We start from the raw sequence: 57,318 nt of genomic DNA on the forward strand, positions 1-57,318 counted from the left end.
GCCCTGCCCTTCGACGAGGGCGTTGGTGGCCAGCGTGGTCGACATCGAGACGAGCTTGATCGCGCTGGGCTCGATGACTGCCTCGGACAAAACAGCGTCTGCGGCGCCGGCGATGCCCTCGGCAAGATCGTGTCGCGTGGTCAGCGACTTGGCCTTGGCCACGATGCCTGTGGATTCCGACCACAGCACGGCATCGGTGTACGTGCCGCCAGTGTCAATGCCCAGATAAAGTGGCGACGGCTGGTGCGCACATGCGTTCATTTTGATCAGTCACCCGACCCAGGTTCCGGCGAAAAATATTTCGCGAGCTTGTCCGCTTCGCCGTCGAACGCCTTGGCGTCGGCGGGTGGATCGCGCTTGATCGCAATATTGGGCCACACAAACGCATACTCGGCGTTCAGCGCGAGCCAATCGTCGAGACCAGGCTCGGTATCGGGAAAAATGGCCTTCGCCGGGCATTCCGGCTCGCAGACGCCGCAGTCGATGCATTCATCGGGATGGATGACGAGCATGTTCTCGCCTTCGTAGAAGCAGTCCACCGGGCAGACTTCCACGCAGTCCATGTATTTGCATTTGATGCAATTGTCGGTGACCACGAATGTCATTCGGTGGCCTTCAGACCAAGCCGTAGGTCATATCGAAGGGAATGCGATGGTCATCGATAGCCCGCACGCCAGCGGTGTTTTCAGCCAGGACGATCGAGGCTTTCCGCTCCTGCTCCGACAGATACGTTCCCCACAGGGTGACCACGCCGTTGTTCACGATCACGTCCGAACTCGAGGGCCACGATTCGGATCGCAAGGCATCGACAATCTCCATCCTGATGCTGCTGTCGTCATGCAAGGCCGGAGCGCGCCACCCTTTCCTGGCAATGACCAGCGCTCGCACCAGATTAGCGCGACTGACGATCCCAACCACCTGCCCGTCGCGCAGCACTGGGACACGCTTGATCCGATTGTGCTCAAGCAGGGTTGCGATCTCGGCGACTGGCGTACTCTCGACCACCGTCGCAACCTGCTGTGTCATGACGTCGATCACATGATCGGAATGAGATTTGACATAGTCTTCCGCCTGAACCGCGTTGTTGGTGAATAAATGAAGCCACCAGGAACGACCCTGCGGTGCTGTTCCGATCTCCGCCCGGCGGATCAGGTCTCCTTCACTGACGATGCCCAGCAGCGCACCTCGATCGATCACCGGCACGGCGCTGATCCCGTGCGACAGAAGAATATCGGCGACCTCGTCCACCGTACTGTCAGGCCCTACCGCGATGGCCGGCGACGTCATGACGTCCTTGGCGATCAGCATTTCGTTCTCCTTCACCGGCCTGCAGGCGGCAGTACCGGCGGCAAGGTCGTTCCAGAGCCTTGCCCGTTGCCAGCATGGAGATGGATCGCGCGACAAAACTCCCTTGCATGGAAAGCGTACGCTTCCAGATCGGCCGGATCGCCAGCGAACAGCCCCATGTCCTCGGCTTTGTGGAAGAACCAGGGAGCGGGCAAACCAGGATCGAGCGCGTTCACGGCAACGGCCGCAAGCAATGGCAGGCCTTCGTCCGCATCGTCGTCCATCAGTTGTTCGAGTGCACCCTGGATCACGCCTGTTGCTTGCGAACCAACCATGCTCTTGGCCAGTCTTGCATAGGTGATCGGCAGCCGGGTCCGTGCTTGCAGGAGCAGTTCCTCGCGCAGCCGCGTTTTGAGAGCATTGTCGTCCACGGGTACGATTGGGATGCCGTCATCTGCGTCAGGGCGATTGGCAGATACCATTCGACCGACGACATGACGCCGAATGTCCGGGCCAGAAAGGATCCTGCCGAAATCGTGTTCAAGCCTGTCCATTATTGTCATTGCCGAGCCCAAGGTGCCCTTCGCGCGATATCGCCAAACAGTCTCCTAGCGTTGAGACCTGCTGGCTGGCACCCAATCTGTCGTTTCGCTACGCACGAGCTTCACTCATCCTTATCTGCAAGACAAACGAAATTTATTGCCGCTTCAGCACAATTATTTTGCATCATGATTCCGATCGCGGTGAGGGGCGCAACCCTTTCCTTTTCGGATTCGATATGCATTTTTTACGGACGCGGCCGTCGCACCCCCAGCGTCCTGGGTTTCAGCAGGCGGCAATTCGCTCCCAAAGCGATCCAGAAGGAGATTTTGAGGATGATCACTGGTGCTCAATGCCGTGCCGCTCGCGCACTGGTCGAATGGACCCGTGAAAAGCTCGCCGGCAATTCAGGCGTGGATGCGCTGGTCATCGAAGAATTCGAGCGCCGGATCAACCTTCCTGACCGAGATATCTGCGACACGCTGCAAACCGCGCTTGAAAGCGCCGGCGCCGTTTTCATTGCCGAGAACGGCGGCGGTATTGGCGTTCGCCTGAAGCTCAACCGCTCGGAAGTCAAGCGGATCGGCGTTCTGGAGAATGAAGGCGGCATTGTCGGAACAGATGCCGTTCCATAAGCAAGACCTTCGGGGCCCAATGAATTCATGGTCGCAGCCCGTCGCTGGACAATCCAGGATCGGCATCGGCTTGATAGTGCACACAAGGGAGATGGCTCTCATGACAGTTATCTGGGACGATCTCACCAAGGAGGAGCAGACGGCACTCAAGCGAATGAACCGCGGACCCTACCCATCTCTATCGAAAGCCTTGGCCGAACGTCTTGTCTTTCTCGGGCTGGCTGAAGAAAGACCCAGCGGGACCGGGATAAACCGGGCCGGAAGAGAGCTGGTGATAAGAACGTTGCTTGGCGCCCGCCCTGACTAGTTTAGGATTGATAGCCGCCAGACTGCACCGAGGTGGCTGACTTGACTTCCCGGATTGCTTCACCAACTATGGTCCTATGAACGCCGCAGTCAGAATTCGTCGCGATTTTCTTTTCCGGGTTTGCCCCATAGCGGGAATGTAGCCCCCGGCTCGGCTGCCAATGCGTGCCCCGAGCCGAGGGGCGGTGCGATTACCCACATGGGATGGTTCCGCAGGACCTCAAGCCTCCGGAGCATTGGCGTTCCATCAAGATTTTCACGAATTGGCTCGATTCCGGCACCCTCCGTGGCGGCTGGTCCGAGCGGAAGCACGAGTATTCAAATGCAAGACAACACGAAAACGCGGCGCAAGCCGAACATCCGCATCTCACAGTCAGACCATGCGCGTCTGTCGGCGGTTGCGAGCACCGTGGCCGCGCGCAATCCGGAGGCCTCCGATGAACTGCTCGCCGAACTCGAGCGGGCACGTATCGTCGCCGATGATTGGGTCTCCGCCGGCACCGTCCAGATGGGTTCGACGGTGACATTCAAGCCCGATACTGGCAATGCCAAAACAGTCACGCTGGTTTTTCCTGGCGACGCGGACATCTCCGAAGGCAAGGTTTCAGTCCTCACGCCGATCGGCACGGCCCTGATCGGCCTCTCGGCCGGACAGTCGATCATGTGGACAGCGCGCGATGGGCGCCGGCACGAACTGTCGGTGCTTGCCGTAGGCCAACCCGCTGCGGAAGGCGATGCAGTCGATCGGCGCGCACCAGCGTCTTCGGCGATCCCGGCAGACGCCTAGACATGGGCGTTTCCATCCGTCTCCTCAATCACGCAGGCAGCCTGATCGCGGGAGTGTGACCCCTGCGCTGCGCCGGCCTGTTCTGGTCCGGCACAGGGGGTAGCTTCCACATCCGATCAAATGCTTGACGCCGGAACCCTTTCACGGGTCCGTCTTGGAGACGCACCATGCCCACCATCGATAGCTGCCAACTGACCACCAAGGACTTCACGATTCTTGAAGTGATGCAAGAGCGCCATCCCCGCGGCGATGCCTTGTCCGTTGTCCTTCAACGGAAGATTTCGAGCGCAATTGTGATGTTTCGAGAAGACATTCCGCCAACGGTCGTGACGCTCAGCACCCGAGTGACCTATCGTGTAAACGACGGCCCTGCCGAGACCCGCATCGTCGCACATGACGAGATGCGCGGTCTGGTTGGCATGCTTTTGCCGATCACCAACCCGCGCGGCCTGGCGCTGCTTGGTCTGGCCGAAGGTCAGTCCATGTCCATTCCGACCGCGCAGGGCGGCCATGAAACGCTGACTGTGCATGAAGTGGTCTACCAGCCGGAAGCGGCAAGGCGGGAGAGATTGGAGCTGCGGGGGATGCAGCGCCGGACCCGTGGCGACCGAACGGACCGGTTTTGCGCGTCGCCCATCACTCTGATGAGTCACAACCCAAAGCGGAAAACAGCGTCATGGCGGCTTTCAACGACGGGTTCGACGACCCGGGGCCGTCGGCCGCCTGAGGCCTCGACTATCCAGAACGCTGGGAAAGCGGGTAGACAAGCGTTCCGTCGAGCCTTGCCTCCACACCGTCGGTGAGCTTCGCCGGCTCGACCTTGTCATGGCCCATCAGATGAAAAACGGCCTCGCCACGACTGATCAGATAGTCCGCGACGATTCTTCTGTGGCAACGCCACCAAAGCGTTTCCGAGCACATGATGGCGCACCGCTGCTGCCTGCCAAGGGACACAAGCCGCTCCAGACCGCCATGAAACTCCGCTGACAGCGCGTAGTCGGCGTAGTTGTGAAAACTCTGGTTGAGCCAGAATGCGTTGAGCGTCGGTGGAATGGCGTGCGCCCTGCCGCGCAGGCCGCCAAGCTCGGCAATATGCTCATATCCGATCGCGAAATCCGCAAGGCTGTCCGGCAGCGTTTCGCTGTTGAATTGCGGATTCGCCCGCGATCGCCGCATGGTCCTTATGTCGACCACGAGCGTAATCTCGCCAACCCGCAACAGGGCGACGAATTCGGCGATCGACCGGGTCGAGTGGCCGATGGTGTGGAACGGATAAGGCATGTTCGATCAATCCATGGCGGTGGATTTCTTTCCGGCCGCATGATCAGTGATTTGGAACTGACAGAACACGGTCATTTCACCACCTGCTTCAATCCACGTAGCGCCTCCTGTACGTCGGTTCGCGACGCGCTTGCATCCGGATAGACTGCATAGGCCGGATAGGTGAATTCCGGCGCGCCCTCCACGACCTCCAGCTGCCCGGCCTCGATATGGGGCGCTGCCGCGCCCCTACGGAAATAGCCCATTCCGCCGGCGCGCAGAATGTAGCTCAGCCCAAGCGGACCAAGGCCGACCATTAATCCCGGCTCGCCGAAGGCAGAGGAACTGGCGCCATGTTGGGCCGCAAACAGCGGCCCCCAATCGACATAGACATAGTCCCTTGAGGCGTCCAACTCTGAGTCTCTGTCCGTGCTCCGAACCAAGACGAGCTGCTCCTCCACGAGGAGCTCCACCCTGAAGCCTGGCAGCAGCTTCGGCGCATAGAGCACCGCGATGTCGAGAACGCCAGTCCTGAGCTGCTCGAGGAGCTGGTCCGGCACGCCGACCTGGGCTTGGATGGCGATTTCCGGCCTGGCCTTCTTCATCCAGACCAGCCAATCGAGCAGCAGCGGGTTCCACAGGCTGAGCTCCCCGCCCAGGGCAACGACGCTTGTCCGTCCCGATGGGATGGCGAGCTGGTGGCGTGCTCGTTCCCAGATTTGCACGAATGATTGCGCGAACCGCTCGAACTCCCGGCCCGCCTGCGTCAACTGCGCACCATTGCGATTGCGGACAAAGAGCTGACGTCCGAGCTCTTCCTCCAACGTGCGTATCCGCGCGCTGACAGTGGTCTGGGTGACGTGGAGTCGGTCGGCAGCTCTCAGAAAGCTGCCGGAATGGACGATTTCCAAAAACGTGCGCGCGCGGTCGATGTCCATGCTGGTTCCCGATTAGTGCAATAATCTTGCATCAATACAGCATTTAATTCCGTTTGCCTTCCTGTTTTACGCAGCGCAACGTCCACGTAGGCGAGGGTCTCCGCTGTAACGGATATGGAGCGTGCGATGTCTGATCAGGAGGATGTTTGTCCGGAGACGAGAGAATACGCCTCTCCACCATGCTTTATGCATGAGCTTGTCCCGGGGTACGGCACTGAGCCGGCCGTTCAGGACGCATGGCCCGATGTCTGTCGATGGCGCAAGGCGGAACGCAAGCGTCTAATCGATGAGCGTCTCGCGATCGACGCCGAGGAACGCAATGCGAGGTCTTTACGCATCGCTTCCGTTCTCGACCTGGCCGTCGGTCGGGTGAGCGGGCGGATCGTCAGCGGCTATTGGCCGTTCCGCGGTGAGCCCGACCTCCGCAACTGGGCGATAAAGGTGATCGAGCGCGGCGGGCGGATTGCGCTTCCAGTCGTCATCAAGAAAGGCTGGCCGCTGGAGTTTCGCATCTGGGGGCCGGGAGACCCGCTCGAACGCGGAGTCTGGAATATTCTTGTCCCTCTCATGGACCTGCCGTCCAACCGGATGTGGTCATCGCGCCCGTTGTCGGTTTCGACGAGGCTAACTATCGCCTGGGTTATGGCGGCGGCTTCTTCGACCGGACCCTGGCCGCGGCGCCCAGGCGGCCTCTCGTCGTCGGCGTCGGTTACGCCCGTAGCAGGATCCGAACCATCTATCCGCAGCCGCACGACATTCCGATGGATGTGGTCGTCACGGATGAATGAAAGAGCGCAGGCAAGACCTAGCCCCGTGTGACGGCGGATCGCAGGTGCCGTCCATGGTTGAGGCCGTCTTGCCTGCCGGAAGAGGAGAGCAGGAAGCACATCATGTCCAATCCAGCCTCGACCTTGGATGATCACAAGCCCCGGTTTCTCGTCCGATGGCTGTTCTCGACCAACCACAAGGATATCGGGACGCTTTACCTGCTGTTCTCGATCATGGCAGGCGTCTTCGGTACGGCGCTTTCCGTGTTGATCCGCATGGAGTTGCAGGAACCGGGTTTGCAGATATTTGGCGATCCGGGCGTCTACAATGTCGTCGTCAGTGCCCATGGGCTGGTCATGATCTTTTTCGTGCTCATGCCGGCGCTGATTGGTGGCTTCGGCAACTGGATGGTGCCGATCATGATTGGCGCGCCCGACATGGCTTTCCCCCGCTTGAACAACATCTCGTTCTGGCTGCTGGTGGTGTCATTCATCCTCTTCATCACCTCGATGTTCGTTCCGGGAGCGCCCGGTACGCTCGGCCATGGCGGCGGCTGGACGCTCTATCCGCCTTATTCGACGGAGGGCCAGCCAGGTCCCGCCGTCGACCTCGTTATTCTGTCCATCCACCTTTCGGGGGCCTCCTCGATCCTCGGCGCGATCAACTTCATCACCACCATCTTCAACATGCGCGCACCCGGCATGACCATGCACAAGATGCCTCTGTTCGCTTGGTCGATGCTGGTCACCGCCTTCATGCTTCTCATGTCGCTGCCGGTGCTCGCCGGCGCGGTCACCATGCTGTTGACCGATCGCAACTTCGGGACGACCTTCTTTTCGCCGTCCGGCGGCGGTGATCCGATCCTCTACCAGCATCTGTTCTGGTTCTTCGGCCATCCCGAAGTCTACATCATGATCCTGCCTGGCTTCGGCATCATCAGCCACGTCATCTCGACCTTCGCCAAGAAGCCGATCTTCGGCTATCTCGGCATGGCCTATGCAATGGTGGCAATCGGCGCGATCGGCTTTGTCGTCTGGGCGCATCATATGTATACGACCGGCCTGTCGGTCGACACGCAGCGCTACTTCGCCTTCGCATCGATGGTCATCGCCGTTCCAACCGGCGTGAAGGTGTTTTCGTGGCTGGCGACCATGTGGGGAGGATCGATAGAGTTCAAGACACCCATGATGTGGGCTCTCGGCTTCGTCCTGCTGTTCACCATTGGTGGCGTCACTGGCATCATGGTTGCGAACCCCGGTATCGATCGCGTGTACCACGACACTTATTTCGTGATCGCTCACTTCCACTATGTGCTGTCTTTGGGGGCGGTCTTCGCGATCTTTGCCGGCTTCTACTACTGGTTCCCGAAGATGACCGGCTATATGTACAGCGAAACGCTCGGCAAGCTGCATTTCTGGCTGATGTTCATCGGCGTCAACCTCGTCTTTTTCCCGCAGCATTTTCTGGGCATGGCCGGCATGCCGCGACGTTACGCCGACTATCCCGATGCTTTTGCCGGCTGGAATTTCGTCTCGTCGATCGGTTCCTACATCTCAACGGCCGGGCTTGTCGTCTTCTTCATCGCGGTTGCCGAGGCCTTCAGCCGAAGACGCCAGGCAAGCGCCAATCCTTGGGGCGAAGGGGCGACGACGCTGGAATGGCAGCTGCCATCGCCGCCGCCCTTCCATCAATGGGAGAAGCTGCCGCGCATTGCCTAGTGTTCGCTCCGGTTCCGAACCGGCGCCTGTTTCGACATTCTGTCGGGAGAACGTCATGAACGAAACCACAGATCCAAACAACCAGATCCTGCTCGTGGCGATCATAGCGTTTTATTGGGCATTGCTGGGCAGTTGGGGCCAAACTCTGCCGCGCTCGGGCAACGACAAGGCCAAGCAGGACGATGCGCCGACAGAGCAGCGAACCGGCAGTATCGACGATATATCCTATACGGACACACGCTTGGATGCGATCCGAGAGATCGACCCAACTTTCGACCTTGCCGCGTTTCTGACCGGTGCCAATATGGCTTATGAAGCTATCCTGCGCGCGTATGCGGACAGCGACATCCCAACGTTGAAGCGTCTCGTCGGGCCGGAAGTGCTCGATATCTTCGGACGAGCGATTGCCGGCCGCCGGGATCGGGGGGAGATGCTGCAACTCACCTTCATTGGCACGAAGGAAGCAAAGGTCGTCGACGCTCTTGCGGAGAATAGCACCGCTGAGATTGCCGTTCGCTTCGTTTCCGACGTGGTCAGCGTTACACGCTCGGCCAACGATGCAATCGTCGCCGGCGATCCCCAGCAGATCGTTGAGGTGATCGATACGTGGACGTTCGCCTGTGACACCCCGTCAACAAAGCGCAATTGGATGTTGATCGCCACGGAAGGCGAGTAACGAGTGCATGCTCACCCGATGCCTGCCTGACAGCCTTGTCACTATAGATGGGCGGTCAACCCGGAGCGCTCAAGCCGCGCGGAATTTCCAGCTTTTGACAATGTGCATCCACGACTTGTGTATCACGATCAAATCGGCATGACCGGTTCAGTCGATCATTCTCAAGCCGCGAGCGGGTAGCACCGCCAAAGATCCACTCCCTGAACCTGCTGGCCGTAGGCGCCGGATATGGTCAGATCCGCATGCATCGCATCGGCCACATCAGCGATTGATCCACCATCAGATCTTTCCGGAAACACGTCAGCCTTCGCCCTTACGCCGTGGCTCGAAAGGAAGGCGACGATATTGTTCAGGCTGTTCCAGGTTTCATCGGTCGCGGCATCCTCGATCGTGATTATACCAGCCTCCTGAGCCATTTGAAAAAGGGGCACGGCATCGGTAACCGCGCGCTTGGCTTCACGCCTATCCTTCCATCCGACAAGAATCTTGTTGATGCGGAAATTTTCCTGGCTGGTCGAGGCGACGAAGACAGGCCGTCCTGCCTGGAGGATCAGGCTACCAGGTGGGTGGAACGATGAAAATTGCCAGAAGAGGCGCCCTCGGGCGAGGCTGCGACGATGCCGGCTTGGCCAAGGGGAAAACGTCAACAGACACCCTGCCGCGCAACGCGGCTTCACAACGCGACAACCCTCAAAGCCGGAGGTCTACCTGCACAGTTTCAAAAAAGTCGATGATGAACGATGGTTGTGGTGAGAAGTACGCCGGCCGACGTGATCGTGAATGTCCTCCCTACTCGAACATGATCCGAGCGGTGCCTCTTTTGGCAATCAACAGTCTCCGAGCCTCTTGGATCCGCTCAGCCTGTTGTTTGGAATAGGGACCCATTGGCCGAGTCTTCTCATCGCCGCGACGGACCCTGCAGTACCAGCGGCCCCTGTCCGAAAAGATTTCGACCGAGGTCGGCGCCTCATCGGACGCTTCCCTGGCCACACCGGTAGCGAACTTGACGATCTTTGAATGAACCGCGTCCAATCCGTTGGTGGTGCTCGGTTCCTGTTGCACTGTGGACATAAGTCGAACTCCTTTCAGTCACAGCGACGCACCGCTGCGCCATACGGGTTGCGCTCTCTACGGATCGCGGTGCCCAAGAGCGCTTGCTACCTTGCCATTTGGCGCTCCATTTCCATCTCCGCCCCTAGACTTTCGATGTCACGGAAGATCGAAGCGACAGCCAGCGTGCGCCCTTCGCGCTTGAAGCGCAGCAGGCAGTCCCTGGCACCGATGTCTCCATCGACAGCAATCTCGTCCCATTGCCCGGCATGGCCGACATAGTTGATGGGAACGTCGTAGTGCTGGCTCCAGAAGAACGGCACGGCCGCGAATTTCTCGCGATGGCCGAGCATGTTCAGGGCCGCGGTTTGCCCCTGCCTCTCTGCAACCACCCAATGCTCGACCCGAATGTTCTCGCCAGTGTGAGGATCCGGCCACCGCGCAATGTCGCCGGCCGCGAATATGTCCGGTGCGCTCGTCTCCAGAAAGGCATTTACGGCGACGCCGCGGTCAAGAGTGAGCCCCGCCCTTTCGGCAAGCCCGGTCCGCGGACGCACGCCGACGCCGGCGACGACGAAATCCGCCGTCAACATGTTGCCACTGCTTAGTTTCACTTTGTTGCCGTCGATGCTGCTCGCGGTGTCCTCGAGATGGAACACGACTCCATGTTCCTCATGGAGTGCGCGGATGAAGTCACCCATTTGCGGACCGAGGACCCGTTCCATGGGTCGTTTATCCGGCGCCACGACATGAACTTCGATATTGCGCGCGCGCAGCGCTGCGGCAACTTCCAAGCCAATGAAACTGGCGCCAAGCACGATGGCGCGGCGCGCAGTCGTGGCTCGCTCGATGATCACCTTGCAATCTGCAAACGAGCGCAGCGTGTGAACATGTGGCTGATCCGCGCCGGGGATGGAGAGGCGCACCGGTTCGGCCCCCGTGGCAAGTAACAGTCTATCGTAAGGACTCCTGCTTCCGTCAGCCAGAATGACCTCGCGAGAACGCAGGTCGATATCGACGGCCTTCGTATCGAGACGCAGGTCGATGTTGTTTTTTGAATAGAATTTCTGGCCGCGCAGCGGAATCCAATCCTCCGGAGCCTTCCCTGCGAGGTAGTCCTTGGAGAGATTCGGCCGGTCGACGGGCGGCGCATGGTCGTCGCTGATCATGACGATGCTGCCCTGGTACTGCTCTCGCCGCAGCATTTCGGCCGCCGCGAAACCGGCCGCGCCGCCGCCGACAATGACGACTTTCTCGGGGACCCCGCCCGCGCTTCCGCCGCGCGGCTTCGGCGCCGTCCGTTTGAGTTTCTCGCCCACGAATATCCGCCCATCGCGCTGTTCCACCGACCAGCAAGCGAGTGGATTGAAGGCAGGCGCTCGCAAGGCTTCGCCTGTGCGCAGATCGAAGCAAGCGTGGTGCCACGGACATCGAATGGAATCCGACACCACAAGACCGTCACCGAGCGGCCCGCCGTAATGTGTGCATGTCGCGCCGATGGCGAAGATCTCGGCCCCGCGGCGCACCAGCAACACCTGCTCGTCGCCGCAATGGCCGACAAGCTTTCCGCCATCGAGAAGGTCGGACAGCGCGATCCCCTGGACCAGATCCGGTCCGTTTGATTTGGTATCAGCTTCAGCCATATTCTCGTCCTTGGCGATCCGTGTCAAAACCGCTCGTGCGGCGAAGCGGCACACTGCTTCGGGGTACCTTCTGCCTGGCTAGTGCGCCTTCAGATTCTCAGCATTATCCGCGCCGACATTCCGACTGCGTCATGTACTGGGCTGAGTGGCTCAGACCGCAGTCTCCCGCTCTCGCGGACATCATGCAAACGAATTTAATCGATAGTTGAGTGCAGTTTTCATGATGGCTTTCCCTCCGCGATTCCACTGCGCACAACTACAAGATCGCCTGCCCAGTCTTTCCCCAGTCGGCAAGAAACGACTTGAGGCCCTTGTCGGTGAGTGGATGTCTGGCGAGGTTTCTGAGTATCGCTGGTGGTACGGTCGCGACATCCGCGCCTGCGATCGCCGCCTGTTTGACATGGAGTGGAGTGCGAATTGAGGACGCCAGGATTTCCGTCGTGAAGGATTTGCCGTTGTCGTAGATCGCACTTCAGGTTCGGGAGCGACTCCGGCTGGCACGGTCATCTGATGAGGCGTTGGCGACTCTCGAAACTGAGCCACATCGGGAATTCCCCGCCAATTTAGATACTTCCGGCCTCGGGCCTGGGGTGATGTCCAGGCAGTTCGGAAATGCCTAGGATTCAGGGCTCGTCATTCGCCGCTTGGTCGGACAGACCCATTTCTGGTGCGGCATCACGGCGTCTTGCCACGCAATAAGATAGATTGATAATATATCTTATATAGAGGATCACATCGAAGAGCGAACCAAGGCTTCAGCCAGCTTGCGTCGGAGAAAACAGGAGCTTCGGAATGACCGCGAACGGTCGAAGCAAGAGAACAATCGTGGTCGACGGCGTGCCATTGCCCAACATACTCGACGAGGCAATGATCCGCGGTGTAGTCCACGGGTTTTATGACGAAATTCGCCGTGATGACCTTCTCGGCCCCATTTTCCACGATCGGATCGAGCCAGATAAATGGCCGCAGCATCTGGCGAAGATGTGTGACTTCTGGTCCGCTACTCTACTTCGGACATCCCGATACGACGGCAGGCCACTGCCGCCGCACCTGGTCATAGCCGGCCTCGGCGCGGCGCATTTCCGTCGCTGGCTAATATTGTTTCGGACAACGGTGCGTCGCATTTGCCCGGCCGAGGTGGCGACGCTTTTTATGGATCGCGCGCTGCGAATTGCTCACAGTTTCCGTCTCGCGATCGCCTTCAACCGCGGCGAGACCACGATCGGCATCGAACCTATCGTCGAGAGAGACTTGTGATGCACGACCGGTTTGTGAGTGGTTCCTACAATGCACAGCGATCGACAGGGAGCCGTGATTCATGCGGCTGACCAGCTTTTCGGATTATGCATTGCGGATGCTGATGTACACTGCCGCCGCCGGTAGCCGGCTTATAACGATCGAGGAGGTTGCCCGCACCTTCAACGTGTCGAAGACGCATCTGAACAAGGTCGCCAACACCCTGACCCGTGGCGGCTATATGAAGGCAATCCGCGGCCGTTCCGGTGGTCTCATTCTCGGGCGCCGGCCTGAGATGATCCGGATTGGCGATGTCGTGCGGTTAACCGAGCCGGATTTCGCGCTGGTCGAATGTTTCGCGACCGGAAACCGATGTGTGCTAACCGCCTCCTGCAAGCTTTCAGGCATGTTTGACGAAGCGACAGCCTCCTTCCTGAACGTCCTTGACCGCTACACGCTCGCCGACATCACACTGATGCCCGAAGACTTCCTCGGCGGTCAGATACCACCCGTTCGCACCGGGGCGACACGCAAGACCGTATAATGTTGCGCGGCTTCGACGCGCGCTGTTTTTGCTCGGATGTGAGATGGGCCATGGCTGAACCAAAGAAGAATGATCAACAGGTCACAAAGGACATTGATTCTGATATCGACCCGGACAACACTCTGCTGCCGATGCTTATCGGTGGGCTTGTCCTGATAGTTATCGGAGCGATCATCGTGATGATGTTTGTGTAGTTTCGCAACGATGGCGTGTGACTTTATCGGCCCGGCTGTTGTCTGGGCGCCTGCAACCCCAATTGCGATTTGGCGGATGGAGAACTGTCGGCCGAGGAGGGGAAGTACAGAGCGCGCGACCGGCGGGCGCTTGGACAGCGCATAGCGGGCGACGATGAGCTGCAGGAGGTATATCGTCGTCTGCGCCAGCCCGGCCCCGATGATCCGGCAGAGCCGATCTCCACGGCCGAGATGCGGCGCAAGCGCCTGCTGCTCACCCCGCGGAGACGTACGTCGTCATTGAGTTCAGAACTTGCATTCCGCTTCGTTAAACTGCCATTTCGCACTGCTCTTGTTCCGAGCCCCTCATGACGTCGGCGTACCGTTTTGGGTTGAAGTGCAGATAGAGAAACGCTGTGACGGTCACGCAGCCGAGATGCATGATCCATCCGCTGCTGAAGCTCCCGCTCCAGCCATGCAGGAGCGCGGTGGCGAATGGACCAAGCGCGGCGATCAGAAAACCGCCGCCCTGCATCAGCGCAGCCAGCGCGCCCGCCTGCTCCGGCCGCGGCAGATGATCGAGCGCCGTGACGATTGCAAGCGAGAAGCTTCCGCCAAGACCGGCCCCGCATATCCCCACCCACAGAACGGGCGACAGTGCGGGAAAAACCGCAAGTCCGGCAAAGCCCGCCGCCTGCAGCAGCAGCGTCAGCCAGAGCCAGGGACGGCGGTCGATGCCCCGGCGCGCCAGGACAGGCAGCACCAGGGCCGAAGCCGCCTGGCAAATGGCCATCACGGCCACAAGGTTGCCGCTGGCGGCACTGCTCCATCCTTGCGCCTGGTAGTAGGGCGCAAGCCAGGCGACCATAGAGGAATAGCCGGAGTTGACCAGGCCGAAGGCCGCCATCAGAACCCAGGTCCGTGGGCGGCGAAGCAGAAAACCGGTCAAGGCGCGATCGGGTCTTGAAGCCTTGGCGTCGGACAGGACGCGGAATGCCGCGCACAGCGCAATGGCGGCGGGAGCCGCGAGCCAGGCAAGGGCTGCCCGCCAGTCGTATCCGTTGTTGACGAGCAGGGGCGCCAGACGTGCGCCGAGCGCCCCACCGCCCATGATCATGCAGGAATAGAGGCCGGTCACGGCGGGTGTGCTGGTCGGGAACTTTGCCTTGATGATCCCCGGAAACGCGGCCTGGATGAAGGCCACCCCCGCCCCGCAAAGTGCCGCCGTCAGGATCAACGACAGGCCGCCGGGCACGACAAGCCTGAGCAGCGAGCCCGCTGTCAGCACCGTTAGCGCCGCGAGCAGGCCCCGGCGCGTTCCGACGGCCGCCTGGATGCCCGGTGCAACGAACGCACCGAGGCCCATCAGCAGCATCGGCAACAGCGTCAGCATGGCCAGGCTGCCATAGCCCATCCCGGTGTCGGCCACGATATCGGCCAATATCGGTCCCGGCGCCGTCAGAAAGGGACGCAGGTTGATCCCGATTAGCACGACGAGGGCAAGCAGGGTCCATTGCCTGTCGGTTGCAGGCTGCGCGGTCATCGACATTTTCGCGCTGTTCATCTGGCGCCCGCTTGCACCAGCAGGGTTATCATCTGCGCATAGCCGTTCCTGCGCGCGTGCCGCAGCGGTGTCGCCCCGTCCTTGTCGGCGAGATTGACGTTGGCGCCGGCCTCGATCAGCCGCCTCACGATCTCGACATGACGCTGCCCGCCATCGCCGAGGATGATGGCCTCCAGCAACGCGGTCCAGCCGAGCTTGTTGACGTGATCGACATCAATACCGGCATCGATCAGCGCGCCGACGGTCTCGACATGTCCGCGTTCGGCAGCCGGAATGAGCGCGGTACCGCCATAGCGATTGGTGCTCTTCAGGTCGGCGCCGTGCGCAAGCGTCATCTTCAGGATATCGAGATGCCCGCGTGCGCCGGCGTAGAGATATGGACTATCCTGGATATCGTCCTTGGCGTTGACGTCCGCGCCAGCCTCGATGAGAGTCCTGGCAGCGCTGACCTTGTTGCCGTGGGTCGCGACGAGAAGAGCCGTGCGGCCGTTCTCGTCGCGCGCGTCGATCCGGGCCCCCTCGGAAACAAGCATCTTGATCATGGAGACATCGTCATTTGCCGCAGCCGAGTGAAGCCTTGTCTCATTCATGTTCTGCCCCAACGCTATCAATGGAATGCAGGCGACGATGACGCCCAGCAAAAGTCTGCGCTTGACCATCGGCATCAGCCCCCCGACACGCTGTGCGTGGAAGCCGAGCGGGTTGCTGCGGCGAGCGAAGCCGTCATGCTCCGCCGAGAGGTGGCGAAAGCATCCTGCCTGGGATGAAGTTCCAGGCCGACGAGCAATTCCGCGAGCCTGACAGCCGCCGACACCCCTTCGACGACCGGGACACCGTGAAGGCTGGCCAGTCGCCGCGCCATATCCGACATGCCGGCGCAGCCAAGCACGATGGCGTCGGCGCGATCGACCCGCAGCGCCTCCTGGATTTCTTCGCTGATGATCGACAAGGCTGCCTCGCCATTCGCTTCCAGCGCCAGGACGGGAATGCCGCTCGCCCGCACGGTGGCGAATGGCGAAAGGCCGTAGCGAACCAGATTGTCCTCGAGAATAGGAACGGAAACCGGCAAGGTGGTAATCACCGTGAAGCGCCTCGCCACGATGCTGGCGACGCGGGCGGCGGCCTCGCCTATGCCGATAACGGGCTTGCGCGTCAGCATCCGCGCGGCGTCGAGCCCGGTGTCGTCGAAGCAGGCGATGATATAGGCCTCCACGGCGTCACTGCGCTCGGCCCGTTCGATCCGGTCGAGAAGACCCGGGACCGCCTTCGCGCCATCGATCGGGCCTTCGATGGAAGCCGGGCCGCTGTCGTTCTGCATTGCGATGATTTCGGTGCCGGCCTGCGCGGTTAGCCGCGCCGCGACGGCGATGGATCCCGTCATCGACACGGTCGAATTGGGATTGATGATGCCGATGCGTACCATGCGAAAATTCCTATAGCCGCCGTCCGATGGAACGTGCATCGCTGCCGTTCCGCATCGCTGATGGGGCTGTCTCGATATTGAAGCCTATTCGATCAGATCCGTGTCGCGGCTGTGCCGCCAGAACCGGTCCGGGGTCCTGAGCAGATCGCGCAGACCCAGCCGCTCGATCATCAGTTCCGTCTCCCGCTGCGCGGCATCGAGCACGGCATCCTGATCGATATGAACCGGCTTGCGGTCGCGCAACAGCACGCGTCCGCCGACCAGCACGGTGTGGACGTCGTTGCCGTTGGCAAAATAGGTGACACGGAATTCCGGCATGTTGGCCGGGTAGAGATGCGGGCGCCGCAGGTCGACAAGAATGACGTCGGCCTTCTTGCCGGGCTCCAGCGATCCGACCTGATGGTCGAGGCCCAGGACACGCGCGCCGTCGATGGTGCACATCTCCAGGGCCTTGCCCGGCGGAAGCCAGCTCGGATCGTGGAAATGAGTGCGATGATAGTGCATGCATTGCTGCATGTGACGGAACATGTCCGCGGAGCGGTCCGGCGCGGTCGCATCGGAGCCGATGGCCACCACGACGCCAGCGTCGAGAAGTTCCGTGACCGGGCAGCGCGCGAGAATGGCGGCCACGGCGCTCGGATTGTGCACGATGCTCGTGCCGGTTTCGGCGCAGATCGCTATTTCTTCGTCAGTCAGGGCGGGCGCATGCGACAGCAGTGTGCGCGGCCCCAGAATGCCGATCTCCCCGGCGATCTTCACGCTGCCCTTGGTATGACCATCCTGGGTGAAGATCAGGCCGCGCTGTTCGGCGATCTGCCTGACCTTGCGCGATTGCGCGATGGCGTCCCCTGCCCCGGGACCATCGAGATGTTCCTGATGCATGGTCGGCGTCAGCAGGGCGAGATGCAGACGATCCTCGTGGGTGCCGTGCCAGCGGTCGGCCAGCTTTTGCGAGGTGGCAAGCTGCTGGTCGAACGACACCGGATAATCGGTACGGCTGGCGCCCTTCCAACGTGCATAAGTCAGGGGGTGCGGCGGGCGCGTGGTGCCGACGGCGACCACTGAGCGCGTGCCGATGCCAAGCACGCCTTCCATATGGGCGTTGCCATAGGCCGGATCGTCGGTGCGCATGACCGAATCGCCGCCGCCAAGCAAGGACACGCCGGTCGTCACGCCGAAACGCAGGCGTTCCAGCGCGGCAAGCTGCGCCTCCGCATGCCAGAATTCCGGCGTCGAACCCACCGTATAGGCACCTTGGCATGCCCTGTACCAGAGGTCGCTGCGGCCGCCGCCCATCGTCTTGATCAGCCCGTGCCCGGCATGGGCGTGGCTGTCGACGAAGCCTGGCATGACGGCCATGCCGCGGGCGTCGATCGTCTCGCGCGCCGGATGGTCCCGCGCCACGTCTTGCGAAGCGCCGACGGCCACGATGCGGTCTCCCTCGATGGCTACGGCGCCATCGGGAATGATCCGCCGATCGGGATCGACAGCGATGACGGTGCCGTTTCTGATCAGAATGTCTGCCATCACAGGCTCGCTTCTCTTTTTTCGCTGCAAAGGATGCGGTCGAGCGAAGGCGCGAGGCGCAGGAGTTCGCGCGTGTATTCGTGAGTGGGCGCGGAGAACAATGTTTCGGTATCCGCGAGTTCGACGATCTCGCCGCCTTTCATCACGGCGACCCGGTCGCACATCTGCCGTATCACCGCGAGGTCGTGGCTGATGAACAGCATCGACAGCCCGGCAAGATCTCGTAGGTCCTTCAACAGGTTGAGAATTTGCGCCTGCACCGACACGTCGAGCGCCGAGGTCGGCTCGTCGCAGATCAGCAGCGATGGCCGGGGGCCGAGCGCCCTCGCAATCGCGATGCGCTGGCGCTGGCCGCCTGAAAAGGCATGGGCGAACCGAGAGCCGGCCTGCGCCGGCAGGCCCACCGCCTCGAGCAATGTCTCGGCGTCCAGCCGCGCTTCCGCTGCGCTGGAGGCAAGCTTGTAGAACAGGATTGGCTCCGCGATCGCCGAATTGATCCGCAGCCTTGGATTGAGGGCCGAATACGGGTCCTGGAACACCATCTGGAGTGACTGGCGCACGGTCTTGTCGCGACGGGCGGCCAATGCCGTGCCCTGAAACTCTATGGTTCCCGAACTCTGCGTCACGAGACCGGCAATGGTGTTGGCGACCGTGGTCTTGCCGCAACCGGACTCGCCGACAAGCCCGAAGATTTCGCCGCGGCGCACCTCGAAGGAGACGTCCTTCACGGCCTTGAAGACCGATGCCTTGCGGCCCGGGATGAACGAGCGCTGGCCGTATTCCACGCAAAGATTGCGTACCGTCAGCGCGGTTTCGCCGTTGCGCCCCGCAGCGGTGCCGGTGTTCTTGGAGCGCACGGCTTCGCGCGCCTCCAGTGTTGTCTTCGTTTCCTCGCTTGGGACCGGCAAACGGTCAAGGCGAATGTCGATCGGCGGAACAGCGGCGATCAGCGTGCGCGCGTAAGGTGCCTTGGGCGCCGTCAGCACATCGTGTGTCAATCCACTCTCGACCACGCAACCGTTCTGCATGATCGTGACCCGGTCGGCAATTTCCGCAACCACGCCCATATTGTGGGTAACCAGCAGGACGCCGACGCGGCGATCATCGGCAAGTTCGCGGATCAACTTGAGGATTTGCGCTTGCACCGACACGTCGAGCGCCGTCGTCGGCTCGTCGGCGACGATCAGCCTTGGGTCGCAGGCAAGTGCGGTGGCGATGACGACACGCTGGCGTTGGCCGCCCGACAATTGATGCGGATAATTGCCCAGCCGGCGTTCCGGCTCGGGAATGCCAACGGCTCTCATCAATTCGAGCGCGCGGGCCCTGGCTTCGCGGCGCCCGATCTTCAGATGCGCCAGCATGCCTTCGCACAACTGGCTTTCCACGGTGAAAAGCGGGTTCAGGCTTGTCATCGGATCCTGAAAGATCGCGCCGACGTCACGGCCTGGAATGATCCCCTTGGTGCGACCGGTTCGGATGTCGATCGGCTTGCCCGCTATGGTGATGGTGCCGGAAGCAATCCTGCCGGGAGCCTGCAACAAGCCCATCAGCGCATTGCCGACGGTGGTTTTTCCCGCACCGGATTCTCCCACCAGCGCATGTATCTCGCCGGGCCGGATCGTCAGGTCGATGTCGTCGACGGCAGCGAGAATGCTGCCGTTGGCAAGCGGATATTCGACCCGCAGATTCCTGATGTCGAGTGCGTGTGGCGTTGTGTTTTCCATCAGTTCGCCATCAGTTTGGGGTTGAAGCGATCGCGCAGGTAATCGCCGATTATGTTGACTGCCAGAACCAGGACGACTAGCACGACGGCGGGCATAACGGCGATCCACCACAGGCCAGAGAACAGGAACTCGTTGCCGATGCGGATCAGCGTGCCGAGCGAGGGATAGGTGGCCGGCATGCCGGCGCCGAGGAACGACAGGGTCGCCTCGGTCAGGATCGCGCCCGCCAGATTGATGGTGGCGATCACCATGACGGAGCTCATCACGTTGGGCAGGATGTGCCGCATCATGATGCGGCGGGACGGAAGACCGATGACCTTGGCGGCTCGTACATAGTCGCGGGAAATTTCCACCATGCTGGAGGCCCGCACAGTGCGGGCATATTGCACCCATTCGTTGACGGCGATCGCGAAGATCAGGATGACCGGTGCCCAGCTCGAGACCGTATCGGCGCTCAATTGCGCGCGGGCTATGCCGCTGATCAGAAGCGCGACGAGGATCGTCGGAAAGCTCACCAGAACATCGGCGATCCGCATCACGATGCTGTCGATGATACCGCCGAAATAGCCGGCTATCGATCCCAGCGTGACGCCTATGGCAGCGGCCAACAATACCGCCCCGGCGCCGATCAGCATCGATATGCGCAGGCCGAAGAGGATGACCGAGACCAGATCGCGTCCCTGATTGTCGGTGCCCAGCAGGAAGCGCGGATCGCCACCGTCCATGAACACGGGCGGGATTTCCATGTCGATCAGCGAATATGAGGAGACATCGCGCGGATCGATGGGTGCGATCAACGGAGCGAAGATCACCAGCACCAGCATGGTCACCAGGATCAAGCCAGCGATCATGACCGAGATGGGAGGAAGCCTGCGAGACAGAGATACCTGCGTTGCCATCATTTTGTCCTCAGCCGCGGATCGATCAATGCGTAGAGCATGTCGACGACCATGTTGATCACGACGAACAGGAAGCCGACGAACAGCAGATAGGCCGCGAGGACGGGGATGTCCGGATAGCCGACGGCGTTGGTGAAAAGCAGCCCCATGCCCGGCCACTGAAAGACGGTTTCGGTGACAATGGCGAAGGCGATGAGTTGTCCGATCTGCAGCCCGGTGACGGTCACGACCGGCATCAAGGCATTGCGCAGCGCCAGACGGCCGTAGATGTAGCGGCGGGGCAGACCGCGCGCGAAGGCGAAGCGGACATAGTCCGAAGAGAGCACGTCGATCATCTCGGAGCGCACGAGGCGCATGATCAGCGTCAACTGGAACAGCGCCAGTGTGATCGAAGGCAGGATCAGCGATTTGAGGCCGGAGGCCGTCAGGAAGCCTGTCTTCCAGAAGCCGAGATCGACAAGCTCGCCACGCCCCGAGGACGGCAGCCAGCGCAGACTGACGGCGAAGATCAGGATGAGCAGCAGGCCGGTGACGAATGTCGGCATGGATATCCCGACGAGGGTCAGCGACTGGATCAGCCGCGACAGAAAGCCGTTCGGCTTCAGGGCGCAGAGAACCCCCGTCGGGATGCCGATGAACAGCGACAGGAGGGTCGCGACCACGACCAGTTCCAGCGTTGCGGGAAGCCTGGTCAACAGCAGGCTGACGACAGGCTCCTGGTAGCGAAAGCTGGTGCCGAGGTCGCCATGAAGCGCGCGCCCGACGAATTCGAGGAACTGTACGAAAAGTGGCCTGTCGAGTCCGAGAGCGACGCGCAAGGCATCCTTCTCAGCCTGGCTCGCGCCTTCGCGCACCATCGTGGCGACCGGATCGCCGACGAAACGGAACATGATGAAGGCGATGGCGGTTACGGCAACCATCACGAGGATGGCCTGCAACAGCCGCACCGATAGAATCCGGATCATCAGGAAAAACCTTTCAAGAAGCGCGGATCGAGACAGGCGGGGCTTGCGCCACCGCTGGAGCAGCTCGCGATCCACCACGGATAGCAGGCGCTCCAACCGAGTCAGGCGTGTCCGCGAAAGCTCCCTCGCAAGCGCGGGCACGCCTTACCGGCGCATTTTCCTAGTTCATATGCGCGAACCAGGGACGCACATACTCGTCGGGGAATTGCGGCATGTCGACCTTGTCGCTCATCGCCCAGGCGACCGGCTGCTGGTGCAGCGGCAGATAGAGGGCCTCATCATGCGTGATCTTGAAGGCCGCCTTCAGCATATCCACCCGCTTGGCCTCGTCCAGTTCGGTCGATGCCGAACGGGCCAATTCGTCGATCTTGGCGTTGGAAAGCCCGTTGGGGTTGCTGCCGCCATAATTGCCGTCATTGGTCGCCAGCAAGGCTTGCAGCACGCTGTAGCCATCCATCGGCGGTAGCGAGGCCCATCCGAGCATATAGATATCGAGATCGCCCTTATCCATTCGAGGGAAATAGGTCGTCTTGCTTTCGACGTGCACGTCGGCCTCGACGCCGATCTTGGCCCACATCGACGCGATTGCCAGGCAGATCTGTTCGTCGGCGATGTAGCGGTCGTTGGAACAGGCCAGTCCAACCTTGAAGCCGTCGGGATAGCCGGCTTCCGCCAGCATGGATTTCGCCTTCGCGACATCATAGTCCAGCGGTACGTCGATCGACTGATCGTAGCCGGTGACCTGTGGCGCGACCAGCGTGCCGGAGGTGCGCGACTTTCCGCGCATCAAACGCTTCTGGATCGTGTTCAGGTCGACCGCGTGCCAAAGCGCCTGGCGCACTTTCACGTTCAGCAGCGGATTGGGCTTGCCGGGCGCTGCATGAAGCTCCGGCCGGAAGCTGAAGCCGAGAAAGATCTCGCGCAGCGACGGGTTCTCGACAACCTTCAGGCCGGCGGTGTTGGCGACCCGGTCGATGTCCTGCAACGGAACCGGCGCGATCATGTCGAGTTCGCCCGAAAGCAGCGCCGCGACGCGCGTGGCGTTCGAAGCGATCGGGCGGAATTCCACCCCCGTCAGATTGTGCTGCGGCTTGTCCCACCATTCCTTGTTGACGGCGAAGACCGAGCGCGAGTCCGGCTCGTAGCTGACCAGCTTGAACGCGCCGGTGCCATTGGCATGATTGCTGGCGTAGGTGACGACCCCCGTCGAGGCATTGCCGGGCTTGAGGGCATTGTGCTCCTCCATCCATGGCTTGCTCATCATGTAGATGGCGACGAGATCGTTCAGGAGCAGCGGATAGGGTCCGCGCAGGATCAGGTCGACCGTGTAGTCGTCAACCTTCTCGACGCCGGTTACGGCGGAGAGGTTTTCTCGGTTGCGCGCGCCGGGATCGATCTGACGTTGGATGGTGGCGACGACATCATCGGCATTGAAGGGTTGACCTTCGTGGAACTTGACGCCCTGCCGCAGCTTGAAGCGCCAGCGCGTCGGCGAGACGATCTCCCAGGAGGTCGCAAGCGCAGGCTCGATAGCCATTTCCTTGTTGCGGCGCACCAGCCCGTCGAACACCATGTTCTGGACGCTCTGGGTAAAACTGTCGACCTGGGCATTCGGATCGTACGAAATGACGTCGCCGGCCGATGACCAGCGCAGTGTCTGTGCAAGCGAAGGCGCTGTCACCGACATCACCATCGCAAGTCCGGCGAGCAGGACCCTAACGCATTTTCTCATTCTCTTCTCCCATTTGTATACGAAGTTTCCGATATATTGGATACCATTTATCCCCATTGATATCGTACACACATTGTGCACAATATCAAGGCAGGCATGTTCGATTTCGTTTCTCATGTGCAAAACCGCTCAAGTGACCGTTCCGAAAGGGATTCCGAATGACCCAGGCCTTGCTGATAGAAAACGGTGTCATCGTCACCATGGATGCGGGGCGCCGGGTTTTCTCGAGGGGTCATGTCCTGGTGGAGGATGGCCGGATCGTCACCGCCGGCGACGGCGCGGCCCCCGCCACAGATCATAAGGTGGCGCGCATCGATGCTTCGGGAATGGTTGTCATGCCGGGTCTCGTCGACACGCACGCGCATGCGGGTCACATGCTGACCAAAGGCCTGGGAGACGATTCCGAAGCCTGGATGACTATCGCGGGGCGTATCTATGCAGAGGCGTCGGATACGGAATTCTGGGCAGCCGAGGCCACATTGTCGGCCCTTGAGCGCATAAAATGCGGAACGACCACCGCTGCCCTGCTGTTTGGCGGCGGGCCGGACATCATGCGCACCGAGGCGCCGGGGGCAGCACGGGCACATCTTGCCGCCATCGCCGAAATGGGAGTGCGCGAGATACTCGCCGTCGGGCCGAACCGGCCGACCTCGTCCCATGTCTATCGGGACCACGCATACGTTCCGTCTGTCGAAATCACCATTTCGCCGGAAACCCAGTTGGCAGTGTGCGCGGAAATCATCGATGATTGGGCTGGTCGCGATGGCCGGGTGCGGATTGCGGTCTCTCTCCCGGTGTTCACTCGGCGCGAACTTGACGAACAAACGGTATACAATCTGTCCCGCAATGCTCGCGACCTTGCTCGCGCAAAAAACGTGCTGTTCATCCAGGATGGCCATCGCGACGGTTCCATCGCCGCCAATGCGGAACGGCTCGATCTGTTCGACGAGCATTCGCTGCTGGCGCACTGCATCGAACTGACCGAGGCAGACATCGCCGCGCTGAAACGCAGCCACGCCAAGGTGGCGCATAATCCAAGTGCTCTGATGTCGGTCTCGGGCCGTTGTCCGGCGACGGAACTGATGGAAAGGGGTGTCACCGTGTCGCTCGGCACCGACGCGGCGGCGCCCGATCGCTCTTTCGACATGTTCCGCAACATGTTCCAGGCGCACCGCTATCATGCCCGGCACTTCAGGAACGATGCGGTCCTGCCGCCGATGCAATTGCTGGAGATGGCGACCATCGAGGGCGCGCGTGCCCTGTCGATGGAGAACGAAATCGGCTCGCTGGACCCGGGCAAGCGCGCCGACATCATCCTGGTCAACATGCGCCAGCCGCATCTGTGGCCGCCGGCACACCCCGCGCAGCGGCTGGCACGCTTCGCCAACGGCGCGGATGTTGACACGACGATCGTCGACGGGCGTGTCCTCATGCGCGGACGCCGCCTCGTCGATCACGATGAAGACGCCATTCTGGATCGCGCCGAAGGAGCCTTCCATCTGATGATGAAACGCGCCGGGCTGGCATAGGCCGAGTTCCGGGGCGCAAACAGGGAGACCCAGATGACCGAAGACCTTCTCATTCGCAATGTCAGGCCCTTGGGCGGCGCTGTCACGGACCTCTACATTCGCGACGGTCGGTTCGCGCACGCAACCAGCGGGAAAGCGGCGCATGAAATCGACGGGCTTGGACAGGTTGCCCTGCCCGGCCTGGTCGAGGCGCACACGCATCTCGATAAGACGCTTGTCGGCATGGACTGGTTTCAGAACCGTGTGGGACCCACGCGCAACGACAGGATCCTGGCCGACAGGAAGGCCAAGCGGGAACTCGGCATCGATGCGCGCAGGCAATCGGCGCGTCAGATCGTGCAGACGCTGGCTTTCGGCGTGACGCATATCCGCAGCCATGTCGATGTGGATACGGAAATCGGCATTACCAACATCGAGGGTGTCGTTGCAACGCGCGAAGCCTTCAAGGGATTGGTCGACGTGCAGGTCGTCGCCTTCCCGCAAAGCGGCATGCTGGGACGCGAAGGCACGCAGGCGCTGATGGAGGACGCATTGAAGGCGGGGGCCGATATTGTCGGCGGCATCGACCCGGCAACGATCGAGCGGGATCCGGTTCGCCACCTGGACGCAATCTTCGCGCTCGCGGATCGATACGGCAAGCCGGTCGACATTCATCTGCACGAACCGGGAGAATTGGGCGCCTTCTGCCTTGAGCTGATCGTCGAACGGACCAAGGCGCTCTCCCTTCAGGGCCGCGTCATGGTGAGCCATGCCTATTGTCTCGGCATGCTGGACACGCATAGGCAGCACACGTTGATCGACGCGCTGGCGGCTGAAGACATCGCCGTCATGACGGTCGGCAGCCCATCCGCGCCGGCGGTTCCGCTGCGCATGATGCGCCAGTCCGGCCTCGTCGTGGCATCCGGTTCCGACGGCATCCAGGGCACCTGGGAGCCATGGGGCAATGGCGACATGCTGGAGCGGGCCAAATATCTTGCGCAGCGCAACGGCATGACCAACGATGCCGATCTGGAAGAGACGGCGCGCGTTTGCACCTTTGGCGGCGCGCAAGGTATCGGCCTGACGGATTATGGGCTTTCGCCCGGTTGCCACGGCGATGTCGTGCTGGTTTGCGCGCGGACCCTGGCGGAAGCCGTGGCCCTGACCCCACGGAAGCGCACGGTCATCCGCGGCGGCCGCGTGCTCGTGCGTGACGGTGCGCTGGCCGGAGATCTGCCCGATGTCGCATAGTCGTCGGACGAACCAGCGTGACGACGGACCTGTCCTGCTCACCGCGCGATGGGTTGTCGGCCACCGGGACGGGCGCCATGTCCTTCTGGAGAATGGCGAGGTCGTCCATGAGAACGGCAGGATCGTCTTCGTCGGCCATCGCTACGGCGGGCCTGTAAAGCGGCGGATCGATCATGGCAGGGCGCTGATCGGCCCGGGTTTCATCGATCTGGATGCGCTTTCGGACCTGGATACGGGCGTGCTCGGCCTCGATCATCAACCCGGCTGGAAGAAGGGCCGCGTCTGGCCGCGCGACTATGTGGAAGCCGGGCCGGTCGAAATGCTGGCGCGCGAGGAGCTGGCGTTTCAAAAACACTATGCCTTCGCGCAACTCATCCGCAACGGCATCACTACTGCATTGCCGATCGCATCGCTGTTTTATCGTGCATGGAACGAGACATCGGACGAATTCGCATCCGCCGCCGAAAGCGCCGCAGAGTTGGGCCTTCGCGTCTATCTCGGGCCTGCCTTTCGCGCCGGCCATTCCGTCATCGAGGTGGATGGCGGCATCGTCGTCGAGGTGGACGAAGAGCGCGGCGCGGAGGGTCTGGACGATGCCGTTGCCTTTTGCCTGGAGCACGAAGGACGCTTCGGCGGATTGGTGCGAACCATGCTTGCACCGGACCGTGTCGAGTTCTGGACCGCCGACCTGTTGCGCAGGACCGCCAATGCCGCGCGAGACCTCGGCGTGCCGGTCCGTCTGCATTGCTGCCAGTCTTCATTCGAGATCGAGACAGTGCGTCGCCGGTTCGGCACGACATCCGCCCGCTGGCTCCAGGACATCCGCTTTCTCAGCGAAAGAGCGTTGTTGCCGCATGGCACCCACGCCGACGGCGATGATCTCGAAATCATCGCCGGTTCGGGTGCCACATTGGTGCATTGCCCGCTGGTGATGGCGCGGCATGGCGCGGCGCTCGACAATTTCGCCCGCCTTCGCGGCCAGGGTCTGCGCATCGGCATGGGCACGGACACCTGGCCACCCGACATGGTGCAGAACATGCAGGTCGGCCTGATGCTCGGCCGCGTCATGGCGGGCAATCTGGAGACGCCGAAATCAGCCGATCTCTATGACGCGGCAACGATTGGCGGCGCCGACGCGCTCGGCCGGTCGGACCTGGGACGTTTGCAGGCGGGAGCAGCCGCCGACATCGTCGTGTTCGACCTGTCCGGCAACCATCTGGGACAGGTCCTCGATCCGATCGCCTGCCTGACGACGTCCGCAAGCGGACGCGATGTGCACACGGTCATCATTGACGGGCGCACCGTGATGAGCGCCCGAACCATTCCGGGTTTCGATCTCGATGCAGCCCACCAGCGCGCACAGGCCCAGTTCGAACGGCTTGTCCAGCGTTATCCGCAACGCACCTGGCGACATCCGACGGTCGCCGAGATTTTCCCTCCCAGCTATCGGATGTTCATGGCATGAGGGCTCCAGAAACGACACACAACGATTGGAATAAACCTTGATGGCACGCGAGCCGACGGCATTGGCCCTCGACGCCGGGCCGTTTGCATCTCTAAACTCCGGCTTTGCGGATGCTTTTCTTCTTGTGTGCTTGGATATGAATTTTCAGGATCGGTCATGACAATCAACATTCGCAATAAAAATCCGAAATCCGCCGTATCCAAGTCCGACGCGGTCTATCGCACGTTGAAGCGCGTCATACTCGACCAGGCGCTGACCGCGGGAACAAAGCTGCCTGAGGATTCGATCGGCGAGCGGCTGGGCGTCAGCCGCACCATTGTCAGGCAGGCGCTGGCAAGGCTGAACGGCGAAGGCCTGGTCGAATTGCGCCCGCACAAGGGCGCCTGCGTCGCGCAGCCGAGCCTGGAGGAAGGCCACAATATATTCGAGGTGCGGCGGGCGCTTGAAGCGCTGGTGGTCGACACGCTGATCGGCAAGCTGACGCCGCAAAAGATCAAACAGCTCGAAGCTCATGTCGACGCGGAAGAGATGGCCAAAGCCAACAATGCCGCGTCGTCGATTCAGTTGGCCGGCGAATTTCATGTGCTGCTTGCCTCGCTCACCGGAAACGAACTGTTGCTGCGCTATGTCACGGAACTCGTTTCGCGTTCATCGCTCATCCTGTCGCTCTACGGGCGGCCGCATTCGTCCGACTGTGCCGTATCCGAGCATCACGAGATCATTGCCGCCCTGGCCGCGGCCGACCGGAACAAGGCTGCTGCCTTGATGGATCATCATATTGATGCAATCACCACACGTGCACTGCTGAAAGCGAAACCCGAAAATGACTTTCCGGACCTTCTTGCTGCCTATGCGCGGGAGGAAGGGCTATGATTTATTGGATGAATGCCGAAGAGACGAGGAGTGACCCGAAAATGATCAGGACGAAGGTGATGTCAGGTTAAATCCGCCTCCTCATGCGGTCGTGGCGACCAGCACTTCGGTCGGCTGGAACTTCAACACATCGATCAGTCCGATGTCGGAGATGCGCAATTCCGGGATGACGACAAGCGCCAGCAGAGAGTGCTGCATATAGGCATTATTGAGGGCGCATCCGCAGGCAAGCATCGCCGCGATCAGGCCATTGGCTTCTTCTGCCACGATTTCGGCGCGCTGGTCAGACATCAGTCCGGCGATCGGCAGCTTGACAAGCGCAAGTTCGCGTCCTTCGCTGAACAGCACGACGCCGCCGCCGACCTGTCCCAGCCGATTCGCCGCCAGCGCCATGTCGTCCTTGTCGGTACCCACCACGATCATGTGATGACTGTCATGGGCGACGGTGCTGGCGATGGCGCATGGTTTATCATAACCGAAGCCGGAAACGAACGCGTTGATGACCTTTCCCGTGCCGTGATGCCGTTCCACCAGCGCGATCTGGCAGACGTCACCGGTCCGATCCATCTGAACGATACCATTCAAGGCGCCGAGCGAAGCCTCCAGGGCACGGGTCGGTGCCTGGTTCTCGAGCACGCCGATGACCCGCGCCATGATCTGGTTCGCACCCTCGGGCGCCACGATGTCGAAGTCCGCCGCTGAGAGCTTCTTGCCCAAGCGAACCGTGTTCTTGGTCGAGGCGGGATAGTCGTAGGGCGTGATGTCGGCGACGAGCTTGCCGTCGTTCGACACCACACAGCCGCGTGCGATGACGGTTTCGACCGGGAGTTCGGTGAGATCGGAGGTCAAAACCAGGTCGGCGCGCCGCCCGGGCGTTATCGAGCCAAGCTCACGCTCCATGCCGAAATGCTGAGCAGTATTCAGGGTGGCCATCTGAATCGCGGTGATCGGCTTTAATCCCTGGGCGATGGCATGGCGCACAACGCGGTTCATATGGCCGTCATTGACTAGTGTGCCGGAATGGCTGTCGTCGGTACACAGCACGAAATTGCGCGAGTCCAGGCTGAGCTCGGTCAGCGCCTTGATCTGCGCGGCGACGTCGTACCAGGCGGAGCCAAGCCGTAACATGGCGCGCATGCCCTGGCGCACCCGCGCAACGCAGTCCGCCAGGCTGGTGCCTTCGTGATCGTCGGACGGACCGGCGGCGACATAGGCATGGAAGGGCAGACCGAGATCCTTCGAGGCATAGTGGCCGCCCACCGTCTTGCCTGCCGCCTGAGTGGCAGCGATCTCGGCCAGCATGTCGCCATTTCCGGCGACCACCCCAGGAAAGTTCATCATCTCGCCGAGGCCGACGATGTTCGGCCACGACATCGCCTCACGCACGTCGGCGGGACCGAGGCTGGCACCCGCGTTCTCGAGGCCCGGAGCGCTCGGCACGCAGCTCGGCATTTGCACGAACACATTGATCGGCAGTCCGGCAGCCTCGTCGTGCATCAGCTTGACGCCCGGCATGCCCAGGACGTTGGCGATCTCGTGCGGGTCGATGAACATCGAGGTGGTGCCATGCGGGATGACCGCACGCGCGAACTCGGTAACGGTAACCATGCCGCTCTCGACATGCATATGCGCATCGCACAGCCCTGGCAGCGCGTAGCGGCCCTCTCCGTCGATAATCTGCGTCTCGGGGCCCACGGCATGGTCGGAATTCGGGCCGACGAAGGCGAAGCGGCCGACCGCGATGGCAATGTCCGTCGCGGGGATGATCTCGCCCGAATGGACATTCACCCAGCGCACGTTCCGGACCACCATGTCGGCCGGCGTGCGTCCCATGGCGACATCAACCAACTGCGGCGCGCATTCGAACCAGCTCTGGATCATCTGTTGTTTTCTCCCCCGGCGCGCGCGCCCGCAAAGGGCCGCACGACCTCGACGCAATATCTTGGCGAACTGTAAGCGGCGCGCTGGCGGTAATAGTCCAGGCAGAAATCAAGGAAAGCGGCGAACTTACGCGACACATACCGGCGTCGCATGTAGAGCAGATTGATTGGAACCAGTGGCGAGCGCCATTGCGGGAGCACCGGCACCAGATCGCCGTTCTTGCACTCGATCTCGGTGAAGAAGGCTGGCAGATAGACGATACCCTCGCCGGCTACGGCGAAGTATTTCAGCATCCAGTAGTCGTTCGCCATGCACTGCGCGGTCGGCATGAAGTCGACCGTTTCCGCGCCGCGCTCGAGGTGCCAGGATTGCACGCCGCTCGGGCGGCGGAAGGCGACGGCCCCATGGCCCGCCAAGTCTGCGGGCGTCGACGGTTCCCCGAATTGCTCAATGTAGCGCGGGCTGGCGTAGAGACAGAAGGAAGCCTCCCCGAGCTTGCGAGCGATGTAGTCTGAGTTCGCCGGCTCGCCCCAATGGAATATGCCGTCGAAAGGCTGGTGCTTTTCGGGCGCCAGGAAATAGCCGAGCGAAAGGAAGATCACGTCGACATTCACCTGCGGATACTGTTGACGGAAGGCGAACAGCAGTTCCGAGGTGAAGGAAGTGCCGAACTCGCCGGTCGAGCCGATCGTCAGCGTGCCGGCGATATCGTGGCCCGCCTCGGCGATCGCCGCCTTGGCTCCTTCGCAACTTTCCTTGATGCGTTGCGCATGGTCGAGGAACTCGGCCCCGGCATCGCTCAAATGCAATTCCCGACCGTCGCGCACAAACAGTGCGACACCGAGCGAATCCTCTAACGCGCGCACTTTGTGACTGAGGCTGGACTTGGGCAGTCCATACAGTTTCGCGGCGTGCGAGAGCGACTGCGCCTCCGCCACTTTGATAAAATAATCGATCGCTTCAAAATCCATCGATCGTCCAAGAATTTGAACGGTGCGTCCAGAACTAGCCAGAAACTGCCATTTGCATGGACGACCCTAATACGACAGGATCAGAGCGCGCAAGGTGGGATTTTTGGCGCAGACAAGCTTGGTCCCAAGCCCGAGCGAGGCCACACGAGCGGAGATGAATTTGTCCGACATACGCGAATTCATCCGTGCTGGTCGCGCCGAGCATAAATCGACTCTCATCGTCACCGGCGGCACACTAGTCAACGTCGCTTCGGGTGAGATCTATCCGGCCGACGTCGCCGTCTACAAGGATCGCATCGTCGCTGTCGGAGACGTCTCGGAGTACCGCGGCCCCGAGACCGAGATGATCGATGCTACTGGTTATTTCCTCTGCCCTGGCCTGATAGACGGCCACCTCCACGTTGAATGTTCCAAGATGTCGGTAACTAGCTTCGCCAAGGCGGTGGTGCCGCTCGGCACCACTTCGATTGTGTCGGGCCTGGACCAGATCCTCGTGGTGTCCGGCCTGGAAGGCGCCCGCGAATTCCTCGACGAGGCCAAGGCAACCCCTCTCAAGATCTTCTGGGGCGCACCATGCAAGACGCCCTACACACTGCCTCGCTCCAACGTCGGCTATTATTTCGGACCGGACGATCACCGCGCCACCCATTCCTGGCCGGAATGCGTCGGCATATGGGAGACGGTGCGCGAGTTCGTCGACACGATGGATGAGCACGTTCTGCAGGCGGTCGAGATCGCCGAAAAGAGCCGTCTGCCGATCCTCGGCTGCTCGCCGATGTGTCGCGGCAATCGATTGAACAGCTACCTGCAGGCCGGAGTGCGCTCCGACCACGAGAGCTACACTGCGGACGAGATGCTGGAGAAGCTGCGCAAAGGCATGCATGTCGTCATTCGCGAATCTTCGATCTCCCATTTTCTCGAAGAGAACCTGCGGATGGTCACCGAGATGGGAATAGCCGCGACGAGCCGGGTCAGCTTCTGCACCGATGACGTGGTCGCCTCGGATATCCTGGCCCGCGGCCACCTCGACAACATGATCCGCATGGCGGTCGCGATGGGAGTTCCGCCGCTCACCGCCATCCAGATGGCGACCATCAACGGCGCCGAGGCGCTGCGCATCGGCCAGAAGGTCGGCTCGATCTCGCCCGGGCTCGCCGCCGATATCCTGCTGGTCAAGGATATCGCGGACTTCCATGTCTCAGGTGTCATCGCGAAAGGCAAGCTGGCCGCTCGCGACGGCAAGCTCGTGGACGATCTTGCGCCGCCTGCCCGCAGCGCCGTTGTCACCAACACATTCAAGGTAGCGCCGGTTTCACAGAAAGACCTATTGGTGCGCGCGCCCGGAGCGGGCGACAAGGCGGCCGTGCTGGCGATCGCCGTTACGCCCGAGAGAATATTCGTACGCACGCGACGTGATGTCGTGCTCCCGGTCCGCGACGGCTATATAGACGCGGATCCATCACAGGACGTGCAGTATCTCACCGTCGTCGAACGCTACGGCCGCACTTCCCATCGGCCGGTCGCGTTCGCTTCAGGCTTCGGACTGCGCTCCGGCGCACTCGCCACTTCGACGGCGCCTGATGATAACAACATCGTTTGTGTGGGCACCAATCCCCACGACATGTCGTTGGCAATCAACCACATTATCGAGAACAATGGCGGCCAGGCGGTGGCGGACGGCGGTCGGATCGTGTCATTCCTGCCGCTGCCAATCGGCGGAATCGTATCGGACATTGATCCTCCAGAGATGGCGAAGAAAGAGCAGGAGCTCGACGCCGCCGCGCGCGCGCTCGGCTGTAGGCTGCCATGGCCTTTCATGTACATGTTCGTGCTGCAGATCACCGCGATTCCCGATTTCGCGATAACCGATCTCGGCCTGATCGATTGCATAAACCTGACGGTGGTCGATCCGTTAAGCCGGCTTCATGACTGGGAACGCTAGAAAAGGGAGGGAACCATGCTGAAAAACCTTGTTGTCGCTGTTTCGCTCGTGGCCGCGACGTGGCTGTGGGGCGGCCGCGTACAAGCCGAAGAGCCGACCAAGCTCAGGATCGCCGGCATTCTTTCGGCGGGCAAGGAAGCACCGTGGGAATCATCCTTCGTGAGTTCCATGGACCGGATCATCGCCGCCAAGCCCCACGGCCTCGACATCGAGGTCAATTATACCGAGAACGTTTACGACAATGCCGAGCAGGTGTTCCGCACCTATGCTGAGACCGGCGACTACGACATCTTGTTCGGCGACACCGCCTATGCAGATGCGATCGAGAAGCTGAAGGACGAATTCCCCGATACGATGTTCGTCATGAGCGGTTCGGGCAATCGCGGACTCGGCGGCAATGCCTATTGGATATTCGTCCACGCGCACGAGCCTGCCTACGTGATGGGGCAACTGGCCGGCAAACTCACGAAGTCGAATGTCATCGGCGCCATCTCCACCTTCCCGGCCGAAGATACCAACGATCAGATCAATGCCTTCTTCACCGGCGCCAAGGAAGCGAACCCAAAGGTGAAACAGAAGATCACCTTCATCCAGTCCTGGTTCGATCCGGCTAAATCGAACGAGGCGACCTCGGCGCAGATCGCCGCCGGCGCGGACATGATCTACCAGATGTCGGGCGCCTTCGAGGTTTGTGAGGAGCGCGGCATAGGCTGCTTCGGCAATTATGTGGACATGTCGAAAGTGGCGCCGAAGTCGATCGTCGCCTCCACCATCGTCAAATGGGATCCGCACATTAATTGGATCATCGATGAATGGTGGAAGGCAAAGACCATGAACGCCAAATTCGACGCGCCGAAGGAACCAAGGTGGTTCAGCTGGCAGCAGGGTTCGGGCGACCTCATCCTCAATCCTGCTTGGGAAGCCAAAATGCCCGATGACGTAAAGGCGCTTGCGGCTGAAACGGCCAAGGCCATCCAGAGCGGCGAGAAGAAAATCGAGCTCAATGTGAACGAGCCGAAATCGGACTGACGCCGGAGGTGGTGCCAAGCCGGGCCGATCCGAGATGAGCAAGATACCGCGCCTGTCGGTTCGGCACCTGACGAAGCGTTTCGCTGCGCTTGCCGCCAATGACGACGTCTCGCTCGACGTCATGCCCGGAGAATTGCATTGCTTGTTGGGGGAGAATGGCGCAGGCAAGTCGACACTGTCGTCCTGCCTTTATGGGCTCTACCAGCCAGACGCCGGCGAAATTCGGGTGGACGGCAAGACCGTCCAGCTAGGCTCGCCGGGCGAAGCCATCCGCGCCGGCATCGGCATGGTGCACCAGCATTTCGTCTTAGTGCCCAGCTTCACTGTGCTGGAGAATGTGGCGGTAGGCACGGGCTCCGGCTGGCGGCTCGGCCGGGCTGAGGCTCTGTCCAGGATCGAGACGATCTGCTCCACCTACGGCATCTCGCTCAACCCACACCGGCACGTCGGCGACCTTTCCGTCGGCGAACAGCAATGGGTCGAGATTGTCAAGGCGCTCTACACTGGCGCCAGACTGCTTATCCTCGACGAACCGACGGCGGTGCTGACGCCCGAGGAATCGCGCCGCCTGTTTGCGATCGTCCGGCGGCTCACCAGTGAAGATCTGTCGGTCGTGCTGATCAGCCATAAGATGTCGGAAGTGATGCAATCCGACCGGGTCAGCGTGCTTCGCAAGGGCAGACTGGTCGGAACGGTCGTAACCTCGAACGTCAGCCGCGACCAACTCACCACCATGATGGTCGGCCGCTCCGTTGCGGCGCCGGCGCGCGCCGCAGATGCGAAAGCGACCGGCGAGACGGTGCTTTCGGTGCGTGGGCTCACGCACCTGCGCGATGGAAGGCCCGTGCCGGACAACGCATCGCTCGACATCGCAGCCGGCGAGATCGTCGGCATCGCCGGCGTTTCCGGGAATGGCCAAGATGAGCTGTTCGAGTGCCTCGCAGGCCTCGCCGCGCCCGACGGCGGCACGGTCTTGCTCGATGGCGAAACTCTGCAGGCGTACTCACCGGCGACGATTGCTGCGAAAGGCATTGGCTACGTGCCCAGCGACCGCTTCCGCGACGGGCTCGTTGCCGATCTCGATATCGGCGAGAATCTTGTACTCGGCCAACAATGGCAAACGCGCTGGCGCAATGGGCCATTTATCGACACCGCGGCGCTCGACGCAAATGCACGCATGGTCATCGCTGCCTATTCGATTGCCGCAACCGGGCCGTCGTCACCCTCTCGCAAATTGTCTGGCGGCAACGCGCAGAAGGTCATCCTCGCCCGCGAGTTCGCCAAAGCGAAGCGGCTTCTGCTGTGCAACCAGCCGACGCGCGGCCTCGATGTCGGCGCCATCGAATTCGTCTACCGACAACTCCTGCACAAGCGCGACGAAGGCTGCGCCATCCTGCTTGCGAGCGAGGAACTGGAGGATCTTTTCGCTCTCAGCAGTCGTATATGTGTGATGTTTCGCGGCCGCGTCCTTGCGGTGCTCGATACGGAAAAAACCACCTATGACGAAATCGGCAGCCTGATGGCCGGCCATGGGAGCGAGGCTGCGGCGTGACCGGTTTCAACCTCGTGGAGTGGCGCCTCGAGCGCCGGCTGGAACCGCGGCCGACCGCGCGCATCGTTGCACTTGCTTTGGCGGCGATCGCGGCGATTTTGGTTTGCAGTCTGCTTTTCGCCGCCGCGGGCGCCAGCCCGGGTGCCGCCTTCACGGCTCTCCTGAAAGGCAGCTTTGGCTCGTTGCGCGCCGCCGGCGAAACGCTGGTCAAGGCAACGCCCCTGATCTTCACCGGTCTTGCTGCCTGTGTCGCCTTCCGCGCGCGTATCTGGAACATTGGCGCCGAAGGCCAGGTTTTTGCCGGCGCCATGTTCGCTTATTGGGCGCAGCACAATCTCACCGGCTTTTCGCCTTTCATCCAAATTCCTGTGGTTATAGTCGGTGGCATTGTCGGCGGCGCACTCTATGCCGGCCTTGCGGGCGTGCTGAAGACCCGCTTCTCGGTCGATGAGGTGATCTCGACCGTCATGCTCAACTACATCATCGTCTATGTCCTTTCGCTGCTGCTGCTGCGCGGCCCATGGAGCGAGGCGGGCGCCTTCTTCGAACAGACGCCGAAGGTCGATCCGGGCTCGGTGCTTCCGTTGCTGTTTTCCGGTTCACGCCTGCATTCCGGCTTCCTGCTGGCGATTGTGGCGGCTGGCTTGGTTCACATGCTGTTGACGCGCACACCGCTGGGCTATGAGATCAAGGCTGCCGGGTCCAACATGCGCGCGCTCGATGTACAGGGCACCAATACTCGAAGGCTGGTCATAGTTGTGCTTCTGGTTTCCGGCGCGCTTGCGGGGCTCGCGGGGATCACGGAAGTCTACGGCGTCCATTACCGCCTGAAGGCAGGCGTAATAGCAGGTTACGGCTACAGCGGCATCATCGTGGCCATCCTCGGCCAATTGCATCCGCTTGGCGTCGTCGTTTCCTCGGTGCTGTTCGGAGCGTTGCTCAACGGCGCTACGCTCATGCAGATCAAGACCGGCGTGCCCTCGGCGCTGATATACGCCATCCAGGCGATCCTGCTTTTGTTCTTCCTAGCTGGCTGGGCAGCGTGCAATTTCCGCCTGCGGAGGGTCGGCCGTGCTTGACGCACTCTTTCAAACCTCAATCCTGGTCAGTGTGGCGGCGGCCACCATCCGCATCAGCACCCCGCTCCTGCTCGCCGCACTTGGAGAACTCATCGCCGAGCGCAGCGGCGTCTACAATATGGGTCTTGAGGGCATGATGCTGATGGGAGCCTTCACCGGCTATCTCGCCGCCTATGAAAGCGGGTCGTTATGGCTGGGCGTCCTCGCCGCCGGATTTACCGGCGCGCTGATGGCTCTCGTCTTTGCCGTGCTGGTGATCACGCTGAAAGTAGAGCAGATCGTCACCGGTCTTGCCGTCAACCTGCTCGGCGCCGGCCTTTCCACATACTGGTTGCGTTCCGCTTTCGCTGGCGACGGCAAGACGCCGACCATCCCTTTCTTCGCCGATGTGCCGGTGCCAGGGCTGAGCGATGTTCCCGTGCTGGGCCCCATCCTGTTTGACCAGCGGGTGCTGACCTACATAGCCTTTCTGATGGTGCCGGCGGTATGGCTCTTCCTGTTCCGAACGCGTTATGGACTGATCGTGCGCTGCGCCGGCGACAATCCCAAGGCCCTCGATGTTAAGGGGGTAAAGGTCGCGCCGGTGCAATATGCCGCCGTGCTCTTCGGCGGCCTGATGGCGGGCGTTGCCGGCGCGTTTCTCTCCGTCGGCCAGGCGGCGCGTTTCGTGCCGGACATGACCAACGGGCGCGGCTGGCTGGCCATCATCATCGTCATCGCCGGCCTATGGCGCCCCTACCCGGTTTTCGTGGCGGCTCTGGTGTTCTCCTTCCTCGACGCGCTGCAATTGCAAATCCAGGGCGTCGGTATCGCCATTCCCTACCAATATATGTTGATGATGCCTTATGTTGCGGCGATCGTTGCGTTGATGATCCGTCGCTCGCGTACCAGCGCACCGGCTATGCTGGGCGTGCCGTACAGGCGGGAATAGGGTGGTCGGTTTTCATTCTGCTGCTGTAAGGCTGCCTGTACGTAGCTGCCATGCGGCATGGCCCAACCCGTGACAACGGCAGCAAGCTTCCAGCAAGATCGACCGCTTTGGTGAAGCCGGTATTGTAGCCCAACCCGCCCAGGCAGGGAGACCTGACCGTCAGTCACGGGACGTCACAGGGCAAGCAATTTGCCGCCCTGGAAATCTGGATCGTTGGAACTCGGCTATCCCGCTGATGGTTAGCCAGAAGGCTGCATAAGCCTCGCTCAGGAACGCCAGCCACCACTGCCGAAGTGACCTGAACTACGGAGCGTCGCCAGCAGGATGTTGGCTGCTCCGCGTTGATCAATCTTCGCTTGCTCACCAAGCGGAGACGCATTCCAGGCAGCCAATTCTGCCACCAAAAGAGCGGTATCCCCGTCTACCGATGCGCATCTAAGTTGTCCGTTCTTCCCCATCACCCTTCGGTTTTTTCCGCAGCGTCCGCCACACGATCACAGAACGGTCGATTGAGGCCTTCGATGTTGCCGAGTGATTGCTCAAACAAGGCCAATTCGACATGCTCTGCCACCATAGCTGTGAGAGTGCGCGCTAGCTGGCCCAATCAGCAAGACACCAGGACCCATTACCCACAGCAGCCACAGCTGGTCCCCTTTTTGCCTACTTAATGCCCCCCGTCAGACCGCGAGCCGGGCGACGGCCTCTATGGCTTGGTCGACCTCGTCCGTCGTGGTGTAGTGTGACAGACCCAGTCGGGCGACGCCGCCTTTTTTCGCGCGGTCCAAGCCTGCCGGAGGCTTCATGGCATAGAGTCGCCGGCCCAGCCGAAGATGTTTTTCCTCAGCCAGCGCGGCCGCGTTTTCCACCGGCGAGCGATTGGCCAGCGGCGAGGTGCCTGTTGAGCGGCAGATTCAGGGCCCTGATATCTGCGCACGCGGCACATCTTGCCCACCCCGGTTGATCGCCTAAATGTTTGGTCCCGGCATTTGCTGGAGCGGATTGAGTCTGAAGCGTTCCGGCTGTGACGCCCACGCCTTGCAGATGAACTCGTAGCGATCCTTCCGCAGTCAGCCTCCGGTTCAGCGGTCAGCTTCACTCCAATTTCTTCAAGCGATTGCGGGCCTCATCTATTCTCGGCACTACAATTGTCAGCCTACTGAATCCAGCATTCTCTTTATCACGGAAAATTTGAAGGTTCGCGCCTGCGACGCCACGCCATATGGATCAACCCCGGCATGGGACGGTCATCAGGCCCGGGTCGAACAGGTGAGTATAGAACTTCTCTCCACCGCTCATGCTTGGATGTTGCGAGTGCGTCGAAAATTCCATGGATTTCCGTTGTGCGCGTCCTTCCAAGTCACCAGCATCTGCAATTAGAGAACGTTTGGCTTCGTTCCAAGATGGTTCTCGGGCGGCAGCGCAAAGTCCGCTCGGCGCGCACACCATATGTGTCTCAGCTCGGCCCTTTTTTACTTTGCGTTGGATTCAAGGTGAAATTAGGGGACGCAAGCGAGAGGTCGGCTTTCGGCATCAAGCGGACTAAGCAGTCATTCAACTCCTGGCCTCAAGCAGCTCATGCACGCTCCACTTGACGGTGCGTGCCGCCCCAGCCGATGTCGGGTTTATCTATGTCGACGGCGAGACATGCCTTTGACCACGCTTATTGGGGGCGCCGACTGGCGAGCCGCTTCGCCATCATTAGCGATGGAACGGAAAAGAAACCATTCTGCATAAGACTGCTGCTTTTCGACGCACCTTTTCGAAACGTCGGAACGAGCGCTTTTCGCGCAGGCCTCGATGCCCCCATAGGTGAACCGGTTCCATGACGAGTCTGACAATACGCCACCGCATCCTCGTCAGTTTCGCTGCCGTTCTGGTGGTTATGTCCGTGATCGCCGTTATCGCGTACGCTTGGTTTCTTCAGGCGGAGCGGGAGGCAACTGAGGTCGAGAAGGGCATCCTTCCAGACCTCTATCACAGCACCGAGATCATGATGGGGCAGATGAAGGCACATAGCCTGCTTCAGGAATATGCCCTCCAGGACAACCCGTCGGATAAAAGCACGCTTGAAAGCACGATCGCGACCAATCGCGACCAAGTGCGGCGGTTGATGGACGAGTATGAAGCAACGATCGTCTCCGACATCGACAAGCAGAATTACGCAGTCGTCAAAGAACTCGCCAACCAATTTCGGCTGGCGGAAACTGCTGTGCTGGACACGAGCCGAGCTGCCTTGTCGAAAGGTGAAACTCCCAATGAAAGCCCGGTCATCAAGAACACGGTAGAGCCGATCTTTGTGAAATTGCAGTCCGCTCTGCAAGCCATGCTCGAGGATCACAGAGGCGAGGCAAACAGCGCGACGCAGCGAATCAGCTCAATCGTTAGCACGGCGGAAGTCGGTTTGAGCGTGGGCTTGTTGATAGCCCTCGGACTAGCCCTTCTTTTGGGTTACCAGCTGTTTCGCGCTGTCACAGCTCCGCTCACACGTTTGGTCGACGCGGTTCAAATGATACGGCAAGGCGACTTCAGCGAACGCCTCGATCTGAGGCGCCGGGACGAATTCAGCGTGCTTGCCGACGGCTTCAACGCAATGGCAGACGATCTCACAACTCTCATTGGTCAGGTACAAAGGTCCAGCATACAGGTTGGCACGTCGATAACTGAGATTGCTGCAACCTCCAAGCAGCAGCAGGCAACAGCGACTGAAATCGCCGCGACCACGACTGAGATCCGCGCGACAGCCAAGGAAATTTCCGCCACTTCAAACGAGCTGGTTCGCACGATGAACGAGGTCTCGACAGTTGCCGAGCAAACGGCTGCCGTCGCGGGCGGAGGGCAAGAGGGGCTGACCCGTATGGAAGGAACCATGCAGCAGGTCATGGACGCGGCGGGTGCGATCAATTCCAAACTCGCAATCCTCAGCGAGAAAGCTGGCAGCATCAATCAGGTGGTGACGACCATCACCAAAGTGGCCGATCAGACGAACCTGTTGTCGCTCAACGCTTCCATCGAGGCTGAGAAGGCCGGCCAATATGGCCGGGGCTTTGCAGTGGTGGCGACAGAGATCCGAAGGCTTGCGGACCAGACGGCCGTCTCCACTTACGATATCGAGCAGATGGTCAAAGACATCCAGTCGGCAGTTGCTGCCGGTGTGATGGGCATGGACAAGTTTTCCGAGCAGGTCCGCCGGGGCATGCACGAAATCCAGCAGGTCGGCGGGCAACTCTTCGACATCATCCAGCAGGTCCAGGGGTTGGTGCCACGTTTCGAAGTCGCCAATGAAGGCATGCAAGCACAAGCGATCGGCGCGGGACAGATAAGCGACACGCTAACCCAGCTAAGCGAGGCAGCTCAGCAAACAGTCGAGTCCCTTCAGCAATCGACGCTCGCGATCGACGAGCTCAATCAAGTCTCAGGTAGCATGCGAAGCAGCATTTCAAGGTTCAAGCTGAGAGCATAGCGGGCCGGCAGTAGGAGGTGATAATGCTATTCCTCGCCTTCAGTATGGGTTCGGATCGCTACTTGATCGATGTCCACCAAATTGAAGAGGTGCTGCCCTATATCGATGTGAAAGTTCTGCCGGGTGCGCCAACCGGTGTGGTCGGTCTGGTCAGTTATAACGGAATACCCATCCCTCTCATCGATGTTACTCTTCTTGCGCTTGGCCGGCCATCGGAGCGCCTATTGAGCACCCGGATCGTTGTTACGCGCTACCCGGCGCGAGATGGCGAGCAACGCCTGCTTGGGTTGGTCGCGGAACGGGTGACGGATACGGTCGAGCGAGACCCTGCCGACTTCGCGCCGTTCGGCCTCGAGCCAGAAACGCCGTCTTATCTTGGTCCGGTGGCTTCGGATGGCACGGAGATCATTCAGTGGGTCAAAGCGGAAGCGCTGCTTTCGGAAGAGATTCGTACCGCATTGCTCCGCCAGGCCGCGATGAGTGTTTAATGACCGGCGCAATAGAAAAGCTCCTGATGGAAACCATTGGACTGGACAGTGCCAGCGTTGGCCCGACAGTGGTCCGTCAGGCGGTCAGAGACCGGATGGCAGCGTGCCGGATTGCCAATCCTCAGGCCTATAGGGAACACTTGACCGGTTCCCCGCAGGAGCTGCAGGAGCTGATCAATGCGGTGGTGATCCCGGAGACTTGGTTCTTTCGCGACCGAGAAGCGTTCACGATGTTGGCGCGGCATGCGCGCGTGCACAAGCGTGCTCAGCCGACAAAAGTCTTGAGCCTGCCATGTTCAACCGGTGAAGAGGCCTATTCGGTCGCAATGGCCATGTTCGATGCCGGCTTTGAAGCGCACGAGTTCAACATCGATGCGGTGGACGTCAGTACCCGCAATATCGCGTTGGCTGAACGTGCCGTCTACGGGCGCAATTCCTTTCGCGGCAGCTATCTCGAATTCAGGGACCGCTATTTCGAAGCGGTCGAGGGTGGGTTGCGGCCCAGTGCTGCGGTGCTGAAACAGGTTCGCTTCAGGGTCGGCAACCTATTCGGTACTCGCGCAATTTTTGGGCAAGAGGTCTATGACATCCTACTCTGTCGGAATTTGCTGATCTATTTCAATCGCGAACTGCAGGATCGCGCATTGACCCGCCTGAAAGATCTCTTGGCCACGGACGGACTTCTTCTGGTCGGTCCCGCGGAAGCAGCACTTCCAAGGCTGCATGGCTTTATTTCCGCTGAATGGCCCTTGGCCTTTGCCTTCCTGGAATCGGAGCCCATCAAGGCCGCGGCGCCGACAACTGCTATCCCGGTGCGGACATCAACCCCGAAGCTCAACAAGAGCAAGCCCGTTCTTCCGCCACGACTGACCGTCGGCAAGGAAAACAGTGCGCCGGCCCTGGCCAAGCCCGTTGATCAGGTCTCGGAAAGCCTAGTCGCGGTTGAACGGATCGCCAATGCGGGTCGGGTAAAGGAGGCACAGGAGGTCGCCCTCGCCCATCTCGAGAAATTCGGTCCTTCCGCGCAAATCTTCTATCTGCTGGGCCTCGTTCAGGATGCGGATGGCGCTGCATCCAAGGCCGCGCAAAGCTATCGCAAGGCACTCTATCTCGCGCCAAATCATCGAGAGGCTCTGGTCCACCTGGCTTTGCTGCTTCGCAAGCAAGGCGACCACAGCGGCGCCGAGGCGCTGGCCGGAAGGCTGGTCCGGGTCCAGAAAAGGAGCGGCACCTGATGCCGGCTTCGACAAGGATCGCTCTGCCAGTGGAGCAGATTGAAATCGACGACTGCTGGCGGCGGATAGGCGTTCGGGGTGACAAGTCCTGTCCCCAACTGGAGCAGCATCTCCACTGCCGGAATTGCCCGACCTATAGGAAGATTGCACGGCGCCTCCTTGATCGTGCGGCGCCCTCGGCATATCGCGGCGAATGGCCTGATGACGCTGGTCGTGCAGCGGTCGTTTCAACGGACGATGAAGCGCTGCAGACGGCCGTTCTCTTCCGGTTGGGGAACGAATGGCTGGCGCTTCCAGCTGGCATTTTTCATGAAGTGGCTGAATCCCGTCCCGTTCATTCCCTTCCACACCGCAGGAATAGTGCAGTGCTCGGCATCGCCAATGTCCGGGGCGAATTGCTGATTTGCCTGTCGCTCGCTGAATTGCTCGGGATCGACGAACCCAAGGAGGAGGAACAAGGCAGACGAGCCAAGATATTTCGCCGCCTCGTCGTGGTGGGCGAGCGGGACAAGCGGGTTGCTTTCACGGTTGATGAGGTCCACGGCTTACATCGCTACCGCGCACGCGACACTCTCGCTGTGCCCGCTACGATCGGCAAGACTCTGTCGGCGGCTACTGTTGCCGTTTTGCCCTGGCGTGAACGGGCTGTTGGCTGTCTCGACCCGGGACAACTGCTCACGATGATGGATCGGAGCATGGCATGACAGATGAGGACTTCAGTCAGGTTTCGATGTTGAGCCTTTTCCAGGCCGAACTGGAGACGCAATCACAGGCTTTGACCTCCGGCCTTCTAGCGCTCGAACGCGATCCTGTCGCCACCGACGCCCTGGAAGAATGCATGCGGGCCGCGCATTCGCTGAAAGGAGCAGCCCGCATTATCGATCTGACGCCCGCCGTCAAAGTTGCAAATGCAATGGAAGATTGCTTGGTCGCCGCGCAACGTGGGCATCTGAGGGTACGCAAGGAGCATATAGATGCGCTTCTGCAAGGCTCTGACCTTCTGAAATTGATCGCATCGGGATCATCGAACGAGAGCGTCAACCCGGAAGTCGAAAGCTTTCTGGCGAAGTTCGAGGAACTGTCCCTCCCCGAGCCCGCACCCCAAGATTCGGCAGCTGATTTCGCAACCCCAGAGCATAGCCGAAAGGAGCCGGCGGCAACCTCGTCAGCGAACCCCCTTGTCGAGCCGAAAGCTCAAGCCCGAGGGAGCATCAGCTCAGATAGAATGGTTCGGGTGACGGCAGACAGCCTGAACCGATTGCTCGGTTTGGCCGGCGAGTCGCTGATGGAAGCTCGGCGGCTCAGGCCATTCGCTGACGGGCTGCTGCGGCTGAAGCGCCTTCAATCAGACATCGCAAGTGCGTTCGACAATCTCGATGCAGTGCTGCTGCCGGTCGCAAAAGATGCGGCTGTGGTGGAGGCGCTGGTTGAAACGCAGCGAAAGCTTCGGTTGAGCCAAGCCTTCTTGGCGGAGCGTCTCGATGAGTTGGATTCAGTCGATCGGAAAGCCACCGATCTTGCCAACCGATTGTACGAGGAGACGTTGGCGAGCCGGATGCGACCTTTTGAAGACGGGGTGAGACACTACGCAAGAACGGTCCGCGACCTCGGTCGTACACTTGGCAAGCAGGTGCGACTGGAGATCGTAGGCGGCTCGACCGGCATCGACCGCGATATCCTCGAGCAGCTGGATGCCCCCTTGGGGCATCTTCTGCGCAACGCGGTAGACCATGGGCTTGAACCGCCTGATGAGCGCCTCGCAACCGGCAAACCCGAAGAGGGACTCATCAGGCTCGAAGCGAGGCACAATGCCGGACTGCTGCAAATAGCCGTGGTGGACGACGGCAGAGGGATCGAGCTCTCGAAGCTGCGCGAGACTGTCGTCGCCCGGCAGTTTGCAACCAGGGAAAGCGCCGACGCGCTCAGCGAAACGGAATTGCTGGCATTCCTTTTTCTGCCCGGCTTTTCGATGAAAGTTGGCCTGTCCGACGTCTCCGGCCGTGGCGTGGGACTCGACGCAGTGCAGGCGATGACGAAGGAGGTCCGCGGAATCACGAGCGTCTCCTCGGAATTTGGTCGAGGAACCCGGTTTCAACTGCAACTGCCGCTGACGTTGTCAGTCCTGCGCACCTTACTCGTCGAAGTCGATGGGGAGCCCTATGCGTTTCCACTCGCTGCCATCTCCAAGACAATGAAATTGCAGCGGGTGGAGATCAACCTCCTGCAGGGCCGCCCGCATTTTCGCTTGAACGATCGACAGATCGGGTTGGTGACAGCGCGCGAGGTGCTGGATCGAGGAGAGTCTGCGTCCGAAGCAGAGGAACTCTCGGTCGTCGTGGTGGAAACGGGTCGGGGGGACGCCTACGGCGTAATCGTCGACCGTTTTCTCGGGGAACGCGAACTGGTGATCAGACCTCTCGATTCCCGGTTTGCCAAGATCAAGGACATCAGCGCAGCGGCCCTGATGGAGGACGGTTCGCCTGTTCTGATCTTCGACGTCGATGATCTGGTTCGATCGGTGGAAAAGCTTGCGTCGTCCAGCGGATTTCGAGCCCTTCGGCGAGCCGCGGGCGGTCCCGGACCGAGCAGACGCAAGCGCGTGCTGGTGATTGACGATTCACTCACGGTTCGCGAACTCCAGCGCAAGATGCTGGGCAATCACGGTTATGACGTCGAAGTGGCAGTCGACGGTATGGACGGGTGGAATGCCGTCCGATCTGGTCCTTTTGATCTCGTCGTCACTGACATAGACATGCCGCGCATGGATGGTATCGAACTGGTGAGCCTGATCAGAAAGGACGTCCATCTCAGGAACACACCCATCATGATCGTTTCATACAAGGATCGGGAAGAAGACCGCTCGCGCGGGCTTGACGCCGGTGCCGACTATTATCTGACCAAGAGTACCTTTCAGGACGAGGCGCTGATCCATGCCGTCGTGGACATGATCGGCGAGGCGACTGAATGAGATCGAAATTGGCGACCAACGAATGAGAATTGGCGTAGTCAACGACATGCCGATGGCGGTTGAACTTCTGCGCCGGCTGGTCATGTCGACCGGCGAACACCAAGTCGCATGGATTGCGACCAATGGGCGTGAGGCGGTCGAGGTCTGCAGACGTGATCTGCCGGATCTGATACTCATGGATCTAGCGATGCCAGAGATGGACGGGGTGGAAGCGACCCGCAGAATCATGGCGGAAACCCCATGTTCAATCTTGCTGGTGACAGCCAGTATCGAAGCCAACGTCGCCGGCGTCTACGAAGCGATGGGGCATGGCGCGCTCGACGCCGTCGATATTCCCTCAGTAGGCATCGAAGGTGATGCGTCCTCGCAATCCGCACGGCTGTTGACCAACAAGATAGCAACGATCGGCAAGCTGATCGGCGATGCGCCGGGCAAGGCAAGAAGGAGGATGTCCCGTGCGGCTGAGCCGACAGCTCGACGGCTAATTGCAATCGGTGCCTCTGCTGGCGGGCCGGCCGCCGTTGCCGCAGTCCTGAGCGCGTTTCCCGTTGATTTCGCCGCCGCCATCGTGCTCGTACAGCATCTCGATGCCCAATTCGTTCCAGGCCTTGCTGATTGGCTCGGCCAGCATACGCCTCTCCCGATCCGTCCAGCGCGGGAAAACGATAGTCCTCAAGCGGGCACCGTTCTCATTGCCAGTTCCGCGGATCATCTGGTTTTCAAGTCAGCTCAGCAACTTGGCTATACGCCTAGCCCCGAGGACAGCGTTTATCGGCCGTCCGTAGATGTGTTCTTCGAAAGTGCCGCGCAATGGTGGCCTGGCTCGGTGATTGGAGTCCTGCTCACAGGCATGGGCAGGGATGGTGCGCACGGGTTGAGACAGCTCCGCGACAAGGGGCATCTCACAATCGCGCAGGATAGAGCAACCAGCGCCGTCTACGGCATGCCGAAGGCCGCCGCCGATGTCGGCGCGGCTGTTGATATTCTTCCTTTGAGTGCGATCGGCTCACGCATAATCGAAGCCCTTTCAGCGCTCCAGGTGAAAGGGTTCGTCCGATGACGCTAGAACCACAGCTGGTCCCACCACTTGCAGATAACTATTCATCCATGGTTCTGCTCATCGATGACCAGATCATGGTTTGCGAGGCGGTCAGGCGCGCTCTAGCCAGCGAGCCTGATATCTCGTTACACTTCTGCACCGACCCATTGAGAGCGATCACGGTCGCCGACGAGGTAAAGCCAACCGTCATCCTGCAGGATCTCGTCATGCCCGGGGTCGATGGGCTGCATCTGGTGCGAGAATACCGGAAGCATGCTTCGACACGCGCGGTACCAGTCATTGTGCTGTCGAGCAAGGAAGACCCAGCCACCAAGGGCGAAGCGTTCGCTGCGGGAGCGAACGATTATCTCGTAAAGCTTCCGGATCGTATCGAGCTGATTGCACGCGTTCGATATCACACGCGGGCCTATCTGGATCACGTCCAGCGAGAAGCTGCATACCGAGCGCTAAGGGAAAGCCAGCGACAGCTGATCAGTGCTAATCTCGAGCTTGAACGTCTGACGCGGATCGATGGCCTGACGGGCCTCGGCAACAGGCGCTATTTTGACGAATATCTGGCGTCTGAATGGAAGCGTGCTTTTCGCGCACAATCCCCATTGTCGCTGTTGATGATCGATGCCGACAACTTCAAACGATACAATGATACCTATGGCCATATGGCCGGCGACGAGGTGCTCAAGCAAATCGCCCGCGTAATCCAGAGCGGTTCCGGCCGTTCCACCGATCTCGCTGCGCGGTACGGAGGCGAAGAGTTCGTCATCGTGCTGGTCGACACTTTACTGGAACAATCCAGTGCGATCGCAGAGCAGCTCGTCCAGAGCGTGCGGGAGCTGAACATACCCCACGGCTCGGATCGCGTGACCATCAGCGTTGGCGTCGCAACAGCGGTGCCCACCGAGAACGAAACGCCGAAGGATTTCGTCAATGCCGCCGATCTGGCTCTTTTTCGTGCCAAATCGGAAGGACGAAATCGTATTGCGCTTCAGATGTCCCGCGCTTGACGAGTGGCTAGGCAAACTGTTGGGCCATGCAAGCCGTATTGCCGGTCGTGAGCTCATGGCGGCAGGATGCTACACTTTCGCCAATTGCATGATAGCGGACGTGCTGCGGCCGCCGACCTGTCGGCCTATCCGAATACCGCAGCAGGCTCCAAACATTCGAAAATACGTTGAATGCACCCCGCTCGCCGGCCTTCAAGAAGGTCTATGCCGACCAGCTCGCTCATTCCGCGGTTGGACATCAAAAACTCATCGCCAATAACTGCTTGGCGTCGGTTCTGGGTGGGAACATGCGAGTTCTCCTGTTCGCTCGAATCTCTTGGCTCGTCGGGGCCAGCTCAATGACTGACCTGCGGCGCAAAGCTACTGTTTAGTGTAACAGCTCGCGAGATTGCATTTGGCTGAAGCGGGCGCCGCGGTTCTGCTCTGACAGGAGCGTGGACCGCAAGCAGTTCGTTCCACTCCACCGAGTTTTCTGCTTGAATACCTCTAAAGCCATCCATGGAGGCCCCTTCCATTCTGAATGATCCCTTCGCCCCCTTACGACAGCGTTTCCTGGCTCGGTGCGCCACTCAACTCGCGGAGTTGAGGGCGGCGCGTCAGAGAGGCCCGTCAGTGGGCTCCAACGACACCCTGATTCCCACCGCGCACTCGCTCGCCGGGGCCGCGGGGACATTCGGGTTTGCGGAGATCAGCGCGCGGGCATCGGCGTTGGAGACATTGCTGATCGAGCAGGCGGACGATGGGGCCTCGCACGCCGCACTCGATGCGCTTATCACGGAGATCGAGCGGACGCTGAAGTGACTCAGCAGACGGGGCTCACTTCTTCGCGCCGCCCAGGCCGGTCCTGGTCATCTCACCCCAGCTCTGGTCGGCCCGAAGAAATTGCCACCAGCCCTTCACGCGCCAGAAATTGTTGAGCTGGCGGTAGCCGAAATTCTCGATCACGGCGACCGCCGTCAATACCGCGAGGTCCCTGGCGCGGGGAAAACGCTGCAACTCGGCCTCTTCGAGAACGAGGGAGCATACGCTCACGCAGACGCCATAGGTGAAGATGAGCGAGGTGAAGGCCAGAAGATATTCGGCCGAAAGGACACCGAGCAGCCAGAAGGCGGGGATGAGGATATAGCCCAGCACCTCCGCCACCGGTCCCAGAACGTCGACAATGAAGATGTGGCCGAAGCCGAGAAAGCCGACGCGGCCATAGCGCGGGTTGAAGAGCATGGAGCGGTAGCGGAAGAAGCATTCGAGCGAGCCGCGCTGCCAGCGCGTGCGCTGCCGGGCAAGGACGCTCAGCGATTCCGGCGCCTCGGTCCAGCACACCGGCTCCGGAATGAACTGGATGCGGTATTTGCGCTTTTTATCCCGCATATAGCGGTGCAGCTTGATGACGAGGTCGAGGTCCTCGCCCATCGAACCCTTGGTGAAGCCGCCGACCGCCACCACTTCGGCCCGGCGAAACATGCCAAAAGCGCCGGAGACCAGCATCAGTGTGTTGATGCGGCTCCAGGCAAGCCGCGCCATCAGGAAGGCGCGCAGGTATTCGACCACCTGGAGCAGTGGCAACAGACGGCGTGGCAGACGGACCTCGCGCACCCTGCCTGCCTCGATCCTGGAGCCGTTGGCGATGCGGATCGTGCCGCCGACGGCAATGGTGCGCTCGGGGTCGTCGATGAATGGCTGGGCGGCACGCATCAGCGCGTCGGGCTCAAGGATAGAGTCGCCGTCGATGACACAAAAGAGCGGCGCGCGACAGACATTGATGCCGGCGTTCTGGGCGTCGGCCTTGCCGCCGTTCTCCTTGTCGACGACGAACAGCCGCTCGGTCGTCGGTGACGAATAGAGGCCGCGGATTGGATTGTGCGCGAGCGCCTCCTCATAGGGCCGATGGAACTTTACCAGCTTGAACGCCTCGATGAGGCGCAGCAAGGTCTCGTCTTTCGAGCCGTCGTTGATGACGATGACCTCGAAATTGGGATATTCGAGCGCCAGCATGGAATGGACGCTCTCGACCACGTTCAAGGCCTCGTTGTAGGCGGGCACCAATAGCGCGATCGGCGGCGCGACATCGCCATAGCGGTGCCAAAGCAGCGCCGAGCGCGCGACCGGTGGGCGCTTGGACAATGCATAGCCGGCGACGATGAGCTGCAGGAGGTATATCGTCGTCTGCGCCAGCCCGGCCCCGATGATGAACCAAGACAAGATGGTGGCGGCAAGAACGATCTCGTCGCTCCAGTCGGCGATCATACGGCCGGTCCCTCGGCAAGAATGAGCGAGGCGGTGCGCTGGCTGCGCGAGACCTCACTGTCGGCAATCTGGCGCAGCAACCGCTCTCCCGGCTGGCCGAAGGAGCGCAGCGCGTTGGCGGCGGCATAGCGCACGTTCCACACCTCGTCGCCCATCAGCTTGGATAGCGGCCGGCCAAGTTCGGCGAGGCCCAGGCGGCCGGCGGCATCGGCGGCCGCGCTGCGTACCTCCCAGTCGCCTTTTGTCATCGCGGTCGAGAGGATCGCCGGCGCGTCGGCATTTCCGGTGAGGCCGAGCGCCCGCAGTGCCGCCGCGGCAACCTCGGACGAGGCGTCGTCGGCCAAGCGGGCGAAGAGATCGGCGAAGCGGAAGCCGCCGGCGCGGGCCAATGCGTCGATCGCGGCCGCCCTTATGAAGGGCACGGCGTCGGCGCGCGCGGCATGGTCCGCCAGTTCCTCCAGGCGCGCGTGCGGAAAGCGCCTGAACAGCTCGATCAGGCGTCGCGAGCGCTGCCCGGCCACGCCGATCTTGCGCAGCGCAATGCCGAGCGGCGGCAGGCTGTTCAGATCGCAGAGCGCTATGGCGACGGCGATCCTGACCTCGCGCGAGCGGTCGTGGTTGAGCGCGGAAAGCAGGCTTGCCACCGCACCTTCCGAGCGCAGCGCCGCCAGCATCTCGGCCGCATGGATGCGTTCGGCGCCGTTGCCCTTTTCCAGTTGCCTGCCGACAAGGGCCGGCAGGCCACATTCCTTGAAAGCAGCAAGGACATCGTCGTGCTCCTCGCCGCGCAAAAGCGAAATGAACTCGAAGCCGGTATTGATCGCCACGCCTGCCGATACCGAAAGAATGGTCGTTTTCAACACCTCGCGGTCTCGGTTCTCGGTGAAGGCGATCAGCGCAGTCAGAAGCTGACGCCGCTGGTCGGCCGCAGCCTTGCTCCGGCGCTCCTGCAGGACGCGTCTCGCGATCAGGAACAGCATGATCACCAGCGAAAGAGCGCTGAGCAGTATGGAGAGATCCCAGATGTACCACATGGTCAGAACCGCGCGGTCAGGCCGAGACCGAATGTATTCCGGTCGAATCTCGGTCGTTCTTCATGCGCGATGCTGGCGCGCAACGTCAGCGGATCGCTGATGTCCCAGGAAACACCACCAAACACCGTGCGCGTCGGCACCAGCGTGCCGTCGGAGATTTCGGGAGCGTCGGCATAACCGCCGAACACGTTGAAGTGCGGTGTCGCAGCAAGGTCGACGCGAAGCACATAACCGTCTGCGCCCGTGCCGATATCATCCTGCGCATGAACCCAGCGGGCGGAAAGCCCCAGGCGGCCGTCTAGGATAGAGGTCTGCACCCATGGCGAGATGCTGGTGACATTTGTGTCGGCGAAATTGTCGTAGCGGGCGTCGATGTTGAGCGAAAGCGGGCCGAACGCCTTTGCCGGCGCCATGACCTGCCACGAAGCCCCGGCGCCGATCGAATAGCGCGCGAGGAAATCAGCGTCCGGCGTTGCCGCCGCCAGAGCATAGGCAGAGAACGCCGGCGAGAAGGCCTGGTCGATACGACCTTCGATCTGGACGTCGGTGCGGCCGAAGCGTGTGGCCAGCCGGGTGCGACCGGAAATCGTGGTGCGCGGCGACAGCCGATAGGAAAGGCCAGCCGAACTGTCGGTCCAGTCGCCGAGCCCGCTGGTGAGATCGCTCACCTCGCTGCCGAGGTCGAGCCGCCATTTGCGCGGCGGCGGCACGGCCAGCCTTTGCTCGATATCGAAAGAGCCAGGCTCGACGGCGAGCGCTTGGCTGTAGGCATCCCGCGCGTCCTCCTCTTTACCCTCGGCGCGGCGCACATCGCCGAGCCCGACCAGCGCCTCGGCATTGCGCGGATCGGCCGCAAGCACGCGCTGGAACGACTGCCCGGCCCGCGTGTAATCGGCCTCGAGCAAAGCCACTCTCGCATCCAGCTCGAGCGCCTCGACATTGCCTGGCACTGAGGCCAGCACGCCATCGACCAAGCGGCGGGCGCTCGGCGCGTCGCCCCGCCAGATCGCCAGGCGCACCTTGCCGAGCCGCGCGTCGAGAAGGCCCGGCTTGATCGCAAGCGCGCGGTCGAAGAAAAGCCCCGCCTCGTCGAAGCTTTGGCTGGAGCCGACGACCAGGCCAAGGGCGACGAGGATGTCGGTGTTCTTCGGCGCCAGTCCCAGTGCCCGGCGATAGACTTTCTCCGCCTCGGGCAGCTTTCCCGCCGCTCGCAGGCGTCTGCCCTGCTCCATCAGACCGGCGACGGGATCGCGCCGCCGGCTAGTCGGTTTCTTTGTCGGCGCCGGAACCGCGGGAGACCGTCTCACCTCACTGCCGGCGGCTTGCTTCGCCTTCTGGATATTCGCGATAAGCGTGGCGGCGTCAGCGTTGCTGGGCTCGGCCCGCAGGGCCGTTTCGGCTAGCGGAAGCGCGGCATCCAGATTGCCCGAGCGGAACTCGACCTCAGCCATGCCAAAGCTGGCGTCCCGATAGGTTGGGGCCAAGGACAGGGCATTGGAAAAAGCGTCGCGCGCTGCCGACAGATTGTCGCGGCCGAGTTCGGCAAAACCGAGTTGCACCAAGGCGTCGGCGTTATCGGGTTTAAGCGCAAGGGCGCGCCGTAAAAACTCCACCGCCTCGTCAAAATGCTGCGCTTGCCTGGCCTTGACGCCGAACTCGTAAAGTTCATCCACCGTCTGCGCCAGCACCGCGCCCTGGGGCGCAGCGATCGCCAGGATCAGACATGCGCCAAGGGCTGCGCACCGGCAGCGCCGCATCAGCGTTTCCCGCTCTTTCGCGCGAGCAGACGCGCCAACCGCGCCAGAAGCTCCTCGGGGATGAATGGCTTCACAAGGTAGTCGTCGGCTCCTTTTTCGAGGGCCGAGACGATGTCCCTTTCGCCCTTGCGGGCGGTCAGCATGACGACCGGGGTTTCGGACAAAGCCGGATCGCCCTTGATGCGGGCAAGGACCTCCAGGCCGTCGGCCTTGGGCATCATCGCGTCGAGCACGATGATATCCGGCGCCTCATGCTCTGCCTTCGAGAGCGCTTCCGCCCCGTCTACTGCTTTGATGACCTCATATCCCTTTGCCCTGAGCCTGAATTCCATCAGCTCGATCAACAAGGGATCGTCATCGCAAATCAGAACTCTTGCCTTCGCTCCGTTCACCAGCCTTGCTCCGGTTCCGTCGCCCCCCGGAGTGATCCCATGAACCGACATCCGCCAATGCGGTCCATGCAGACAGAAATATTCGTCTCGACTCTCTCATCGACGTCCGCCGATGCCACACGATTATAGACAACCTGATTCGCTGCGCCTGCACCTCGGCACAATCAGTAGATGAATAAGGCGACATGGTATAGGAGCCCTGAACGGCATCGCACAGTGTGCAGACAAACTGCGCTCGGTGGCCAAGCCATACGTCGGCTCAGGTGCGCGATAGAAGCAATCTTTTGACTTCACCGGCAAGCGCAAGCGGGTCGAAAGGTTTGGCGATCACCCCCACCGCCCCCATAGCCAGATAGCGTTCGACCTCATGCGTCTGGGTGCGCGCGGTGATGAACACCACGGGTATCGACGCCGTCGGCCGGGACTCGGCCAGGCGCCTCAGCGTCTCCGGTCCGTCCAAGTCCGGCATCATCACATCGAGCAGGATGAGGTCGGGCCGCCATTCGGCGGCATCGGCCAGCGCCTGCATGCCCGAAGAACAGGATCGCACCTCGAATTCCGGCTCGAGCTCCAGCGACATCTGGGCGATTTCGCGGATATCGTCCTCGTCGTCTACATAGAGGATCCTTGCGGGCATTAGCATCACTCCTTGGCGTGCGCGGCAGGCCGAGTGCCATTGCGGGACGAAACCAACATGTTCCGTACCAACTTTGCCACATCGATTTCCGACGCTCTGGTCTTGGTCATGATCGCCTGCACCCGATCGCCGAGCTTCTGGTCGAGTTCCGCCGCCGAGAACACGATGACCGCAGTCTCGAGCGGCAGATCGGTCAGGAGGTCGAGGCCCGATCCGTCGGGAAGCGCGATATCCAGGATGACTAGGTCGAAGCGATGGCGGGCGATCGCCTCCTGGGCCTGCTTTAGTGTCTTCGCCGAGGTGATCGAGACGCCCGAACCCAGCCCTTCTGACATCACCGCAAGCACGCCCTCATCGTCTTCGACATGCAGGATTTGTGGCTTCGGCTCGACCCTACGGCCGACGATCTTGGCAAGAGCGGCGTGAAGCCGTTTCGAATCCACCGGCTTCTCCAGCCAGTCGACGATGCCGACGGCGCTGCCGTTCAGCGAGCGCCTGGCCTCGTCGGCGACGGCGGAGATGACGATGACCGCAATGTCGGAATTCACCGGTGATGCCCGTATGTCGTGGAAGAGCTTGATTCCGGATTCCCCCGCCAGCTTGATGTCGAGCGTCAGCGCCACGTAGTCGCGCGAGCTCAGCAGCGCCTTGGCGGTGTCGATATCGGGCGCGACGTCGCTGGCAAAGCCTTCTGCATCGAGAAGTGCTGCGATCACCACAGCAATGTCAGGCTCGTCCTCGCAGATGAGGACACGCAGGCGGCCATCGCGCTTGCGCGCCCGGCGCTCGACCGAAACCGGCTTCTCGGTCTGCCTGTGCGCTTCGGGGAGGTCAATGTGAAACGAGGTTCCCTTGCCTTCCTCGGTTTCGAAGGAGATGCCGCCGCCCAGCTTTTCAGTGATGGCCTTGACGATGCTCAAGCCCAGGCCAGTACCGCCTATCTTGCGAGTGCTGGAGGCGTCCGCCTGCTCGAACTTCCCGAATATGCGACTGCGGAACGCCTCGGGGATGCCAGCGCCCTGGTCCACGACCGAGATGCGCAGCATATCGGGGGCACGACGATGGAGTTTCACCGTGACGATGCCATCAGTGTGCGAGAACTTGATCGCATTCGACAGCAGGTTGGCCATCACCTGATGCAGGCGATCCGGATCTATGTTGGCTTCGGCGCGCGGGGCATCGTCGACCAAGACGATCCTGATTCGGCTGTCGGCCATGTAGTTGGTGCTGGCGGCAATCGCCTGTTCCAGGACCGGGCGGACAGCCATCTGCCTGATCTTGAAGGTGATCACGCCAGATTCGATCTTCTCCATATCAAGGATGTCGTTGATGAGAAGAACCAGCCTTTCACTGTTGGTGTGGGCGATGTTGACGAGATTGGCGGCCTTGGGCGGCAGTTCGCCGGCGACGCCGGCCGCGATCAAACCAAGTGAGCCGCGGATGGAGGTCAGTGGGGTGCGCAATTCGTGGCTGACCGTCGAGATGAAATCGTTCTTCAGCTGGGCATTTCGCTTTTGCTCGGTGATGTCGCGATTGTAGGTGATGACGCCGCTGATCTTGCCGGTCTCGTCGCGGAACGGTGCCTTCAGCGTGTAGAGCCAGCCTTGTCTGCCGTCCGGGAAAACCGCCGGCTGGTCGATGCGCAGCGTCTGCCCGGCTTCCAGAGCGCCCATCTCATCCTGCCGGAAGCGCTCGGCCACGTCCTTAGAGTAGAAATCGAAATCCGTCTTGCCGATAAGCTGTTCGACCGAAGCGGCGCGCATCATTTCGGCAGTGGCGGGATTGGCGGCGATGAACCGGCCGTCGACATCCTTAATGTTCAGGCAATCCGGGAGTTCGCGGACCATGGCCCGGTAGATCATGTTGGACATCGCAAGATCGCGCCGCCGCTGCTGCCGGTCCAGCAGAACGCTTATGAGGACGGTGCTGAGGAAGCGGAACACGAGTGATGGGAGTGTGCTCTGCTGCACCAGGTCGGCAACGACTTGCGAGGGGATGATCAGGAGCGTGATCAGCCCGGCGAAAGCTACCGACACGCCGAGTCCGAATATGTCGAACATGGTGCGAGACCGGGCAGTAACGATGTGGTGCCACGCAATACCGACTATAGCGGTGATGAGGATCCCCACGACACCGACGCTCGCGCCCTGTCCACCGAGATAGATGCGATAGGCAATGGAGCCGGCAGTAGCGATGAACATCGCCGGCCATCCACCGAAGAACGCGGCAGCCGCAATGAAGGCGGCGCGGAGATCGACGACGAAGCCGGAGACGGACAAGCCCGTCGCCATGGAAATGATCGCGCCCATGCACATGACCACGCCAAGAACCAGCGACTGCATCCGCGTCGACAGACGCCCGGTGAAGTCCGCCACAAGATCCCAGGCGACCACGAGGATGGAGACCAGGGCAAGATTGGCGAGGAGTGACTGCCAGAACTCGGTCATGACTTTCCCGCTCCTTTTCCCGATAGATACCGCCAAAACCTATCCGAGGTCTAAAGAAGCTACAGGCTCCGGCCCTCTGCCAGTTGAGGCTCGCTGCTCGAAGTCGCGTCGGTGGTTAATCCGCGCGTCGACAGCCCTCTGGCCGAGCCTGCCATAGCCCGGGCGGAACCATCCTCTCCGCTCGCGGTTTGGGCGAGCAACCCAAAGGGAGAGCTTCATGACACAATCGCGCGACTGGTTGATACAGTGGCTGAGAGACGCTCACGCCATGGAGGAGCAGGCCGAGACGATGCTCTCCGGGCAACTGTCACGCCTCGAAAGCTATCCGGAACTCCGCAACCACATCCGTCAGCATCTCGACGAGACGCGGCAGCAGGCCTCGCGCCTCAAAAGCTGTCTTGACCGGATCGGAGAGGGATCCTCCGCGATGAAAGACGCAGGCGGCAAGCTCACCGCCATGGCCCAGTCGATCAGCGGCGTGTTTGCCGGCGACGAGGTGATGAAGGGCTCGCTCGCCAGCTATACTTTCGAGCAATCTGCGCGAAGAGGAAGCGATGGCGGATTGGCTCAAGAGCCACCTCGCCGAGACGACGCAGATGTTCCTGTCTCGCGCCGCGGCCGACAGCGATGCCGCGAAACGGTGACGCCCAAATGGCGCGGGCGGACTTTTTTTCTGGCGATCGGGTCCGCTGGGCGGCTCTTGCGCCGGCCGCTGGGT

51 protein-coding genes and 3 pseudogenes (1 of these 54 only partly in view) are annotated in these 57,318 nt (G+C 61.1%); 28 read left to right on the forward strand and 26 right to left on the reverse strand.

The genetic code is table 11. The features are described from left to right. The 4 genes from LB545_RS29165 to LB545_RS29180 all read right to left on the reverse strand — a co-directional run. On the reverse strand, nt 1-261 hold a 261-nt coding region (locus tag LB545_RS29165), incomplete at its 3' end, for a hydantoinase/oxoprolinase N-terminal domain-containing protein (protein WP_281405970.1). Nucleotides 262-266: 5 nt separating this feature from the next. After that, nucleotides 267-605, reverse strand: coding sequence for a ferredoxin FdxA (gene fdxA / locus LB545_RS29170; protein ID WP_140525745.1), 339 nt, complete (start codon nt 603-605; stop codon nt 267-269). A gap of 10 nt (nt 606-615) precedes the next feature. Further along, on the reverse strand, nt 616-1,308 hold the full coding sequence (locus LB545_RS29175; RefSeq protein WP_140558742.1) for a CBS domain-containing protein: 693 nt from the start codon (nt 1,306-1,308) through the stop codon (nt 616-618). An 11-nt stretch (nt 1,309-1,319) separates the two neighbouring features. Beyond that, entirely contained in the window at nt 1,320-1,841 is a 522-nt protein-coding gene (locus tag LB545_RS29180) for a hypothetical protein (RefSeq protein ID WP_140525743.1), read from the reverse strand. Between the two features lie 174 nt (nt 1,842-2,015). On the opposite strand from LB545_RS29180, the gene LB545_RS29185 reads away from it, so the two are divergent. The 4 genes from LB545_RS29185 to LB545_RS29200 all read left to right on the forward strand — a co-directional run bounded on the left by LB545_RS29185 (nt 2,016) and on the right by LB545_RS29200 (nt 4,358). Then, nucleotides 2,016-2,462 carry a hypothetical protein gene (locus LB545_RS29185; protein WP_224519094.1) on the forward strand — a complete coding sequence of 149 codons (447 nt, stop codon included), beginning with the start codon at nt 2,016-2,018 and terminating at the stop codon, nt 2,460-2,462. 100 nt (nt 2,463-2,562) lie between these two features. Further along, a complete protein-coding gene (locus tag LB545_RS29190; RefSeq protein ID WP_224706197.1) occupies nt 2,563-2,769 on the forward strand; it encodes a hypothetical protein in 207 nt (68 codons plus the stop codon). A gap of 321 nt (nt 2,770-3,090) precedes the next feature. Continuing rightward, on the forward strand, nt 3,091-3,555 hold the full coding sequence (gene rnk / locus LB545_RS29195; protein ID WP_140500694.1) for a nucleoside diphosphate kinase regulator: 465 nt from the start codon (nt 3,091-3,093) through the stop codon (nt 3,553-3,555). 167 nt (nt 3,556-3,722) lie between these two features. After that, nucleotides 3,723-4,358 (forward strand): nucleoside-diphosphate kinase, encoded by a 636-nt coding sequence (locus LB545_RS29200; RefSeq protein WP_224706198.1) that lies wholly within the window; start codon nt 3,723-3,725, stop codon nt 4,356-4,358. Here the strand turns inward: LB545_RS29200 and LB545_RS29205 are convergent. Together LB545_RS29205 and LB545_RS29210 are read right to left on the reverse strand one after the other, a co-directional pair. Then, complete coding sequence (locus tag LB545_RS29205) at nt 4,291-4,836, reverse strand: DUF488 family protein (RefSeq protein ID WP_140663427.1); 546 nt, start codon at nt 4,834-4,836, stop codon at nt 4,291-4,293. The two genes, LB545_RS29200 and LB545_RS29205, sit on opposite strands and share 68 nt — an antisense overlap. Before the next feature lie 71 nt (nt 4,837-4,907). Beyond that, nucleotides 4,908-5,753 (reverse strand): LysR family transcriptional regulator, encoded by an 846-nt coding sequence (locus tag LB545_RS29210; RefSeq protein ID WP_140518333.1) that lies wholly within the window; start codon nt 5,751-5,753, stop codon nt 4,908-4,910. Nucleotides 5,754-6,265: 512 nt separating this feature from the next. On the opposite strand from LB545_RS29210, the gene LB545_RS31255 reads away from it, so the two are divergent. The 3 genes and pseudogenes from LB545_RS31255 to LB545_RS29225 all read left to right on the forward strand — a co-directional run bounded on the left by LB545_RS31255 (nt 6,266) and on the right by LB545_RS29225 (nt 8,915). Then, a complete protein-coding gene (locus LB545_RS31255; RefSeq protein ID WP_411961464.1) occupies nt 6,266-6,541 on the forward strand; it encodes a 5-formyltetrahydrofolate cyclo-ligase in 276 nt (91 codons plus the stop codon). Between the two features lie 132 nt (nt 6,542-6,673). Further along, nucleotides 6,674-8,239: pseudogene (gene ctaD, locus LB545_RS29220) on the forward strand (cytochrome c oxidase subunit I); the annotation flags it as partial. Nucleotides 8,240-8,294: 55 nt separating this feature from the next. Next, nucleotides 8,295-8,915 (forward strand): Tim44/TimA family putative adaptor protein, encoded by a 621-nt coding sequence (locus tag LB545_RS29225; protein WP_140657152.1) that lies wholly within the window; start codon nt 8,295-8,297, stop codon nt 8,913-8,915. A gap of 161 nt (nt 8,916-9,076) precedes the next feature. On the opposite strand, the gene LB545_RS29230 is transcribed toward LB545_RS29225, so the two are convergent. The 3 genes and pseudogenes from LB545_RS29230 to LB545_RS29240 form a co-directional block, all read right to left on the reverse strand. Then, nucleotides 9,077-9,562 carry a universal stress protein gene (locus LB545_RS29230; protein WP_140518188.1) on the reverse strand — a complete coding sequence of 162 codons (486 nt, stop codon included), beginning with the start codon at nt 9,560-9,562 and terminating at the stop codon, nt 9,077-9,079. A gap of 510 nt (nt 9,563-10,072) precedes the next feature. Further along, a complete protein-coding gene (locus LB545_RS29235) occupies nt 10,073-11,608 on the reverse strand; it encodes an FAD-dependent oxidoreductase (RefSeq protein WP_224706199.1) in 1,536 nt (511 codons plus the stop codon). Nucleotides 11,609-11,864: 256 nt separating this feature from the next. Continuing rightward, nucleotides 11,865-12,074: pseudogene (locus LB545_RS29240) on the reverse strand (transaldolase family protein); the annotation flags it as partial. Nucleotides 12,075-12,400: 326 nt separating this feature from the next. Between LB545_RS29240 and LB545_RS29245 the strand changes: the two are divergent. The 3 genes from LB545_RS29245 (at nt 12,401) to LB545_RS29255 (ending at nt 13,582) form a co-directional block, all read left to right on the forward strand. After that, nucleotides 12,401-12,865: a group III truncated hemoglobin gene (locus LB545_RS29245; RefSeq protein ID WP_140500702.1), complete on the forward strand. Its 465-nt coding sequence runs from the start codon at nt 12,401-12,403 to the stop codon at nt 12,863-12,865. Between the two features lie 61 nt (nt 12,866-12,926). Beyond that, entirely contained in the window at nt 12,927-13,388 is a 462-nt protein-coding gene (locus LB545_RS29250; RefSeq protein WP_140518192.1) for an RrF2 family transcriptional regulator, read from the forward strand. Between the two features lie 50 nt (nt 13,389-13,438). Beyond that, nucleotides 13,439-13,582 (forward strand): hypothetical protein, encoded by a 144-nt coding sequence (locus LB545_RS29255; RefSeq protein WP_181165452.1) that lies wholly within the window; start codon nt 13,439-13,441, stop codon nt 13,580-13,582. A 307-nt stretch (nt 13,583-13,889) separates the two neighbouring features. Here the strand turns inward: LB545_RS29255 and LB545_RS29260 are convergent, their stop codons facing one another. The 8 genes from LB545_RS29260 to LB545_RS29295 form a co-directional block, all read right to left on the reverse strand. Beyond that, nucleotides 13,890-15,125, reverse strand: a complete 1,236-nt coding sequence (locus tag LB545_RS29260) for a cyanate transporter (RefSeq protein ID WP_224706200.1) — start codon at nt 15,123-15,125, stop codon at nt 13,890-13,892. After that, nucleotides 15,122-15,784 (reverse strand): ankyrin repeat domain-containing protein, encoded by a 663-nt coding sequence (locus tag LB545_RS29265; protein ID WP_318012577.1) that lies wholly within the window; start codon nt 15,782-15,784, stop codon nt 15,122-15,124. The genes LB545_RS29260 and LB545_RS29265 overlap by 4 nt, the downstream gene beginning before the upstream one ends. A gap of 5 nt (nt 15,785-15,789) precedes the next feature. Beyond that, the gene (locus LB545_RS29270) at nt 15,790-16,587 is read right to left on the reverse strand and encodes an aspartate/glutamate racemase family protein (protein ID WP_224706201.1); all 798 of its coding nucleotides are present in this window, start codon (nt 16,585-16,587) and stop codon (nt 15,790-15,792) included. A gap of 45 nt (nt 16,588-16,632) precedes the next feature. Beyond that, on the reverse strand, nt 16,633-18,075 hold the full coding sequence (locus LB545_RS29275; protein WP_224706202.1) for an amidohydrolase family protein: 1,443 nt from the start codon (nt 18,073-18,075) through the stop codon (nt 16,633-16,635). Then, on the reverse strand, nt 18,075-19,799 hold the full coding sequence (locus LB545_RS29280; protein WP_140581943.1) for a dipeptide ABC transporter ATP-binding protein: 1,725 nt from the start codon (nt 19,797-19,799) through the stop codon (nt 18,075-18,077). Before LB545_RS29280 ends, LB545_RS29275 begins: the two co-directional genes overlap by 1 nt. After that, the gene (locus LB545_RS29285) at nt 19,799-20,698 is read right to left on the reverse strand and encodes an ABC transporter permease (RefSeq protein ID WP_140518197.1); all 900 of its coding nucleotides are present in this window, start codon (nt 20,696-20,698) and stop codon (nt 19,799-19,801) included. The genes LB545_RS29280 and LB545_RS29285 overlap by 1 nt, the downstream gene beginning before the upstream one ends. After that, on the reverse strand, nt 20,698-21,663 hold the full coding sequence (locus tag LB545_RS29290) for an ABC transporter permease (protein ID WP_140500709.1): 966 nt from the start codon (nt 21,661-21,663) through the stop codon (nt 20,698-20,700). Before LB545_RS29290 ends, LB545_RS29285 begins: the two co-directional genes overlap by 1 nt. A 160-nt stretch (nt 21,664-21,823) precedes the next feature. After that, a complete protein-coding gene (locus tag LB545_RS29295) occupies nt 21,824-23,395 on the reverse strand; it encodes an ABC transporter substrate-binding protein (protein ID WP_140581946.1) in 1,572 nt (523 codons plus the stop codon). Nucleotides 23,396-23,553: 158 nt separating this feature from the next. On the opposite strand from LB545_RS29295, the gene LB545_RS29300 reads away from it, so the two are divergent. From LB545_RS29300 to LB545_RS29315, 4 genes are all read left to right on the forward strand, one after another. Continuing rightward, nucleotides 23,554-24,924 carry an amidohydrolase family protein gene (locus LB545_RS29300; protein ID WP_224706203.1) on the forward strand — a complete coding sequence of 457 codons (1,371 nt, stop codon included), beginning with the start codon at nt 23,554-23,556 and terminating at the stop codon, nt 24,922-24,924. 33 nt (nt 24,925-24,957) lie between these two features. Then, on the forward strand, nt 24,958-26,154 hold the full coding sequence (locus LB545_RS29305) for an amidohydrolase (RefSeq protein ID WP_140500712.1): 1,197 nt from the start codon (nt 24,958-24,960) through the stop codon (nt 26,152-26,154). Then, complete coding sequence (locus LB545_RS29310; protein ID WP_140581951.1) at nt 26,144-27,619, forward strand: amidohydrolase family protein; 1,476 nt, start codon at nt 26,144-26,146, stop codon at nt 27,617-27,619. Before LB545_RS29305 ends, LB545_RS29310 begins: the two co-directional genes overlap by 11 nt. 156 nt (nt 27,620-27,775) lie before the next feature. After that, nucleotides 27,776-28,492 carry a GntR family transcriptional regulator gene (locus LB545_RS29315; RefSeq protein WP_140500714.1) on the forward strand — a complete coding sequence of 239 codons (717 nt, stop codon included), beginning with the start codon at nt 27,776-27,778 and terminating at the stop codon, nt 28,490-28,492. 81 nt (nt 28,493-28,573) lie between these two features. On the opposite strand, the gene ade is transcribed toward LB545_RS29315, so the two are convergent. After that, nucleotides 28,574-30,373: an adenine deaminase gene (gene ade / locus LB545_RS29320; protein ID WP_224706204.1), complete on the reverse strand. Its 1,800-nt coding sequence runs from the start codon at nt 30,371-30,373 to the stop codon at nt 28,574-28,576. Next, nucleotides 30,370-31,344 carry a LysR family transcriptional regulator gene (locus LB545_RS29325; protein WP_140500716.1) on the reverse strand — a complete coding sequence of 325 codons (975 nt, stop codon included), beginning with the start codon at nt 31,342-31,344 and terminating at the stop codon, nt 30,370-30,372. The genes ade and LB545_RS29325 overlap by 4 nt, the downstream gene beginning before the upstream one ends. A 160-nt stretch (nt 31,345-31,504) precedes the next feature. Between LB545_RS29325 and LB545_RS29330 the strand changes: the two genes are divergently transcribed. Genes LB545_RS29330 through LB545_RS29350 form a run of 5 tightly spaced genes read left to right on the forward strand, consistent with a single transcriptional unit; the run spans nt 31,505 to nt 37,877 of the window. After that, nucleotides 31,505-33,286 carry an adenine deaminase gene (locus tag LB545_RS29330; protein ID WP_140500717.1) on the forward strand — a complete coding sequence of 594 codons (1,782 nt, stop codon included), beginning with the start codon at nt 31,505-31,507 and terminating at the stop codon, nt 33,284-33,286. A 15-nt stretch (nt 33,287-33,301) separates the two neighbouring features. Beyond that, nucleotides 33,302-34,315, forward strand: a complete 1,014-nt coding sequence (locus tag LB545_RS29335; protein ID WP_140560696.1) for a BMP family protein — start codon at nt 33,302-33,304, stop codon at nt 34,313-34,315. A gap of 34 nt (nt 34,316-34,349) precedes the next feature. Then, nucleotides 34,350-35,867: an ABC transporter ATP-binding protein gene (locus LB545_RS29340; protein ID WP_224706205.1), complete on the forward strand. Its 1,518-nt coding sequence runs from the start codon at nt 34,350-34,352 to the stop codon at nt 35,865-35,867. Next, nucleotides 35,864-36,946 carry an ABC transporter permease gene (locus LB545_RS29345; RefSeq protein ID WP_224706206.1) on the forward strand — a complete coding sequence of 361 codons (1,083 nt, stop codon included), beginning with the start codon at nt 35,864-35,866 and terminating at the stop codon, nt 36,944-36,946. The genes LB545_RS29340 and LB545_RS29345 overlap by 4 nt, the downstream gene beginning before the upstream one ends. Next, nucleotides 36,939-37,877 (forward strand): ABC transporter permease, encoded by a 939-nt coding sequence (locus tag LB545_RS29350; RefSeq protein ID WP_140525725.1) that lies wholly within the window; start codon nt 36,939-36,941, stop codon nt 37,875-37,877. The genes LB545_RS29345 and LB545_RS29350 overlap by 8 nt, the downstream gene beginning before the upstream one ends. A gap of 266 nt (nt 37,878-38,143) precedes the next feature. Here the strand turns inward: LB545_RS29350 and LB545_RS31260 are convergent. Then, nucleotides 38,144-38,451: pseudogene (locus tag LB545_RS31260) on the reverse strand (hypothetical protein). 1,248 nt (nt 38,452-39,699) lie between these two features. On the opposite strand from LB545_RS31260, the gene LB545_RS29355 reads away from it, so the two are divergent. The 8 genes from LB545_RS29355 (at nt 39,700) to LB545_RS29390 (ending at nt 48,890) form a co-directional block, all read left to right on the forward strand. Further along, nucleotides 39,700-41,337: a methyl-accepting chemotaxis protein gene (locus tag LB545_RS29355; RefSeq protein WP_140500721.1), complete on the forward strand. Its 1,638-nt coding sequence runs from the start codon at nt 39,700-39,702 to the stop codon at nt 41,335-41,337. Nucleotides 41,338-41,360: 23 nt separating this feature from the next. Continuing rightward, nucleotides 41,361-41,825, forward strand: coding sequence for a chemotaxis protein CheW (locus LB545_RS29360; protein ID WP_140500722.1), 465 nt, complete (start codon nt 41,361-41,363; stop codon nt 41,823-41,825). Further along, complete coding sequence (locus LB545_RS29365; RefSeq protein ID WP_140500723.1) at nt 41,825-43,060, forward strand: CheR family methyltransferase; 1,236 nt, start codon at nt 41,825-41,827, stop codon at nt 43,058-43,060. The genes LB545_RS29360 and LB545_RS29365 overlap by 1 nt, the downstream gene beginning before the upstream one ends. Then, nucleotides 43,060-43,764 carry a chemotaxis protein CheW gene (locus LB545_RS29370; protein ID WP_140567913.1) on the forward strand — a complete coding sequence of 235 codons (705 nt, stop codon included), beginning with the start codon at nt 43,060-43,062 and terminating at the stop codon, nt 43,762-43,764. The genes LB545_RS29365 and LB545_RS29370 overlap by 1 nt, the downstream gene beginning before the upstream one ends. After that, a complete protein-coding gene (locus tag LB545_RS29375; protein ID WP_140672559.1) occupies nt 43,761-46,028 on the forward strand; it encodes a hybrid sensor histidine kinase/response regulator in 2,268 nt (755 codons plus the stop codon). The genes LB545_RS29370 and LB545_RS29375 overlap by 4 nt, the downstream gene beginning before the upstream one ends. A gap of 22 nt (nt 46,029-46,050) precedes the next feature. Then, nucleotides 46,051-47,088, forward strand: coding sequence for a chemotaxis response regulator protein-glutamate methylesterase (locus tag LB545_RS29380; RefSeq protein ID WP_140500726.1), 1,038 nt, complete (start codon nt 46,051-46,053; stop codon nt 47,086-47,088). A 47-nt stretch (nt 47,089-47,135) separates the two neighbouring features. Next, nucleotides 47,136-48,089 carry a PleD family two-component system response regulator gene (locus tag LB545_RS29385; RefSeq protein WP_281405958.1) on the forward strand — a complete coding sequence of 318 codons (954 nt, stop codon included), beginning with the start codon at nt 47,136-47,138 and terminating at the stop codon, nt 48,087-48,089. Between the two features lie 498 nt (nt 48,090-48,587). Continuing rightward, nucleotides 48,588-48,890, forward strand: coding sequence for an Hpt domain-containing protein (locus LB545_RS29390; protein WP_181165450.1), 303 nt, complete (start codon nt 48,588-48,590; stop codon nt 48,888-48,890). Between the two features lie 15 nt (nt 48,891-48,905). Here LB545_RS29390 and LB545_RS29395 read toward each other — a convergent pair whose 3' ends face one another. The 6 genes from LB545_RS29395 to LB545_RS29420 all read right to left on the reverse strand — a co-directional run bounded on the left by LB545_RS29395 (nt 48,906) and on the right by LB545_RS29420 (nt 56,600). Next, nucleotides 48,906-50,333 carry a glycosyltransferase family 2 protein gene (locus LB545_RS29395; RefSeq protein WP_181171776.1) on the reverse strand — a complete coding sequence of 476 codons (1,428 nt, stop codon included), beginning with the start codon at nt 50,331-50,333 and terminating at the stop codon, nt 48,906-48,908. Beyond that, nucleotides 50,330-51,367, reverse strand: a complete 1,038-nt coding sequence (locus LB545_RS29400; RefSeq protein ID WP_140657137.1) for a HEAT repeat domain-containing protein — start codon at nt 51,365-51,367, stop codon at nt 50,330-50,332. Before LB545_RS29400 ends, LB545_RS29395 begins: the two co-directional genes overlap by 4 nt. A gap of 2 nt (nt 51,368-51,369) precedes the next feature. Further along, a complete protein-coding gene (locus LB545_RS29405) occupies nt 51,370-53,124 on the reverse strand; it encodes a YaiO family outer membrane beta-barrel protein (protein ID WP_224706207.1) in 1,755 nt (584 codons plus the stop codon). After that, nucleotides 53,124-53,516 carry a response regulator transcription factor gene (locus LB545_RS29410; protein WP_140500730.1) on the reverse strand — a complete coding sequence of 131 codons (393 nt, stop codon included), beginning with the start codon at nt 53,514-53,516 and terminating at the stop codon, nt 53,124-53,126. Before LB545_RS29410 ends, LB545_RS29405 begins: the two co-directional genes overlap by 1 nt. A gap of 259 nt (nt 53,517-53,775) precedes the next feature. Then, the gene (locus LB545_RS29415; protein WP_140500731.1) at nt 53,776-54,153 is read right to left on the reverse strand and encodes a response regulator; all 378 of its coding nucleotides are present in this window, start codon (nt 54,151-54,153) and stop codon (nt 53,776-53,778) included. Between the two features lie 5 nt (nt 54,154-54,158). Further along, complete coding sequence (locus LB545_RS29420) at nt 54,159-56,600, reverse strand: ATP-binding protein (protein ID WP_140518215.1); 2,442 nt, start codon at nt 56,598-56,600, stop codon at nt 54,159-54,161. Nucleotides 56,601-56,817: 217 nt separating this feature from the next. Between LB545_RS29420 and LB545_RS29425 the strand changes: the two genes are divergently transcribed. Then, nucleotides 56,818-57,318 carry the 5' portion of a ferritin-like domain-containing protein gene (locus LB545_RS29425; RefSeq protein ID WP_411971096.1) on the forward strand. It continues 15 nt past the right edge of the window, so 501 of the gene's 516 nt are visible here — the first part of the coding sequence; the start codon lies at nt 56,818-56,820; its stop codon lies beyond the right edge, outside the window.

The sequence above is a fragment of the Mesorhizobium sp. BR1-1-6 genome (assembly GCF_020165355.1).
GTDB lineage: Bacteria > Pseudomonadota > Alphaproteobacteria > Rhizobiales > Rhizobiaceae > Mesorhizobium.

What these genes read in the sequence shown, in the direction of transcription:
- LB545_RS29180 (WP_140525743.1), bottom strand. Translation starts at nt 1,841, where the DNA reads ATGGACAGGCTTGAACACGATTTCGGCAGGATCCTTTCTGGCCCGGAC.
- LB545_RS29280 (WP_140581943.1), bottom strand. Translation starts at nt 19,799, where the DNA reads ATGGAAAACACAACGCCACACGCACTCGACATCAGGAATCTGCGGGTC.
- LB545_RS29375 (WP_140672559.1), top strand. Translation starts at nt 43,761, where the DNA reads ATGACAGATGAGGACTTCAGTCAGGTTTCGATGTTGAGCCTTTTCCAG.
- LB545_RS29300 (WP_224706203.1), top strand. Translation starts at nt 23,554, where the DNA reads ATGACCCAGGCCTTGCTGATAGAAAACGGTGTCATCGTCACCATGGAT.
- LB545_RS29415 (WP_140500731.1), bottom strand. Translation starts at nt 54,153, where the DNA reads ATGCCCGCAAGGATCCTCTATGTAGACGACGAGGACGATATCCGCGAA.
- LB545_RS29400 (WP_140657137.1), bottom strand. Translation starts at nt 51,367, where the DNA reads ATGTGGTACATCTGGGATCTCTCCATACTGCTCAGCGCTCTTTCGCTG.
- LB545_RS29210 (WP_140518333.1), bottom strand. Translation starts at nt 5,753, where the DNA reads ATGGACATCGACCGCGCGCGCACGTTTTTGGAAATCGTCCATTCCGGC.
- ade (WP_224706204.1), bottom strand. Translation starts at nt 30,373, where the DNA reads ATGATCCAGAGCTGGTTCGAATGCGCGCCGCAGTTGGTTGATGTCGCC.
- LB545_RS29315 (WP_140500714.1), top strand. Translation starts at nt 27,776, where the DNA reads ATGACAATCAACATTCGCAATAAAAATCCGAAATCCGCCGTATCCAAG.
- LB545_RS29295 (WP_140581946.1), bottom strand. Translation starts at nt 23,395, where the DNA reads ATGAGAAAATGCGTTAGGGTCCTGCTCGCCGGACTTGCGATGGTGATG.
- LB545_RS29380 (WP_140500726.1), top strand. Translation starts at nt 46,051, where the DNA reads ATGAGAATTGGCGTAGTCAACGACATGCCGATGGCGGTTGAACTTCTG.
- LB545_RS29335 (WP_140560696.1), top strand. Translation starts at nt 33,302, where the DNA reads ATGCTGAAAAACCTTGTTGTCGCTGTTTCGCTCGTGGCCGCGACGTGG.
- LB545_RS29395 (WP_181171776.1), bottom strand. Translation starts at nt 50,333, where the DNA reads ATGATCGCCGACTGGAGCGACGAGATCGTTCTTGCCGCCACCATCTTG.
- LB545_RS29225 (WP_140657152.1), top strand. Translation starts at nt 8,295, where the DNA reads ATGAACGAAACCACAGATCCAAACAACCAGATCCTGCTCGTGGCGATC.
- LB545_RS29385 (WP_281405958.1), top strand. Translation starts at nt 47,136, where the DNA reads ATGGTTCTGCTCATCGATGACCAGATCATGGTTTGCGAGGCGGTCAGG.
- LB545_RS29250 (WP_140518192.1), top strand. Translation starts at nt 12,927, where the DNA reads ATGCGGCTGACCAGCTTTTCGGATTATGCATTGCGGATGCTGATGTAC.
- LB545_RS29260 (WP_224706200.1), bottom strand. Translation starts at nt 15,125, where the DNA reads ATGAACAGCGCGAAAATGTCGATGACCGCGCAGCCTGCAACCGACAGG.
- LB545_RS29420 (WP_140518215.1), bottom strand. Translation starts at nt 56,600, where the DNA reads ATGACCGAGTTCTGGCAGTCACTCCTCGCCAATCTTGCCCTGGTCTCC.
- LB545_RS29340 (WP_224706205.1), top strand. Translation starts at nt 34,350, where the DNA reads ATGAGCAAGATACCGCGCCTGTCGGTTCGGCACCTGACGAAGCGTTTC.
- LB545_RS29290 (WP_140500709.1), bottom strand. Translation starts at nt 21,663, where the DNA reads ATGATCCGGATTCTATCGGTGCGGCTGTTGCAGGCCATCCTCGTGATG.
- LB545_RS29205 (WP_140663427.1), bottom strand. Translation starts at nt 4,836, where the DNA reads ATGCCTTATCCGTTCCACACCATCGGCCACTCGACCCGGTCGATCGCC.
- LB545_RS29235 (WP_224706199.1), bottom strand. Translation starts at nt 11,608, where the DNA reads ATGGCTGAAGCTGATACCAAATCAAACGGACCGGATCTGGTCCAGGGG.
- LB545_RS29275 (WP_224706202.1), bottom strand. Translation starts at nt 18,075, where the DNA reads ATGGCAGACATTCTGATCAGAAACGGCACCGTCATCGCTGTCGATCCC.
- LB545_RS29285 (WP_140518197.1), bottom strand. Translation starts at nt 20,698, where the DNA reads ATGGCAACGCAGGTATCTCTGTCTCGCAGGCTTCCTCCCATCTCGGTC.
- LB545_RS29255 (WP_181165452.1), top strand. Translation starts at nt 13,439, where the DNA reads ATGGCTGAACCAAAGAAGAATGATCAACAGGTCACAAAGGACATTGAT.
- LB545_RS29245 (WP_140500702.1), top strand. Translation starts at nt 12,401, where the DNA reads ATGACCGCGAACGGTCGAAGCAAGAGAACAATCGTGGTCGACGGCGTG.
- LB545_RS29190 (WP_224706197.1), top strand. Translation starts at nt 2,563, where the DNA reads ATGACAGTTATCTGGGACGATCTCACCAAGGAGGAGCAGACGGCACTC.
- fdxA (WP_140525745.1), bottom strand. Translation starts at nt 605, where the DNA reads ATGACATTCGTGGTCACCGACAATTGCATCAAATGCAAATACATGGAC.
- LB545_RS29360 (WP_140500722.1), top strand. Translation starts at nt 41,361, where the DNA reads ATGCTATTCCTCGCCTTCAGTATGGGTTCGGATCGCTACTTGATCGAT.
- LB545_RS29265 (WP_318012577.1), bottom strand. Translation starts at nt 15,784, where the DNA reads ATGGTCAAGCGCAGACTTTTGCTGGGCGTCATCGTCGCCTGCATTCCA.
- LB545_RS29175 (WP_140558742.1), bottom strand. Translation starts at nt 1,308, where the DNA reads ATGCTGATCGCCAAGGACGTCATGACGTCGCCGGCCATCGCGGTAGGG.
- LB545_RS29185 (WP_224519094.1), top strand. Translation starts at nt 2,016, where the DNA reads ATGATTCCGATCGCGGTGAGGGGCGCAACCCTTTCCTTTTCGGATTCG.
- LB545_RS29405 (WP_224706207.1), bottom strand. Translation starts at nt 53,124, where the DNA reads ATGCGGCGCTGCCGGTGCGCAGCCCTTGGCGCATGTCTGATCCTGGCG.
- LB545_RS29305 (WP_140500712.1), top strand. Translation starts at nt 24,958, where the DNA reads ATGACCGAAGACCTTCTCATTCGCAATGTCAGGCCCTTGGGCGGCGCT.
- LB545_RS29200 (WP_224706198.1), top strand. Translation starts at nt 3,723, where the DNA reads ATGCCCACCATCGATAGCTGCCAACTGACCACCAAGGACTTCACGATT.
- LB545_RS29365 (WP_140500723.1), top strand. Translation starts at nt 41,825, where the DNA reads ATGACCGGCGCAATAGAAAAGCTCCTGATGGAAACCATTGGACTGGAC.
- LB545_RS29390 (WP_181165450.1), top strand. Translation starts at nt 48,588, where the DNA reads ATGGAGGCCCCTTCCATTCTGAATGATCCCTTCGCCCCCTTACGACAG.
- rnk (WP_140500694.1), top strand. Translation starts at nt 3,091, where the DNA reads ATGCAAGACAACACGAAAACGCGGCGCAAGCCGAACATCCGCATCTCA.
- LB545_RS29370 (WP_140567913.1), top strand. Translation starts at nt 43,060, where the DNA reads ATGCCGGCTTCGACAAGGATCGCTCTGCCAGTGGAGCAGATTGAAATC.
- LB545_RS29270 (WP_224706201.1), bottom strand. Translation starts at nt 16,587, where the DNA reads ATGCACGTTCCATCGGACGGCGGCTATAGGAATTTTCGCATGGTACGC.
- LB545_RS29310 (WP_140581951.1), top strand. Translation starts at nt 26,144, where the DNA reads ATGTCGCATAGTCGTCGGACGAACCAGCGTGACGACGGACCTGTCCTG.
- LB545_RS29325 (WP_140500716.1), bottom strand. Translation starts at nt 31,344, where the DNA reads ATGGATTTTGAAGCGATCGATTATTTTATCAAAGTGGCGGAGGCGCAG.
- LB545_RS29355 (WP_140500721.1), top strand. Translation starts at nt 39,700, where the DNA reads ATGACGAGTCTGACAATACGCCACCGCATCCTCGTCAGTTTCGCTGCC.